Origin of the sequence: Gallibacterium genomosp. 1, assembly GCF_000771875.1 — a bacterium.
Classification (GTDB): Bacteria; Pseudomonadota; Gammaproteobacteria; order Enterobacterales; family Pasteurellaceae; genus Gallibacterium.
On record NZ_JPXX01000008.1, the window covers coordinates 1 to 57,671 of the forward strand.

55 protein-coding genes and 1 tRNA gene (1 of these 56 running past the window's edge) are annotated in these 57,671 nt (G+C 39.0%); 27 read left to right on the forward strand and 29 right to left on the reverse strand.

Features of this window, described 5'->3' with window-relative positions:
* Positions 1 to 151: 151 nt before the first annotated feature.
* Positions 152 to 2,575 (reverse strand): glycerol-3-phosphate 1-O-acyltransferase PlsB, encoded by a 2,424-nt coding sequence (gene plsB / locus JP36_RS02700; protein WP_039171708.1) that lies wholly within the window; start codon positions 2,573 to 2,575, stop codon positions 152 to 154.
* 189 nt (positions 2,576 to 2,764) lie between these two features.
* Here plsB and lexA point away from each other — a divergent pair, with 189 nt between their 5' ends.
* The 10 genes from lexA to manA all read left to right on the forward strand — a co-directional run bounded on the left by lexA (position 2,765) and on the right by manA (position 11,862).
* On the forward strand, positions 2,765 to 3,400 hold the full coding sequence (gene lexA / locus JP36_RS02705; protein ID WP_197494809.1) for a transcriptional repressor LexA: 636 nt from the start codon (positions 2,765 to 2,767) through the stop codon (positions 3,398 to 3,400).
* A 349-nt stretch (positions 3,401 to 3,749) separates the two neighbouring features.
* Positions 3,750 to 5,540 (forward strand): fumarate reductase (quinol) flavoprotein subunit, encoded by a 1,791-nt coding sequence (gene frdA, locus JP36_RS02710; RefSeq protein WP_039134758.1) that lies wholly within the window; start codon positions 3,750 to 3,752, stop codon positions 5,538 to 5,540.
* Positions 5,540 to 6,313: a succinate dehydrogenase/fumarate reductase iron-sulfur subunit gene (locus JP36_RS02715; protein WP_021461006.1), complete on the forward strand. Its 774-nt coding sequence runs from the start codon at positions 5,540 to 5,542 to the stop codon at positions 6,311 to 6,313. Before frdA ends, JP36_RS02715 begins: the two co-directional genes overlap by 1 nt.
* Before the next feature lie 12 nt (positions 6,314 to 6,325).
* Positions 6,326 to 6,721 (forward strand): fumarate reductase subunit FrdC, encoded by a 396-nt coding sequence (frdC, locus tag JP36_RS02720; protein WP_039096571.1) that lies wholly within the window; start codon positions 6,326 to 6,328, stop codon positions 6,719 to 6,721.
* Between the two features lie 10 nt (positions 6,722 to 6,731).
* Positions 6,732 to 7,076, forward strand: a complete 345-nt coding sequence (gene frdD, locus JP36_RS02725) for a fumarate reductase subunit FrdD (RefSeq protein ID WP_039096573.1) — start codon at positions 6,732 to 6,734, stop codon at positions 7,074 to 7,076.
* A 311-nt stretch (positions 7,077 to 7,387) separates the two neighbouring features.
* The gene (manX, locus tag JP36_RS02730; RefSeq protein WP_039171710.1) at positions 7,388 to 8,389 is read left to right on the forward strand and encodes a PTS mannose transporter subunit IIAB; all 1,002 of its coding nucleotides are present in this window, start codon (positions 7,388 to 7,390) and stop codon (positions 8,387 to 8,389) included.
* A gap of 22 nt (positions 8,390 to 8,411) precedes the next feature.
* Positions 8,412 to 9,215, forward strand: coding sequence for a PTS mannose/fructose/sorbose transporter subunit IIC (locus JP36_RS02735; protein WP_039084074.1), 804 nt, complete (start codon positions 8,412 to 8,414; stop codon positions 9,213 to 9,215).
* 14 nt (positions 9,216 to 9,229) lie between these two features.
* Positions 9,230 to 10,066, forward strand: a complete 837-nt coding sequence (locus JP36_RS02740) for a PTS mannose transporter subunit IID (RefSeq protein ID WP_026210958.1) — start codon at positions 9,230 to 9,232, stop codon at positions 10,064 to 10,066.
* Positions 10,067 to 10,176: 110 nt separating this feature from the next.
* The gene (locus JP36_RS02745) at positions 10,177 to 10,662 is read left to right on the forward strand and encodes a YobD family protein (RefSeq protein ID WP_039171714.1); all 486 of its coding nucleotides are present in this window, start codon (positions 10,177 to 10,179) and stop codon (positions 10,660 to 10,662) included.
* A 3-nt stretch (positions 10,663 to 10,665) separates the two neighbouring features.
* Complete coding sequence (gene manA, locus JP36_RS02750; protein ID WP_039171716.1) at positions 10,666 to 11,862, forward strand: mannose-6-phosphate isomerase, class I; 1,197 nt, start codon at positions 10,666 to 10,668, stop codon at positions 11,860 to 11,862.
* A gap of 62 nt (positions 11,863 to 11,924) precedes the next feature.
* Here manA and JP36_RS02755 read toward each other — a convergent pair whose 3' ends face one another.
* Positions 11,925 to 13,124: a low temperature requirement protein A gene (locus JP36_RS02755; RefSeq protein ID WP_039171719.1), complete on the reverse strand. Its 1,200-nt coding sequence runs from the start codon at positions 13,122 to 13,124 to the stop codon at positions 11,925 to 11,927.
* Positions 13,125 to 13,127: 3 nt separating this feature from the next.
* A complete protein-coding gene (locus JP36_RS02760; RefSeq protein ID WP_039171722.1) occupies positions 13,128 to 13,487 on the reverse strand; it encodes a winged helix-turn-helix transcriptional regulator in 360 nt (119 codons plus the stop codon).
* Positions 13,488 to 13,726: 239 nt separating this feature from the next.
* Between JP36_RS02760 and JP36_RS02765 the strand changes: the two genes are divergently transcribed.
* The 3 genes from JP36_RS02765 to JP36_RS02775 are packed head-to-tail and all read left to right on the forward strand — an operon-like array spanning position 13,727 to position 15,467.
* Positions 13,727 to 13,957, forward strand: a complete 231-nt coding sequence (locus tag JP36_RS02765) for a DUF896 domain-containing protein (protein WP_039171724.1) — start codon at positions 13,727 to 13,729, stop codon at positions 13,955 to 13,957.
* A gap of 30 nt (positions 13,958 to 13,987) precedes the next feature.
* Positions 13,988 to 14,860: a pirin family protein gene (locus JP36_RS02770; RefSeq protein ID WP_209434466.1), complete on the forward strand. Its 873-nt coding sequence runs from the start codon at positions 13,988 to 13,990 to the stop codon at positions 14,858 to 14,860.
* A gap of 46 nt (positions 14,861 to 14,906) precedes the next feature.
* Entirely contained in the window at positions 14,907 to 15,467 is a 561-nt protein-coding gene (locus JP36_RS02775; protein WP_039171726.1) for a hemerythrin domain-containing protein, read from the forward strand.
* A gap of 45 nt (positions 15,468 to 15,512) precedes the next feature.
* On the opposite strand, the gene JP36_RS02780 is transcribed toward JP36_RS02775, so the two are convergent.
* The gene (locus JP36_RS02780; RefSeq protein WP_039171727.1) at positions 15,513 to 15,857 is read right to left on the reverse strand and encodes a DMT family protein; all 345 of its coding nucleotides are present in this window, start codon (positions 15,855 to 15,857) and stop codon (positions 15,513 to 15,515) included.
* Between the two features lie 120 nt (positions 15,858 to 15,977).
* On the reverse strand, positions 15,978 to 17,345 hold the full coding sequence (locus tag JP36_RS02785; RefSeq protein WP_039171730.1) for a GntP family permease: 1,368 nt from the start codon (positions 17,343 to 17,345) through the stop codon (positions 15,978 to 15,980).
* A gap of 339 nt (positions 17,346 to 17,684) precedes the next feature.
* Here JP36_RS02785 and JP36_RS02790 point away from each other — a divergent pair, with 339 nt between their 5' ends.
* Positions 17,685 to 18,212 carry a gluconokinase gene (locus tag JP36_RS02790; RefSeq protein WP_039171732.1) on the forward strand — a complete coding sequence of 176 codons (528 nt, stop codon included), beginning with the start codon at positions 17,685 to 17,687 and terminating at the stop codon, positions 18,210 to 18,212.
* 10 nt (positions 18,213 to 18,222) lie between these two features.
* Complete coding sequence (edd, locus tag JP36_RS02795; RefSeq protein WP_039171734.1) at positions 18,223 to 20,022, forward strand: phosphogluconate dehydratase; 1,800 nt, start codon at positions 18,223 to 18,225, stop codon at positions 20,020 to 20,022.
* Between the two features lie 55 nt (positions 20,023 to 20,077).
* Here the strand turns inward: edd and JP36_RS02800 are convergent, their stop codons facing one another.
* From JP36_RS02800 to JP36_RS02825, 6 genes are all read right to left on the reverse strand, one after another.
* Positions 20,078 to 20,995, reverse strand: a complete 918-nt coding sequence (locus JP36_RS02800) for an EamA family transporter (protein ID WP_039171737.1) — start codon at positions 20,993 to 20,995, stop codon at positions 20,078 to 20,080.
* A 61-nt stretch (positions 20,996 to 21,056) separates the two neighbouring features.
* Positions 21,057 to 22,061 carry a peptide ABC transporter ATP-binding protein gene (locus tag JP36_RS02805; protein WP_039171740.1) on the reverse strand — a complete coding sequence of 335 codons (1,005 nt, stop codon included), beginning with the start codon at positions 22,059 to 22,061 and terminating at the stop codon, positions 21,057 to 21,059.
* Positions 22,054 to 23,037 (reverse strand): dipeptide ABC transporter ATP-binding protein, encoded by a 984-nt coding sequence (dppD, locus tag JP36_RS02810; RefSeq protein ID WP_039171743.1) that lies wholly within the window; start codon positions 23,035 to 23,037, stop codon positions 22,054 to 22,056. The genes JP36_RS02805 and dppD overlap by 8 nt, the downstream gene beginning before the upstream one ends.
* An 8-nt stretch (positions 23,038 to 23,045) precedes the next feature.
* Entirely contained in the window at positions 23,046 to 23,936 is an 891-nt protein-coding gene (gene dppC / locus JP36_RS02815; protein WP_039171746.1) for a dipeptide ABC transporter permease DppC, read from the reverse strand.
* An 11-nt stretch (positions 23,937 to 23,947) separates the two neighbouring features.
* Positions 23,948 to 24,958 carry an ABC transporter permease subunit gene (locus JP36_RS02820; protein ID WP_039171749.1) on the reverse strand — a complete coding sequence of 337 codons (1,011 nt, stop codon included), beginning with the start codon at positions 24,956 to 24,958 and terminating at the stop codon, positions 23,948 to 23,950.
* A gap of 93 nt (positions 24,959 to 25,051) precedes the next feature.
* Positions 25,052 to 26,647, reverse strand: coding sequence for an ABC transporter substrate-binding protein (locus JP36_RS02825; protein ID WP_039171752.1), 1,596 nt, complete (start codon positions 26,645 to 26,647; stop codon positions 25,052 to 25,054).
* A 294-nt stretch (positions 26,648 to 26,941) separates the two neighbouring features.
* Between JP36_RS02825 and putA the strand changes: the two genes are divergently transcribed.
* The 3 genes from putA to JP36_RS02840 all read left to right on the forward strand — a co-directional run bounded on the left by putA (position 26,942) and on the right by JP36_RS02840 (position 32,159).
* Positions 26,942 to 30,382, forward strand: a complete 3,441-nt coding sequence (gene putA, locus JP36_RS02830) for a bifunctional proline dehydrogenase/L-glutamate gamma-semialdehyde dehydrogenase PutA (RefSeq protein ID WP_039171756.1) — start codon at positions 26,942 to 26,944, stop codon at positions 30,380 to 30,382.
* A gap of 22 nt (positions 30,383 to 30,404) precedes the next feature.
* Complete coding sequence (gene putP, locus JP36_RS02835; protein WP_039134639.1) at positions 30,405 to 31,910, forward strand: sodium/proline symporter PutP; 1,506 nt, start codon at positions 30,405 to 30,407, stop codon at positions 31,908 to 31,910.
* A gap of 159 nt (positions 31,911 to 32,069) precedes the next feature.
* Positions 32,070 to 32,159 (forward strand) — tRNA-Ser (locus tag JP36_RS02840).
* Between the two features lie 192 nt (positions 32,160 to 32,351).
* Here the strand turns inward: JP36_RS02840 and glpK are convergent.
* From glpK to JP36_RS02895, 11 genes are all read right to left on the reverse strand, one after another.
* Entirely contained in the window at positions 32,352 to 33,866 is a 1,515-nt protein-coding gene (glpK, locus tag JP36_RS02845) for a glycerol kinase GlpK (RefSeq protein ID WP_039134637.1), read from the reverse strand.
* A gap of 23 nt (positions 33,867 to 33,889) precedes the next feature.
* Positions 33,890 to 34,696: an MIP/aquaporin family protein gene (locus JP36_RS02850; protein ID WP_039171758.1), complete on the reverse strand. Its 807-nt coding sequence runs from the start codon at positions 34,694 to 34,696 to the stop codon at positions 33,890 to 33,892.
* Positions 34,697 to 35,000: 304 nt separating this feature from the next.
* A complete protein-coding gene (yciH, locus tag JP36_RS02855; protein ID WP_039134631.1) occupies positions 35,001 to 35,321 on the reverse strand; it encodes a stress response translation initiation inhibitor YciH in 321 nt (106 codons plus the stop codon).
* Between the two features lie 3 nt (positions 35,322 to 35,324).
* Positions 35,325 to 36,020, reverse strand: coding sequence for an orotidine-5'-phosphate decarboxylase (gene pyrF / locus JP36_RS02860; protein ID WP_039134629.1), 696 nt, complete (start codon positions 36,018 to 36,020; stop codon positions 35,325 to 35,327).
* A gap of 23 nt (positions 36,021 to 36,043) precedes the next feature.
* A complete protein-coding gene (gene lapB / locus JP36_RS02865; RefSeq protein ID WP_039134626.1) occupies positions 36,044 to 37,216 on the reverse strand; it encodes a lipopolysaccharide assembly protein LapB in 1,173 nt (390 codons plus the stop codon).
* Entirely contained in the window at positions 37,216 to 37,512 is a 297-nt protein-coding gene (locus tag JP36_RS02870; protein WP_039134623.1) for a LapA family protein, read from the reverse strand. The genes lapB and JP36_RS02870 overlap by 1 nt, the downstream gene beginning before the upstream one ends.
* A 109-nt stretch (positions 37,513 to 37,621) precedes the next feature.
* Positions 37,622 to 38,269 carry a YczE/YyaS/YitT family protein gene (locus JP36_RS02875; protein ID WP_039134621.1) on the reverse strand — a complete coding sequence of 216 codons (648 nt, stop codon included), beginning with the start codon at positions 38,267 to 38,269 and terminating at the stop codon, positions 37,622 to 37,624.
* A gap of 84 nt (positions 38,270 to 38,353) precedes the next feature.
* A complete protein-coding gene (locus JP36_RS02880) occupies positions 38,354 to 38,665 on the reverse strand; it encodes an integration host factor subunit beta (RefSeq protein ID WP_158305803.1) in 312 nt (103 codons plus the stop codon).
* 55 nt (positions 38,666 to 38,720) lie between these two features.
* On the reverse strand, positions 38,721 to 40,370 hold the full coding sequence (rpsA, locus tag JP36_RS02885) for a 30S ribosomal protein S1 (RefSeq protein WP_039171762.1): 1,650 nt from the start codon (positions 40,368 to 40,370) through the stop codon (positions 38,721 to 38,723).
* A 101-nt stretch (positions 40,371 to 40,471) separates the two neighbouring features.
* A complete protein-coding gene (gene cmk, locus JP36_RS02890; protein ID WP_039171765.1) occupies positions 40,472 to 41,152 on the reverse strand; it encodes a (d)CMP kinase in 681 nt (226 codons plus the stop codon).
* Positions 41,153 to 41,250: 98 nt separating this feature from the next.
* Complete coding sequence (locus tag JP36_RS02895; RefSeq protein WP_039171767.1) at positions 41,251 to 42,579, reverse strand: cation:proton antiporter; 1,329 nt, start codon at positions 42,577 to 42,579, stop codon at positions 41,251 to 41,253.
* Positions 42,580 to 42,684: 105 nt separating this feature from the next.
* Here JP36_RS02895 and JP36_RS02900 point away from each other — a divergent pair, with 105 nt between their 5' ends.
* Positions 42,685 to 43,560 (forward strand): endonuclease/exonuclease/phosphatase family protein, encoded by an 876-nt coding sequence (locus JP36_RS02900; RefSeq protein WP_039171770.1) that lies wholly within the window; start codon positions 42,685 to 42,687, stop codon positions 43,558 to 43,560.
* On the opposite strand, the gene JP36_RS02905 is transcribed toward JP36_RS02900, so the two are convergent.
* From JP36_RS02905 to JP36_RS02915, 3 genes are read right to left on the reverse strand one after another with little or no spacing between them, the layout of a single operon-like run.
* Positions 43,557 to 44,240: a M15 family metallopeptidase gene (locus JP36_RS02905; protein ID WP_039171773.1), complete on the reverse strand. Its 684-nt coding sequence runs from the start codon at positions 44,238 to 44,240 to the stop codon at positions 43,557 to 43,559. The genes JP36_RS02900 and JP36_RS02905 overlap by 4 nt on opposite strands.
* 3 nt (positions 44,241 to 44,243) lie before the next feature.
* Complete coding sequence (dapE, locus tag JP36_RS02910; RefSeq protein ID WP_039171775.1) at positions 44,244 to 45,377, reverse strand: succinyl-diaminopimelate desuccinylase; 1,134 nt, start codon at positions 45,375 to 45,377, stop codon at positions 44,244 to 44,246.
* On the reverse strand, positions 45,374 to 45,727 hold the full coding sequence (locus JP36_RS02915) for an ArsC family reductase (protein ID WP_039134606.1): 354 nt from the start codon (positions 45,725 to 45,727) through the stop codon (positions 45,374 to 45,376). Before JP36_RS02915 ends, dapE begins: the two co-directional genes overlap by 4 nt.
* 106 nt (positions 45,728 to 45,833) lie before the next feature.
* Between JP36_RS02915 and JP36_RS02920 the strand changes: the two genes are divergently transcribed.
* Positions 45,834 to 46,232, forward strand: a complete 399-nt coding sequence (locus JP36_RS02920; RefSeq protein WP_039171778.1) for an NUDIX hydrolase — start codon at positions 45,834 to 45,836, stop codon at positions 46,230 to 46,232.
* A gap of 82 nt (positions 46,233 to 46,314) precedes the next feature.
* On the opposite strand, the gene ribA is transcribed toward JP36_RS02920, so the two are convergent.
* A complete protein-coding gene (gene ribA / locus JP36_RS02925) occupies positions 46,315 to 46,938 on the reverse strand; it encodes a GTP cyclohydrolase II (RefSeq protein ID WP_039171781.1) in 624 nt (207 codons plus the stop codon).
* A 209-nt stretch (positions 46,939 to 47,147) separates the two neighbouring features.
* Between ribA and nagK the strand changes: the two genes are divergently transcribed.
* Genes nagK through yfaE form a run of 5 tightly spaced genes read left to right on the forward strand, consistent with a single transcriptional unit; the run spans position 47,148 to position 51,160 of the window.
* Positions 47,148 to 48,059, forward strand: coding sequence for an N-acetylglucosamine kinase (gene nagK / locus JP36_RS02930; protein ID WP_039171783.1), 912 nt, complete (start codon positions 47,148 to 47,150; stop codon positions 48,057 to 48,059).
* A 30-nt stretch (positions 48,060 to 48,089) separates the two neighbouring features.
* Positions 48,090 to 48,734 carry a hypothetical protein gene (locus JP36_RS02935; protein ID WP_039171785.1) on the forward strand — a complete coding sequence of 215 codons (645 nt, stop codon included), beginning with the start codon at positions 48,090 to 48,092 and terminating at the stop codon, positions 48,732 to 48,734.
* 13 nt (positions 48,735 to 48,747) lie between these two features.
* Complete coding sequence (locus JP36_RS02940; RefSeq protein ID WP_039134594.1) at positions 48,748 to 50,160, forward strand: nicotinate phosphoribosyltransferase; 1,413 nt, start codon at positions 48,748 to 48,750, stop codon at positions 50,158 to 50,160.
* A 14-nt stretch (positions 50,161 to 50,174) separates the two neighbouring features.
* Entirely contained in the window at positions 50,175 to 50,906 is a 732-nt protein-coding gene (locus JP36_RS02945) for a hypothetical protein (RefSeq protein WP_039142821.1), read from the forward strand.
* Positions 50,903 to 51,160 carry a class I ribonucleotide reductase maintenance protein YfaE gene (gene yfaE, locus JP36_RS02950; protein WP_039134589.1) on the forward strand — a complete coding sequence of 86 codons (258 nt, stop codon included), beginning with the start codon at positions 50,903 to 50,905 and terminating at the stop codon, positions 51,158 to 51,160. Before JP36_RS02945 ends, yfaE begins: the two co-directional genes overlap by 4 nt.
* A gap of 125 nt (positions 51,161 to 51,285) precedes the next feature.
* On the opposite strand, the gene JP36_RS02955 is transcribed toward yfaE, so the two are convergent.
* Complete coding sequence (locus JP36_RS02955) at positions 51,286 to 53,193, reverse strand: YadA-like family protein (RefSeq protein WP_039171787.1); 1,908 nt, start codon at positions 53,191 to 53,193, stop codon at positions 51,286 to 51,288.
* 481 nt (positions 53,194 to 53,674) lie between these two features.
* On the opposite strand from JP36_RS02955, the gene JP36_RS02960 reads away from it, so the two are divergent.
* Together JP36_RS02960 and glmS are read left to right on the forward strand one after the other, a co-directional pair.
* Entirely contained in the window at positions 53,675 to 54,445 is a 771-nt protein-coding gene (locus JP36_RS02960) for a DeoR/GlpR family DNA-binding transcription regulator (RefSeq protein ID WP_039171789.1), read from the forward strand.
* Between the two features lie 22 nt (positions 54,446 to 54,467).
* Complete coding sequence (gene glmS, locus JP36_RS02965; RefSeq protein WP_039171792.1) at positions 54,468 to 56,300, forward strand: glutamine--fructose-6-phosphate transaminase (isomerizing); 1,833 nt, start codon at positions 54,468 to 54,470, stop codon at positions 56,298 to 56,300.
* 85 nt (positions 56,301 to 56,385) lie between these two features.
* Here glmS and dapB read toward each other — a convergent pair whose 3' ends face one another.
* A complete protein-coding gene (gene dapB, locus JP36_RS02970) occupies positions 56,386 to 57,198 on the reverse strand; it encodes a 4-hydroxy-tetrahydrodipicolinate reductase (RefSeq protein ID WP_039171795.1) in 813 nt (270 codons plus the stop codon).
* An 11-nt stretch (positions 57,199 to 57,209) separates the two neighbouring features.
* Positions 57,210 to 57,671: the final stretch of a 23S rRNA (cytidine(2498)-2'-O)-methyltransferase RlmM gene (gene rlmM, locus JP36_RS02975; RefSeq protein WP_039171798.1), read on the reverse strand. 630 nt of this gene lie beyond the right edge of the window; only the last 462 of its 1,092 coding nucleotides appear in the window; its start codon lies off the right edge, out of view — the gene reads right to left on this strand; its stop codon occupies positions 57,210 to 57,212.

The window sequence follows — 57,671 nt, forward strand, 5'->3', positions numbered from 1 at the left end:
CTACTATGCCTTATTTTGTTGAATTGAAAAGTGATAGAGTCTAAATGTTAATAGTTTGGTGAAAAATTAAGTTAGAGAAATAAATGCAGAATAAGAATATAAAAAATCAGCCTACTTTTATATAGCAGGCTGATCTAATTTATAAAAACGACTATTTCTCGATAGCACCTTGAATAGTAATATCAATTTCTAGTGAAATTATTTTGTGTAAAATAGAAAGTAACTGATCCAATTTCTCATTATTAACATTACCCTCTGTATCAAAATATCCGTTCTGTTTTAATCCATTAATAAAAGCAGAAAATACTGCTTTATCAAAGAATTCCGGCGCATTGATACCGTGTAGTACAGATAAACGTTGAGCAATGGATTGACTCTCTTTTTCTAATTCTGTTCTAGTTTTATTTGGCTCAGCTTTAAGCAGGCTTAATGTAATAAAGTAACGTTGTAAAATTTCACGTACACCAGCGGCTAGAAGCTGCAATGAACGCCCGCGTTTTTTATTAATAGTCAAAATATTTTCGTGGCGTTTTAAGATTTCTTGTCGGCATAATTCATCAATAATCGATAATAAATATTTCTGCAATCTCTCTTCAGGAATATTTAAGAATAGTTCATTTGCCAAGAATGGATAGAATTTTTTTACTGCCTCTAAGACAAGATTTAATTCTATCGCTTCGTGATGTAATACTAAGCTGGCAATAAATGAAGGCAACACAAATAAATGTTGAATATTATTACGGTAATATGTCATCAAAACAGCAGAGTTGCGCTCTAGTCGAACTATTTCACCAAAATTATCTTTTTCAATTAAAATACCAACACGATCTAAATTTAAAACGTGTTGTAATATTGTTTCACCTGTTTCATTAGGCAAAATAATATCGTCATCGTAACAGGTATTACGTAATAATTGTAAACAGGAATCGATTTGTTCAATTAATAATTCTTTGGATAAAGCTCGTTGGCGTGAAGAAAGTAAGATAGAAACTGTCAAATTCATCGCATTTACTGCAGCTGCGCGATTAATATTAACCATTACTTGATTAGAAACGCGAGAAACTGCATCATTAAACCATTCTGGACGATTTTTATCATCTGCATTATGGCTACGCCAATCAGGATAGTACTGGTTTAAATAATTGTTGAGCGTAATCGGCTCGGCAAAATTCACATAACCTTTACCGAGATTGCGTAATTTCTTGATAACGCGCAACACTAATCCGGCATTTTCTTTTTCTTTCTCAGCACCACGAAGCTCTTTTGCGTAAGTGTCAACTTCGAGTACGTGTTCATAACCGATATAAACTGGTACGATTGAGATTGGTCGTGTTTGTTGGCCGCTTTGCAATGCTTGTAATGTCATTGACATCATCCCAGTTTTGGGGGCTAATAAACGTCCGGTACGAGAACGCCCACCTTCAATAAAAAACTCAACGGAATAACCACGATGGAATAATTCTGCCAAATATTCTCTAAAAATAGTGGAATAAAGACGATTGCCTTTGAATGTTCGACGAATAAAAAATGCACCCCAGCTACGGAATATTGAGCCTACAGGCCAGAAATTTAAATTAATGCCGGCAGCAATATGTGGTGGTACTAAACCTTGATGATAGAGTACATAGGAGAGTAATAAATAGTCGATATGGCTACGATGGCAAGGGACATAAACAATTTCGTGTCCTTCTAAAGCCAGTTTTCGTACACGATCTGCGTGTTCAACATTAATTCCTTGATAAAGGCGATTCCATAACCAACGCAAGAAACGATCAGCTACGCGTAAGCTGCTGTAATTAAAGTTGGAGGCGATTTCCTGTAGAATTTTTTCAGCTTCCTGACGAGCTTTCTCGGGTGAAATTTTCTTATTTTCTGCTTCGTCTGCAATTGCCTTTATAATCTTTTCATTGCTTAGTAATTTAGCAAACATAGCGGAACGATTTAGTAAACGTGGACCGGTAGCGGAAATGCGCTGTTTTGAGAAATGGATACGAGCAACCCGCGCTAATTTTTGTGCCATTTTTTGATCGGAACCGAAATTATTCACCATATAACGTAAAGAGACCGCTTGTGAAAAACGAACAAAATTATCACGACCAAACCATAAAATTGTTGCAAACTTTTCGATACCGTTAAGCAAACGCAGTTTCGGTAAACCGGATTTATCTTCATAGCCGGGTGAGCGTCCCCATAGCACAGAAACTGGAATTAATTGCACGTCAAGATCTGCTAAATTGCGGTGCTGTTCTAGATATTGAGAAAAAATTTGTTCTGTTTCTTTTTTTACTGTTTTTGATTTAAAGAAACGACGTCCCTCATCGAGAAAAACATAGCGAGGCAATTGTTTTCCATTAATTTCATTCATCTCTAATGGATCAGGCAAACCTAAAGAAAGACAGTTTTTCTGAAAAATAAGTAAGTCTGTTTGAGAAGTGTAGGGAAGAACATAAATTAGGGGTTCATTAATATTGAGATGTAATTCTTCGATTGGATTATTGGGGATTGAATTACTCTTGACCAAAATAGATAGTGGCAAGCTTAATAATTTTCGATAAAAATTAAGAAAAAAAGCCATTTGAATTCCTTTATTTTGATTTTTAATAAAAAACGGCGTAAGTGTAGCATAAATTTATTATTAAAAGTGAGCGTCAGATCAAGCAATGCATAAAAGAACGGTGCTTGATAAATTACTTTGCAATCAGAGAGAGGCTGTATATAATGACAGGTAATACTGTATAAAAGCACAGAGAATGAGATTATGGCGATAAAAAGTAATAAAGCACTGACAGCACGTCAACAACAGGTTTTTGATTTTGTAAAACAGCATTTAGAACAAACAGGAATGCCACCGACTCGTGCGGAAATAGCTAAGCAGCTTGGTTTCCGTTCTGCCAATGCGGCGGAAGAGCATTTAAAAGCTTTAGCCAGAAAAGGTGTTATTGAAATAGTATCTGGCACTTCACGTGGAATAAGATTAATTGGTGAGGTGGAATCGGCAAACGATGAACAGGAGGGGTTGCCATTGGTTGGGCGAGTGGCTGCCGGAGAGCCAATTTTGGCAGAAGAGCATATTGAAGCGATGTATCAGGTAGATGTGAATATGTTTAAGCCGAAAGCAGACTTTTTGTTGAAAGTGCAAGGAATGTCGATGAAAGATATTGGAATTTTAGACGGCGATTTATTAGCTGTACACAGCACAAAGGATGTGAGAAATGGGCAAGTGGTTGTTGCACGTATCGGTGAAAATGTAACGGTAAAACGCTTTGAACGTAAGGGGAATATGCTTTATCTACATCCGGAAAATAGCGAACTTTCTCCAATTGTAGTCGATCTCAGCCAAGAAAATGTAGAAATTGAGGGTATTGCAGTTGGTATTATTCGTAATAATGCTTGGATGTAGCTGTAAAAGAGTATTCGGGCGACAAAATTGTCGCCTTCTTCGTTAATTTCTCGTACTATAAAACAGTTTTTTATTTCAAAAATGTTAATATTTTGTGTTTTGTTCATTGAATAAATTTTCAGAAAACAAAATCTTTCCTATTTTTTATTCTGTTTAAATCTTGTTCTAACAACAGTTTCTTTGTATACCTCATAATTGTTGTCCAGCTACATAACTTTTTTGAGGTAGATCACGAAACTGACTTTTTTTATTAAAAATCTGTAAAAAAATAATTACCTACCGACCAAATAATGGCACAATAATGGCACTTTTTACTTCTATTCTAAATAACGTAACCTTGGAGGATATCGTGCAGACTGTTAATGTCGATATTGCAATTGTTGGTGCCGGTGGTGGTGGCTTGCGTTCAGCAATCGCAGCCGCAGAAGCAAACCCTAACCTTAAAATTGCTCTAATTTCAAAAGTTTATCCAATGCGTAGTCATACTGTTGCTGCTGAAGGTGGTGCTGCGGCAGTTATTAAAGATGAAGACTCATATGATAAACATTTTCATGACACTGTTGCTGGTGGTGACTGGCTTTGTGAGCAGGATGTAGTGGAATATTTCGTAGAGCATTCTCCAATTGAAATGACACAGTTGGAACGTTGGGGATGCCCTTGGAGTCGTCGTCCGGATGGTGATGTGAATGTACGTCGTTTCGGTGGTATGAAAATCGAAAGAACTTGGTTCGCAGCCGATAAAACCGGTTTCCACTTACTTCACACTTTATTCCAAACTTCTATTCAATTCCCTCAAATTCAGCGTTTTGATGAGCATTTTGTGCTTGATATTCTTGTTGATGATGGTCACGCACGCGGTGTCGTTGCAATGAATATGATGGAAGGCACAATGGTTCAAATCAATGCCAATGCAGTCATTATCGCAACTGGTGGTGGTTGCCGTGCATTCCGCTTTAATACTAATGGCGGTATTGTAACAGGTGATGGTCTTTCTATGGCTTATCGTCACGGTGTGCCGTTACGTGATATGGAATTTGTTCAATATCATCCTACTGGATTACCTAATACCGGTATTTTGATGACTGAAGGTTGCCGTGGTGAAGGTGGTATCTTGGTCAATAAAGATGGCTATCGTTATTTGCAGGATTATGGCCTAGGTCCTGAAACCCCAATCGGAAAACCTCAAAATAAATATATGGAACTTGGTCCTCGTGATAAAGTTTCACAAGCATTCTGGCAAGAGTTGCAAAAAGGTAACACTTTGAAGACCGCAAAAGGCGTTGATGTGGTTCACCTTGATTTAAGACATCTTGGTGAAAAATACTTACACGAACGTCTACCGTTTATTTGTGAGTTAGCACAAGCATATGAAGGTGTTGATCCGGTTAAAGCGCCTATTCCTGTACGTCCAGTTGTTCACTATACAATGGGTGGTATTGAAGTTGATCCTCAATGTGAAACTCGTATTAAAGGTTTATTTGCTGTGGGTGAATGTGCTTCTTCTGGTTTGCACGGTGCTAACCGTTTAGGTTCTAACTCACTTGCTGAATTGCTTGTATTAGGACGTGTTGCTGGCGAACAAGCTGCTCAACGTGCGGTTGAAGCGAAACCAGCAAATCAATCTGTAATTGATGCGCAAGCACAGGATGTGATTAAACGTCTTGATGCCTTGTTAGATCAGGAAGGTACAGAATCTTGGTCTGCAATTCGTGATGAAATGGGTAACTCTATGGAAGAGGGTTGCGGTATTTATCGTACACAAGATAGTATGCAAAAAACTGTAGATAAAATCCAAGAGTTGAAAGAACGTTATAAACGTATCCGTGTTGCTGACCGTTCAAGCGTATATAACACTGATGTGCTTTATACTATTGAATTAGGTTATATCCTTGATGTAGCACAATCTATCGCTTGTTCAGCACTTGATCGTAAAGAATCTCGTGGTGCTCACCAACGTTTAGACTATACAGAACGTGATGATGTGAATTACTTGAAACATACGCTTGCATTCTATAAAGAGGGTGGAGTGCCGACTATTGAATACAGCGATGTGAAGATTACTAAATCGCAACCAGCAAAACGTGTTTACGGTGCGGAAGCAGAAGCCGCAGAAAAAGCAGCAAAAGAAGGGGCAAAATAATGGCGAACGCATTACAAACAATGACGGTTGAAATTCTACGTTATAATCCGGAAGTAGATAACGAACCGCATTTAAAATCTTATCAGGTTCCATATGATAGCCAAACCTCATTACTTGATGCGTTGGGTTATATTAAAGATAAACTTGATCCGGATCTTTCTTATCGTTGGTCTTGCCGTATGGCGATCTGTGGCTCTTGTGGAATGATGGTAAATGGTCGTCCTAGCTTGGCGTGTAAGACTTTCTTGCGTGATTTTAGTGGTCATATGCGTATTGAACCATTGGCGAATTTCCCAATTGAACGCGATCTTGTTGTTGATTTGAGCCATTTCATCGAAAGCCTTGAATCAATTAAGCCATATATCATTGGCAACAAAGCTCCGGAGTTGAAGAATGTTCCACAACCTTCTTCAGAATTGGCGAAGTCAAGAACAAAACAAACTCCGGCAGAATTGGAAAAATATCGTACATTCTCAATGTGTATTAACTGTGGTTTATGCTATGCAGCGTGTCCGCAATTTGGCTTGAACCCTGAATTCGTTGGTCCGGGTGCGATTACATTGGCTCACCGTTATAACTTAGATAACCGTGACCACGGTAAAGAAGAACGTATGAAGATCCTTAATGGTAAAAATGGGGTTTGGAGTTGTACTTTCGTTGGTTATTGCTCAGAAGTGTGTCCAAAACACGTTGGTCCTGCTTCGGCGGTTAACCAAGGTAAAATTGAAAGTGCGAAAGACTACGTTTTTGCAATGTTAAAAATGCAAAAATAAGGAGAAAGTAGAATGACAACAGTAGCAACAAGTAAACGCAAAAAGTATGTGCGTGAAGTCAAAGCGACTTGGTGGAAAAAGTTAGACTTTTACAAATTCTATGTCTTGCGTGAAAGTACATCAGTACCAACCATTTGGTTCTGTTTAGAATTATTCTACGGTTTGACTTGTTTAGGTAACGGTACTTTTGATAGTAATTTTGTAAACTTCTTACAAAATCCGGTGGTAGTTATTCTGAATATTATAACTCTTGGTGCAGTGTTACTTAACACATTCACATTCTTTAATATGGCTCCGCAAATGATGAATATCATTGTGAATAATGAACGTATTAATGTGAAAATGGTTACCAGAGTTTTCTGGGCAATTACCTTAGTAGTAAGCATTATTGCTTTAATTTTAGTATAGGGAACAGAAAATGAACAAAGAAACTCCAAAACGTTCAAACGAACCTGTCGTTTGGTTACTGTTCGGTGCAGGTGGTGCAATTAGTGCGGTATTTTTTCCTGTATTAGTCCTCATTTTAGGTTTTCTACTCCCATTTGGATTAGTTTCACCGGACAATATTGTTGCATTTGCACATACTTGGATTGGTAAATTGGCAATTTTAGTATTGTTAATTTTTCCAACTTGGTGCGGTATTCACCGTATCCATTTAGGGTTGCACGATTTTAAAGTGCATATTCCTGCAGGCGGAGTGATTTTCTACGGATTAGCAGTACTTTATTCTGTATTGACTATTTTTGCAGTGATTTCACTATAATCGGCTTTTAGTAAAAAATCTCCTGTTCCGGAAGGGCAGGAGATTTTTTTATGGCTTTAAAAAAACTCTTTTTGATATTTATTTTACCATTTTAAATAAATTTAATTCACAAAGGAGAAACATCCTTTTTACATCTTCGGGTAAAAAAATGATATTGAACAAAAGTCTATAAAATAAGGCAATAAATTCTAATCTTTTTCTCAATTTTGTGATCTGTGTTATATCTCTTTTAGCAAAATTTCTTTAAAATTGCCGACGTTTTTACTCTATTTGAAATTTTATCTATTCATTAAATTAAATAAGGAGCTCCTATGAGTATTGCTATTATCATAGCAACGCATGGTGTCGCAGCCGAGCAATTACTTCGTACAACAGAGATGTTGATCGGAGAGCAAGAAAATGTCGCTTTTATTGAATTTGTTCCGGGTGAGAACCAAGAAACGATCATTGGTAAATATCAGGATAAATTGGCGAATGAACTTTCTGGTTGTGATCGAGTGTTATTCCTCGTTGATACTTGGGGTGGCAGCCCGTTTAATGCAGCTAACCGTGTTGCAGACGGCAAAGACAATATGGAAGTGGTAACAGGGGTTAACGTGCCGATGTTGGTGGAAACCTTTATGGCTCGTGATGATGATCCTTCTTTGGAAGAGTTGGCAGAAATTGCTTTGGAAACTGGTCGTGGCGGTGTCCGTGCATTGAAATTGGAACAAAAACCACAACGAGAAACCAAACCTGAGCCAGCTCCAGTAGTTGCTACTCCGGCGCAATCTCAGCCTGTTGAACCAGCTCAACCACAAGTTGCAACAGCCGGTAAACATATGGCAATCGGTCTTGCACGTATTGATGACCGCTTAATTCACGGTCAAGTAGCGACTCGTTGGACAAAAGAGAGCAAAGTTAATCGTATTATCGTGGTGAATGATGAAGTTGATAAAGACGATGTTCGTAAAACAATGTTGAAACAGGCGGCACCTCCGGGAGTTAGTGCGCACGTTGTCAATGTAGCGAAAATGGTGCGTGTTTACAATAATCCTGAATATAACGATGATCGTGTAATGTTGTTGTTTACTAATCCGACCGATGCTCTCTTTTTAGTTGAGTCAGGGTTGGATATTAAATCGGTCAACATTGGTGGTATGGCTTATCGTGAAGGTAAAAAACAGATTACCAGTGCCGTTTCGGTCGATGAGAAAGATATTGCCGCATTTAAAAAGTTGGCTGATTTAAATGTTGAACTTGATGTGCGTAAAGTATCGAATGATCGTAAAGAAGATATGATCGATTTATTGAAAAAAAGCAACCTTATTTAATACTTAACTGAAGGAAAATATTATGGAACTTTCTAGTATTCAAATTATTTTGATCTTCATCATCTCCTGTATTTCAGGAATGGGATCGATCTTGGATGAGTTTCAGACTCACCGTCCGTTAATCGCTTGTACCTTAATCGGTCTAGTTTTAGGTGACATTAAAACAGGGATTATCGTTGGTGGTTCGTTGGAATTATTGGCATTAGGTTGGATGAATATCGGTGCAGCACTTGCACCGGATGCCGCTTTAGCCTCCGTTGTATCTACCATTTTAGTTATTGTTGGTGGACAAGAAATTACCACTGGGATTGCGATTGCGATTCCGCTTGCAGCTGCCGGTCAGGTATTAACCTATGTGGTGCGTGCGATTACAGTAGGTTTCCAACATCTTGCGGATAAATCTGTGAAAGATGGTAACTTAAATCGTTTAGACTGGGTTCACTGTAGTGCATTACTTCTTCAAGCGATGCGTATTGCTATCCCTGCATTGATCGTAGCATTGACAGCAGGTACAGATACTGTTCAATCTTTATTGAATGCGATTCCTCCAGTGGTTACAACTGGATTGAAAATCGCCGGCGGTATTATTGCCGTTGTCGGTTATGCAATGGTTATCAATATGATGCGTGCAGGTCATTTAATGCCATTCTTCTATGCTGGTTTCGTTGTGGCGGCATTTACTGATTTCAATTTAGTGGCATTAGGTGTACTTGGTACAATTATGGCAATTCTTTATATCCAACTTCACCCTAAATACAATCAAAGTAAGCAAGTGGTGCAAGTAGTATCAAGCGGTAATAACGATCTTGACAACAGATTAGATTAATGGGGGAAGCAGAGATGACAACAGAAACTAAAAAAGTAACCCAAAGCGATTTAAATAAAGTCGTACTCCGCTCAAATCTTTTCCAAGGATCTTGGAACTTTGAGCGTATGCAAGCGTTAGGTTTTGCATTTTCAATGGTGCCGGTGATTAAACGTTTATATCCTGATCCGAATTCTCAAGAGCGTAAAGATGCGATTAAACGTCATTTGGAATTCTTCAATACACAACCTTTCGTAGCAGCACCGGTATTAGGTGTAACTATTGCGATGGAAGAAGAACGTGCTAATGGTAAGCCGATTGAAGATTCAGCAATCAACGGGATTAAGGTTGGTTTAATGGGGCCATTGGCTGGTGTGGGTGATCCGATTTATTGGGGAACTGCACGTCCGGTATTTGCGGCATTAGGTGCTGGTTTAGCATTAAGCGGTAGTATTTTAGGGCCATTACTCTTTTTCGTATTATTTAACCTAGTTCGTTTGGCAACTCGTTACTATGGTGTAACGTATGGCTATAAAAAAGGTTTGGATGTGGTTAAAGATATGAGTGGCGGTTTATTGCAAAAATTAACCGAAGGAGCTTCTATTCTTGGTCTGTTTATTATGGGAGCGTTGGTACAGAAATGGACAACTATCAATGTGCCGCTTGTCGTTTCCACCATTACTAAACAGGATGGCACGGTTGAAGTTACCACCGTGCAATCCATTCTCGACAGCTTAATGCCGGGATTATTACCGTTGCTGTTTACCTTTGCCTGTATGTGGCTATTGCGTAACCGTGTCAATGCACTTTGGATCATTATTGGTATTTTCATTATCGGTATTATCGGGGCAGCAACCGGAATTTTAGGCTAATCGATAAAGGTGGGCAGTCGTCCACCTTATCACTATTCGGCGGAAGTGGGCTTTGCCCACTTTCTGTTTAGATAAATAATAAATTTCTGTTAGAACGGATAGAAATAGCTATGTTGATTAACGCCATATTATTCACTTTGATTATTCTCTACTTTCTGTTTGCCATTTATGATCAATTCTTAATGGAGAAACGTTACGGCAAAACGGCACTAAAAATACGGCTTCTGCGCAAACAGAAAATCGAAGGGGTGGTCATGTTGGGGCTGATTTGGTTAGCTGTTTATCAAGCAGTGCCACAAGGGCTTGAACAAATGACAATTTACCTGTTAGTGATGGTGTCAATTTTATTGATTTATCACTTTTTTGTGCGTTATCCAGTATTTTTACTAAAACAAGATGGCTTTTTTTTAAATAATATTTATATTCCCTATCAACATATTAATACGATAAATATCAGTGAAAACGGCTTTTTACAAATAGTCTTAAAAAATGATAAGGCCTTACCGGTTTACATTGAGAATGTTGATGATATTGCCGCTGTTTTACAGTTTTTAGCGCAAAGCGGCAGAATTACCCAGCCGATTGGAGGAAAATAAATTATGTTTTATCGCCTAAACGGAAAGGCACAACACTATATTTGGGGTGGAAAAACCTTTATTCCGCAATTATTACAACAACAGCCGGATCAACAAATTTATGCAGAATGGTGGCTCGGTACGCATCCAAGTGCCGTTTCCAGTATCGAAGTGAACGGACAGCAACAAGGGCTTGATCATTATATTGCTGCGCATCCGGCGGTGTTAGGTGAAAAATCGCAACAGCAATTCGGTGATAGATTGCCTTATCTATTGAAGATATTGGATGTGGTCAAACCTTTGTCTATTCAGCTGCACCCAACCAAAACAGAGGCAGAGCAGGGTTTTGCTCGAGAAAATGCACAAGGCATTGATCTCAAAGATCCGAAACGCAGTTATAAAGATGACAACCATAAACCGGAAATGATGATTGCGTTATCTGATTTTTGGTTATTACACGGCTTCAAAAGCAAAAGTGCGATTTTAAAGACCCTGTATGCACGACCGTCTTTGGTGGTTTTAGCGGAAAAATTGGAACAACAATCTTTAAAAGATTTTTATGCAGATGTAATGCAGTCCTCACAAACGCAATTAGCACAATGGTTATTGCCGATTATTCAGCATAATCAAGTGGCATATCGAAATAATGAATTAACTTTGGATAATCCAGATTATTGGTTGTTATATGCATTGAAAGCGATAGAAATTTCGGTAGATAAACTTGATGTGGGATTATTGAGTTTCTACTTATTCAATATTGTTCATCTGAAAAAAGGTGAAGGTATTTTTCAAGATGCCGGTATTCCACATGCCTATTTACGCGGGCAAAATATCGAACTAATGGCAAGTTCCGATAATGTGATTAGAGGTGGTTTAACGCCGAAATATGTTGATATTCCGGAACTGTTAAAAATTGTCGATTGCACAGAAATTGTGCCAAAGGTGATTGCAGCGGCAAGCAAAGAGAATGGTTACAGCACTTATCAAACGCCAAGCCGAGATTTTGCGTTAAGCAATATTAACTTTGCTGCCGATTATCAATGCAACTTGAAGTCGGAAAGTGCAGAAATTTTGTTGGTAATGCAAGGCGAAATCAGCTTACACAATGCGCAGCAACAACTTACCTTAACGCAAGGGCAATCTGCTTTTATTGACGCAAACACCGCTTATAGCATCTCAGGGCTAAGCAGTGGTTATGCCATTATCGCGAAATTGCCTTAAAGACTAGAAATAATGCGTGAAGCAAACTCACGCATTATTGATAACTTGGTTTGGCATTGGGATTATTGATCACCTTGTTGGTGGATAAAGATCATTATGACTGGAGCAATAACAGCAAGCCAGATTGCCCAAATAAGATCCAGTTCTAAATAAACAGCCCCTAATGCTAAGAAAGTAGCAATAATACCTAGCCAGTATCCAAACAGGTGGTAATGTCTTTGCCCACTTAAACGACGGCGGATAAAGGTAAGAGAAGTTAAATAAATAGCAATAGCTGATGTTAATGTAGCCATTGCAAATAGTGGTGACACGTGATGTTCACTTACGCTTGAGCTGTTTAGCTGTGTTACTGTATCGGCAATCAATTCTAATGCTGAACCAACAGCAGCTAAGGAGATAAAAACAAAATAATGGCCATAACCGAATAAAAATACGGTCTTAAATAGGCGTTGTCGTTCTAATAGCTGTGCAAATGGCATTTTAAAATAGAGCCACCAAAGTGAGAACATTATTGCAGAAATACCCAATCCCAGTGGCAGCGCTTCGGTAAGTAGTGAAATTTCGCTACGCAATAATGGTGTGATTGCGTTAGTAATGCCGAGTAATCCTTCGCCAAGCAGAATAATGGTTAGCAATCCATAGCGTTCGGCAATGTGGTGAGGATGCCAGCTTGTTGCTTCTTTTCGTTCAGCCCATAAAGGTACAGAGAGTTCAATTAGTATCATTATAGGAATAAGATAATAGGCATAATCAGTTAATGCAAAAACAATAATTCCCCATAAAATTTGCGTGATAATTAAACCGTAGCCGTAACGCAGGCAGGTAATTTTTCTCGTTTTGTCATTTTTGGCTGCTCTGAACCATTGATAGGCTTGAGCTAGACGCATAATAACGAAACCCCACAACATATTTTTTAATGAGCCGTTATGAAATACTTCATTAATACTGACAGCTAAAATTAACGCCCCGAACATTTGTACCATTGTTACGATGCGATAGGCGCTATCATCAGTATCATAGGCAGATGCGAACCAAGTAAAATTCATCCACGCCCACCAAACTGTGAAGAAACAAAAAGAGAAGGTTGCTATCCCTTCTAATAGATGATGTGCAGCAAGGGCGTGATGTAAACCACTTGCTGTTGCTGCAATAGCGATAACAAACACAAGATCAAAGTATAGTTCTAAAGGTGTGGCAACACGGTGATGTTGTTGATGATCACGAGCCACCATTGGTTTTATAGCAAGATAACGTTTTATCATAAATTAATTTTCCTGTTGATGAAGTTGTTGACAGGTTTTTTCATATTTGTTTCCCCATTTGTGCATTGCTTTAATCACCGGCAGTAGGGTTTGCCCAAATTCTGTCAGTGAATATTCCACTTTCGGCGGAATTTCCGGATAAACCTCACGATGCAAAATGCCGTCATTTTCCATTTCTCTCAGTTGCAATGTCAGCATTCGCTGCGTGATATTCGGAATCAATCGGCGCAATTCATTGAAACGTTGCGTCCCTTGGAAAAGGTGATACAGAATAATCACTTTCCATTTGCCACCGATAATATCTAATGTGGTATTTACCGGGCATTGTTGATGTTCGGTAATATTTTTGTCTGTCGCTTGCATTGTTTCCTCTGCTTGTCTGAAAAAAACGGCGTTATTATAGCGAAAAAATTTTATAAAAAAAGTCCATTTATTTTTCATATTAATTTTAAAAATAACAGTTTTGTTTTTGTAACTATATGAAAATTAATAAATTATTTTAATTTAAAGGTATAAAAAATGTGCGTACTTACGAAAAATAAATTAAGTTTGTATAATGCACCGCATAAATTCAAGGGATGAAATGATAAAGGAGGGTAATAATGCAAATTTCAGAATTGGATAGAATTAATCAGTTGGCACATAAAGCAAAGAATGAAGGTTTAACAGCGGATGAAATTTCAGAAAGAGAAATGTTACGCCAACGTTATTTAGAGAAAATCCGTGGACAGCTAACTAATATTTTGGCAACAGTAACGGTAGTAGATAGCGAAGGTAATGATATTACGCCACAGAAATTACGTTTAGCGCAACGCAACGGAATGATGATTTAAACAGAGAATGAAAGAATAAAGGATAGCAAAATGAGAAAAGTTAAAAATATTTATCAAGAAAATCAAGCACATTGGGTTGGTGATGGATTTTTGGTTCAACCATTATTTAGTCATATGGGAGATGATCGTGGAACAAATCCATTTTTAATGTTGGATTATGCCGCACCACAATATTATGAACCAAATAAACGTACTCCACGAGGAGTCGGACAGCACCCACATAAAGGCTTTGAAACAGTAACTATTGCTTATCAAGGAGAAGTGGAACATCGTGATTCCAGCGGTGGCGGCGGCGTGATTAAAGCCGGCGATGTGCAATGGATGACGGCCGGAGCCGGTATTATCCATCAAGAATTCCATTCTGAAGCATTTAGTCGTCAAGGCGGAATGTTTGAAATGGTACAGCTTTGGGTAAATCTGCCACGAAAGGATAAAAATGTACCGGCGCATTATCAACATCTTGCTAAAGAGAATATTCCGGTAGTGGCGTTTGCAGATAATGCAGGTTATGCACGGATTATTGCTGGAAATTTTGCAGGCATACAAGGAGCGGCTAAAACCTATACTAAGATGAATGTATGGGATATGGTGATTAATGCCGGACGTGAAGTTGAGATTGAAATACCGGAAAGCCAATCTCTCTCTATGGTGGTTTTGCGTGGTAAAGCGATCTTTAATCATAATGAGCAGGCGAGTGCCGGACAGTTAGTCAATTTTGAGAGAAGTGCCGGCAAAGTAACCATTACCGCCGCAGATGAAGAGGTGAAAATTCTGCTGTTAGCAGGGGAACCGATTGAAGAACCTGTTGTAGGTTATGGTCCGTTTGTAATGAACTCTTTTGAAGAGATTCGCCAAGCAGTGAACGATTTTAATGCCGGTAAATTCGGTCAAATTGAAAATTGATAAAATGGGTGGTTGCTAAGGCATCCGCCCTGAATAAGGAGAAAATATGATGCTTTATAAACCATCCCATCCACACAGTTTATTGCAGGATGATCAACTTTTTTTATTGCAACGCTTTCCGCAAGACAAATGGCGGATGTTGCCGAGTTTCAGCGGTGCTGCCGGTTGGTTAGGAATGCACGATAGCTTACGCTTCGGGCAAGGAATGTTGGATCATTTAGGGCGACAATATTTGGAACAAAAATTAGATTGGGAAACGTTCCGGCAACGGTTATTGCACGAAGCCTATCTGCATTATGGGCATCTGGATGGGCATCATCGTTTAGAAGATGATGAACATTTTCCTAAAATGCGTTTGCAACAACCGAAATTAGCTTCAGGATTTGATCTGTTAGAAAATGATCATCATCAGATTGCCGAACGGTTAAGTGAGGTTGATAGGGATTTGCTTCGTTTACGGCAGACGCAATTACAGCCTTCTCAACAGAAATGGGTTGAGCAGTTAATTGATAATATTAAACAGAGTGGTGAATTGCTGTATCGTCATCTTGCGGATGAAGAAGATTTGGTGATTCCGTTATTAGCTCTACAACAAGAAGCAAACTAAATAAAATAAATTATTTTATAAAAAACAGCCATTAAACGGCTGTTTTTAACTTCTGAATACAAAATAGACGCAACCTAACAGACAAAGCCCAGCCCAGATATAATCCAATTTAAATGGTTGTTTAAAGAACCAAACCAGAAACGGTACAAAAACGAGCAATGTAATCACTTCTTGTGTAATTTTCATTTGTCCGAAAGAGAAACCTTGTGCCGCGAGATAACGTGTTGCCGGAATCATAAAACTGTATTCCAGTAATGCGATAAACCAACCGAAAATTATAGCTTGCCAAATCGGTGCATTATGCAGGAATTTCAAATGGCTGTACCACGCCAATGTCATAAAACAGTTGGAAATCACTAACAGCAATAATGGGAAAATGTACGCAAACATCTTAGACCTGTGAAATTGAATATGGGAATAAGCGATGCATTTTACGCTTTTTTTGCTGACAGAAAAGTGGGCGTTAAGAAAAAAGGTTGGGCATATGCCCAACCGTAAAGGTGTGATCAGTTAGAGGAAAATGCTGGCGATAGCGACAATAGTAAAACCGATAACGCCCAACAAGGTTTCCAAAACAGTCCAAGTTTTAAAGGTGGTTTTGGTGTCCATTTCTAAGAAACGGCTGATTAACCAGAAACCGGAGTCATTAACGTGAGATAACACAGTTGCACCCGAAGCGATAGAGATCACGATAAAACAAAGATCAAATTGGCTTAATCCGGGGGTTGCGGCAATAGTTGGTGCCATAAGAGCAGCGGTAGTGGTTAATGCTACGGTTGCAGAACCTTGAGCAACGCGTAAACAGGCTGAAATTACAAATGCGGCTACAATAACAGGCAAACCGGTATTGGATAAAGTAGATGCTAACACATCGCCGATACCGCTGGCACGCAATACGCCACCGAACATACCACCAGCACCTGTTACCAATACTATTGAGCAGATTGGCCCTAATGCACTGTCGCAAAGTTTTTCAATTTGCTCCTTAGTACGTTGACCTTTTAATAACATAATAGCAACCAATAATGTGATTAATAAAGCAACAGGAGTTTTCCCTAACATTCTGAGAATTTCAACCCAAGTTTGTGAGCCATCAATTACTTTGATGGTACTTAAAGTATTTAACCCTGTATCTAAGAAAATTAAACAGAGCGGTAATAGCAAGATAAATAAAACTTTTCTAAAGCTTGGTACTTCAGAATTTACAGTTTCAGCAACCACATTTTTACTTAAAAAGGTGGTTGGTAATGCAACGTGAATACGTTTACCGATAAATTGGGAATAGAGATAAGCACCGATATACCAAGTTGGGATAGCAGTAAGCAAACCAATAATCACTAATAGCCCCATATTTACACCAAGTAACTCACCGGAAGCTACCGGACCTGGATGTGGTGGTAGAAAAGCGTGCATTACAGCAAAAGCGCCGGCTGCAGGAAAAGCATATTTTAAAGTAGAATCACCAAAGCGTTTTGCCACACTAAAAATAATTGGCAACATTACAACTAATCCGGCATCGAAAAAGATTGGAAAACCGAAAAGCAGTGATGTTACGCCTAGCGCTAATGGTGCGCGTTTTTCGCCGAAAATTTTGATTAAGGTATCTGCTAGTACTTTTGCACCACCGGTGATTTCTAATAAACGACCAATCATTGCACCTAAACCTACCAATAGAGCGACAGAGGCTAAGGTGTTACCGAAACCACTCAGCATTGTCGGAACGATTTTGGTATAAGGCGTACCGGTAACAAGTGCAGTTAAGAGACTGACCAATGTTAAGGACACAAAAGCGTGAACTTTAAAACGTATAATTAAAACTAATAAAGCAATAATTGCACCAAGTGCAATTAAAAGCAGCGTAGTTGCATCGTGAGCCATAGAATTCTCCCTAAAAAAAAGATTAAACATTTTAATTATTTTATATGTTACCGATAACAATAAAATTGTAAAAACAATTTTTCCTAAAATGAGATCTAGATCTCATTTTTTGGCATAATTTCGTTTTTTAGAATATAAAATAATCAATATAAATGGTTTTTAATAAAAAATGACTTAAATCAAAGAAAAATAATTTCAGTTATTGACGAAATAGGTAATATAGATTTAATCTTTAATTGTTACCGATAACATTTAATTCTAAATTTTATAGTGTATTTGGGGTAAGTGGTTATCGTAGATGGATTTTAGTAAGAATTGATTGTTTCTAGGGGAATGAAAATGACAGCACAAAAAGGAAAAAGTTTTATCTTAATGGGGGTTTCGAGTACAGGAAAAACAAGTATTGGTACGGCAATTAGTCAGCAATTAGGACTGAAATTAATTGATGGAGATGATCTACATCCACGTGCCAATATCATCAAAATGCGCGATGGACACCCTTTGAATGATGAAGATCGCGCTCCTTGGTTGGAGCGTATTCGAGATGCTGCATTCAGTCTGGAACAAAAATCTGAACGAGGCATTATTATCTGTTCAGCTTTGAAGAAGAAATATCGCGATCAAATCCGACAGGGCAATGAAGATGTGAAATTTATTTTTCTGGAGGGTGATTTTGATTTAGTGCTGTCCAGAATGAAACAACGGCAAGGGCATTATATGAAAGTCGATATGTTGAAGAGCCAATTTGCTACGTTAGAAACGCCACAAGCCGATGAAACGGATGTGATTCACATTGATATTAATGCACCTTTTGAACAGGTAGTAGATCGTTGTGTTACTGCTATTAAGCCATTTTTAGCTGAATAGGTGGTGCAGTATGAATTCTGTTATTGCTCAAGTAACTAAACGAATTGTGGAACGCAGTCGACACACACGAGAACGTTATTTAGCCCGTATTGAACATCAGTTGCAACGAGGAAAAAGTCGCTCCCATCTTAGTTGTGGTAATTTAGCACATACAGTAGCAACCTGCTGTCCAGCACAGAAACAGACAATTTTGGATTTTACAAAAATCAATGTGGGAATTGTTTCTGCTTATAATGATATGTTGAGTGCGCATTCGCCTTATCTTGAGTATCCAACACAAATCAAACAGATATTAGAACAAATGGGACATTCTGCTCAGGTAGCAGCAGGTGTGCCAGCAATGTGTGACGGTATTACGCAAGGACAGGAGGGAATGGATCTTTCATTGTTTTCTCGAGATCTAATTGCTCAAAGTACAGTGATAGGTTTAAGTCATAATACTTTCGATGCCACATTGTTATTAGGTATTTGCGATAAAATTGCACCGGGACAATTAATGGGGGCATTGTCTTATGGTCATTTGCCGACAGCATTTGTGCCGACTGGCCCAATGACAACTGGAATATCAAATAAGGAAAAAGTTGCTATTCGTCAGCAGTATGCAGCTGGAAAGTTAGGTAAAGAAGCGTTACAACAGATGGAAAATGCAGCTTATCATAGCAACGGAACTTGTACGTTTTACGGTACGGCAAATACTAATCAGCTTGTGTTTGAAGCGATGGGATTAATGTTGCCGGGGGCTGCATTTGTGCCAGTGAATAGTCCGATTCGTCCATTGTTAACAGAAATGGCTAGCCGTCATATGGTGAAGATTAGCCAAAACGGTACGGATTTTAGACCATTAGCGAAAGTTTTAGATGAGAAAAGTTTGGTCAATGGTTTAGTGGCATTATTGGCTTCGGGCGGAAGTACAAATCATACAATGCATATGATTGCTGTAGCGAAGGCGGCAGGTTTTATTCTGAATTGGGATGATTTTTCTGATTTGTCTAATGCTGTACCATTATTGGCGAAGATTTACCCAAATGGACCAGCAGATGTAAACCAATTCCATCAAGCAGGTGGTGTGCCGTTATTGCTGAAACTTCTGGCAGAACAGGGATTATTACATTTAGATGCTACACCGATTTATGGTTCAATGCAGGATTATTTTACTATGCCGACCTTACAACAAGGAAAACTGGTTTATCAGGCGGTGGATCAGACTTTAGATAAGAATGTGATTGCGGAGCAAGGCAAAGCATTCAGTGCACACGGCGGATTAAAAGTGGTTGCCGGTAATCTGGGACGAGGTGTGATTAAAATCAGTGCAGTGCAACCGGAAAAACGCCGATTAACCGCACCGGCAATGGTGTTTGAGTCACAACAGGATGTGGTGAACGCTTATCAACAAGGGAAATTGACGCAAGATGCAGTGATTGTGGTGCGTAACAGCGGGCCGGCGGCAAGAGGAATGCCGGAATTGCACCAGTTGATGCCGATTTTAGGCAATTTAATGGAGCAAGGGTTAAAAGTCGCATTGGTGACGGATGGGCGTTTATCCGGCGCTTCCGGGAAAGTACCTTCGATCATTCATTTAACGCCGGAATCCGTGAAAGGTGGGCCGTTAGCCTATGTGCAAAATGGCGATTTATTGGAAATTGATGCGGAACAGGGCATTTTAAACTGTTTAAGCGATTTAAGTGAACGCCAAACCGTGACGGTTGATCTCAGTGAAGAATACCAATATTCCGGACGGGAGTTGTTTAAACTGTTCAGACAAAACATCAGCTCGGCGGAAGAGGGGGCGACCATTTTCAATGATATGTAAGTCGCAAGGACGTAAACATTGAGGAGGTTGGTAGCGATACCAACCTCTCTTTTTTTTAATGTCTAAAATGGTGATGGCGACCGCCGAAGAAACGTAAAATTTCTTTCCCTGAAACGGTTAAGACAATCGCAGAAAGGATCGCGATGATGCCGAATAAAATCCGCACAGTCATCTGTTCGTGGAATACTAAAACGCCGACTAGTAGCGCCGTAATCGGTTCCAATGCGCCGATAATGGAAGCGGTGGTTGAACCGATCATTTGAATAGACTGATTCATCAACACCAAAGAAAGCACGGTCGGAACAATCGCTAAACCAATGATATTAATAAAAAATTGTGACGAATTATTCACTTGCAAATGTGTACCGAAATCCAAGCGGAGGAAAAACACCAATGCACTGAAAAGCAGGCCGTAAAAAGTTAATTTAATGATTGGCAGATTATGCAAAGGTGATTTTTCAACAGCAATAATGTAAATGGCATAAGTTAAGGCTGAAATAAAGACAAGTAAAACGCCAAACGGGTTAAGACTGGTGCCGTCATCGCCTTGGTATAACATAGAAACGCCAAAAATGACCAAAGTAATGGCGAGCATCGTGATTAAATTGATACGTTCTTTGAAGAACATAATCATCATCACTGCCACTAATAATGGATAGATAAATAAAATAGTTGATGCAATACCGGCTTCAATCAATTGATAACTCATAAAGAGAGCAAGTGATGAAATGGCAAACATTACACCAACGAAAATAACAGAAACCAATTCTACTTTAGTGAGTGAAAAAGATATTTTTTGTTGCCGCATAATAAATGCAAGGATCAAGCTGGCAACACTAAAACGATAGAATAATACGGAGTCGGGAGATAACCCTAATTCATATAAAGGCAGTGTAAATAAAGGGTTTAATCCATAAAAGCTGGCACCGATACAACCAAAGATAAACCCTTTAGAAACAAGTTTTGAGATCATTTTTAAACACACATAAATTAGAATGCGCGTATTATAGACCTTTTATTTTTTGCGTAAACGCCTAATTGTTATCAACCATAAAGCAAGCAATTTTTACTCCGTCAGAATAGGTTTTTAATTCCGGTTGTTGTTGACGACACTGTTCTGTGGCAAACTGGCAGCGAGCATTGAAAGCACAACCTTTTGGTGGATTTAATGGGCTAGGTAATTCGCCGGAAAGTTTGATTCGTTCTCGTCTTAATTCGGGTGATAATCTCGGTGTCGCTGAGAGTAAAGCTTTAGTATATGGGTGACGTGGGTTGCCGAAAATTTGTTCGGTTGTGCCTTGTTCGACACAACGACCTAAATACATCACTATTACTTCATCAGAAATGTGTTCTACCACAGAGAGATCGTGAGAAATGAAAACATAGGATAAACCTAAGTTTTCCTGTAATTCCATCATCAAATTTAGTACTTGCGCTCGAACAGAAACATCCAGCGCAGAAACAGGTTCATCCGCCACGACAATATCGGGATTCAACATTAAACCACGAGCAATGGCAATACGTTGACGTTGCCCCCCAGAAAACATATGAGGATAACGATCATAAAATTCCGGACGTAATCCCACTTTATCCATAATTGATAAGACCGCTGCTTTACGCTGATCTTTTGTTAGATTAGTATTAATTTTTAACGGTTCATCTAGAATCGTACCAATTTTTTTACGTGGATTAAGAGATGCATAAGGGTTTTGAAACACAATTTGAATTTTTTGGCGGCGTAATTTAACGGTTTCGTTATCTTTAACCAAAAAATTTTTCCCTTGATAATAGAGTTCACCTTCTGTCGGACTTTCAATCATTGTTAGTAATCTTCCCAATGTTGATTTACCACAACCGGATTCTCCAACAACCGCTAATGTTTTTCCTTGCTGTAATGTGAATGAAATGCCGTCAAGTGCTTTTACATATTGAACAGGCGTGAAAAGCCCTTTTTTTACTGGATAATATTTTTTTAGATTAATCGCTTCCAATAAAGGCGTACTCGCCGTTGTTTTTGTAATCATTTGTTTATCAGACATTTTGAGGATTTCCTTGTGCATCAAGAGGTGTATGACATTTCACCAAACGGTTGCCTAGTTTGTGTAGTAGTGGTTCATTTTTACGACATTCATCCGTAGCATATGGACAACGAGGGTTAAGCAGACAGCCTTGTGGACGATCGTATTTTCCGGGAACAACGCCGGGCAATGACTGCAAACGAGATTTACCGGTAGCAAATTCCGGCAAGGAGCGTAGTAGTGCCTGTGTATAAGGGTGCTTAGGTTCACGGAAAATATCTTCAGATAAACCCTCTTCAACTACTTGACCGGCATACATTACGATAATGCGATGCGCAGCTTCTGCAACTAATGCTAAATCGTGCGTGATTAGAATCAACGCCATATTCTCTTTTTGCTGTAATTCTAAAAGTAAATCAATAATTTGTGCCTGAATTGTTACGTCTAATGCAGTAGTTGGTTCATCAGCAATTAATAATTTCGGTTTGCAAGCGATTGCCATTGCGATCATCACTCGTTGACTCATTCCGCCGGATAATTGATGTGGATAAACATCAAGGCGAGATTTTGGGTCAGGAATGCCAACCAGTTTTAACAATTCAAGGGTACGTTCACGGCGTGCACGGTGACTTCCGCCTTGGTGTACCTTAAGTGCTTCCATAATTTGGAAACCAACGGTATAACAAGGGTTTAAACTGGTCATTGGATCTTGGAAGATCATTGCTACATCGGCACCGACCAATTTTTGCTTCTGTTTTTCATCCAGTTTTAATAGATCTTGCCCATCAAACTGCAATTGGTCGGCACTGACACGTCCCGGAAAATCAATTAAGCCCATAATGGCTAAGGAACTTACCGATTTTCCCGAACCGGACTCGCCGACAATACCTAAAACTTCACCCTGTTCAACTTGATAACTGATGCGATCAACCGCTTTGAACGGCTTATCTTTATCGCCAAAATGAACAGATAAATTGTTGACGGTTAATAACGACATTGCTACTCCTACTGTTTCAATTTTGGATCAAGTGCATCGCGCAAGCCGTCACCCATCAGGTTAAAGGCAAGCACAGTGAAGAGAATGGACAAGCCCGGGAAAGTAACTACCCACCAAGCACGTTGCACGAACTGTAACGCTTCTGCCAACATTGCGCCCCATTCCGGTGTCGGTGGTTGCGCACCGATACCAAGGAAACCGAGTGCTGCCATATCCAAAATCGCATTGGAAAAGCCCATTGAGGTCTGTACGATTAATGGCGCGAGGCAGTTTGGCAAAATGGTAATAAACATTAAACGTAAAATACCGGCACCGGCGACACGAGAAGAGGTAACGTAATCACGATTGATCTCATTTAAAACCGAAGCACGCGTTAAACGGACGTAACTCGGTAATGAGACAAAGGCGATTGCAAATGAAGCATTGAGCAATGATGGTCCTAAAATAGCGACAATCGCAATGGCGAGCAACAGGCTCGGCAGCGCCAACATAATATCGATAATTCGCATAATGATCATATCGACTAAACCACCGAAATAACTGGCAATTAAACCTAAAGTAACGCCCAAAATAAAAGAGAGTGAAACCACCAACAGCCCGATGAAAAGGGATAGGCGTGCACCATAGATCAGACGGGAAAGAATATCTCTGCCGACATCATCCGTACCTAAGATATGGCTCCAATTTCCACCATCAATCCAAGCTGGAGGTAGCAGGAAGGCATCGCGAACCTGCATAATCGGATCGTGCGGTGCAATTACATCAGCAAACACGCTGATCACAAAAATAATGACAATGTATCCTAAACCGACCACAGCGCCTTTGTTTCGGCTGAAATTGAACCAAAACTCTTGTAACGGTGAACGAGGCGCCGGTGCGGCAAGCTCAAGGGTAGACATAAATTAAATCCTTATTTGCGGTATCTAATACGAGGATTGACCACACCATATAACAGATCAACCAATAAATTGACGATGATAATGATAGTGGCAATAATCAATACGGCACTTTGTACTACTGGATAATCTCTGGCACGAATTGCTTCGATAACCCATTTGCCGATCCCCGGCCAAGAAAAAATTGTCTCAGTAAGGATAGCACCGGACAATAATTGTCCAACAATCAATCCAATTACGGTAACGACCGGTATTAATGCATTACGCAATGCGTGAACAACAATAATACGCATTGAAGAAAGTCCTTTGGCACGAGCCGTGCGGATATAATCTTCACCAAGTACTTCTAACATAGAAGAACGAGTCATTCTTGAAATTACCGCTAACGGGATAGTGCCAAGCACAATAGAAGGGAGAATTAAATGCATCACCGCTGATTTAAATGCACCAGGTTCTCCAGATAACCAGCTGTCAATCAACATAAAGCCGGTTACAGAATCGACCCAATATTCTGCATCAATACGACCGGAAACAGGAGTTAAATTCCATTGTACCGATACCAACAACATCAATAATAATCCCCACCAGAAAATCGGCATAGAATAGCCAGTCAGTGAAATTGCCATTACTGAGTGATCAAATATCGACCCTCGTTTAATCGCTGCCAAAATACCGATTGGAATGCCGATAATGACGGCAAATAAAATGGCGAAAACGGCAAGTTCGATGGTGGCAGGGAAGAGTGACAGAAATTCATCCAAAACCGGCACATTGTTTTTAAAGGAAGTGCCGAAATCACCGTGGGCAATGCCTTTTAAATAATCGAAATATTGTTCAGGTAAGGATTTATCAAGCCCTAATTGATGCATCATTTGTTGATGAACTTCCGGACTTAAACCACGTTCTCCCATACGAATTTCGATTGGATCACCGGGAATGAGATGAATAAGAGCGAAAGTGAGTAAAGTGATGCCAATAAATGTTGGAATCACCATCGCTACCCGTTTGAAAATAAATCGAAACATAAAATTCTCATTAAACAATTAAAAGATTCTTGCCATCAAGTGATGGCAAGAAAGGTTGTTATCATTATAAAAGTGATAATATAGCGATTGTAATTATTCTAAGTCAACGCCGTAGAACGGGTGAAGTGAGAATGGGTTAATAACGTAATTCTTCACTTCTTTACGAGTCGGCTCATAAACGGTTGAGTGTGCAATGGTGATCCAAGGAGCCTGTTCTTTGAAAATCACTTGTGCCTGCTTATAAAGTTCAGTACGTTTAGCTAAATCGGTTGATTGCACCGCTTCACGAATTAATTTATCAAATGGTTCATAGCAGAATTTAGCATAGTTTGAACCTTGCTCTTTCGCAGCGCAGCTTAATAATGTTCCTAAGAAGTTGTCAGGATCACCGTTATCACCGTTCCAACCCATCATACCGCTTGGATCTTCACCTTTACGCATACGTTGCAAATATTCACCCCATTCATAGCTGATGATTTTGGCATCAACTCCGACTTTTTTCCAGTCAGCCTGAATCATTTCTGCCATACGACGTGCATTCGGATTATATGGTCGAGAAACCGGCATTGCCCAAAGTTCGGTACTGAAACCTTTTTCAAAACCAGCTTCTTTTAGAAGTTGTTTTGCTTTTTCAGGGTCGTAATCATAATCTTTAATATCATCGTTGTAAGACCACATTGTTGGTGGAATCGGGTTTTTCGCAATTTGACCAGTTCCTTGATACACTGCCTCCATAATGGCTTTTTTGTTGACAGCATAACTTAATGCTTGACGAACTTTAATATTATCAAATGGTGGTTTTGTGACGTTAAAACTTAAGTAGCCAATGTTAAGCCCCGCTTTTTCGTTGACGATAATTTCGGGATTTTTCTTCATATCGGCAATATCAGCCGGATTAGGATAAGGAATTACATGGCATTCACCTTTTTTTAGTTTAGCATAACGAACGGAAGGATCCGGTGTAATAGAAAATACTAAACGATCTATTTTTGCTTTACCTTCCCAGTAATTAGTGAAAGCTTTATAACGAATTAAAGCATCTTTTTGATAAGAAACAAATTCAAACGGGCCAGTACCAATTGGTTGAGTATCGACTGCATCCGGTTTGCCTAAAGCCAACATTTTATCGGCATACTCTTTTGAAAGAATAGACGCAAAGTCCATCGCGACATTAGCAAGGAACGGTGCATTAGGCGCTTTTAGAGTAAAGCGAACGGTGTAATCATCAATTTTTTCAATTTTATCAATGATATTCGGCATATCCATACCGATAAAATATTCATAAGTTCCGCCGGAAATTTTGTAATATGGATTATTTTTATCCAATTGGCGATTAAATGAGAACAACACATCATCGGCATTAAAATCACGAGTAGGCTTAAACAGCTTATTTGATTGGAATTTTACACCTTTACGGAGATGGAATGTGTACACTTTACCATCGTCTGAAATATCCCAACTTTCTGCCAATGATGGAATAACATTGGTTTTACCTCGTTCAAAAGTTGTTAAACGGTTATAAATTGTTTGTCCGCTAGCATCAATGGATGCACCGTCTGTCACTAATTGTGGATTGAATGCTGAAGGAGAGGCCTCTAAACAATAAACTAGTGTTTTTGGTGCAGCGAGTGCAACAGTAGAGAGAGATAGTGCCAGCACGCTCAGTGATAGCTTAGTTAATTTTTTCATAATTTCTCCAAGTTGTATGTGTGTTTGCCATCGTTTTTATTAAAAAACTTCTTTATTTAGTGAACAAAAAACTTAATTTGTCAAGAGATATTTAATTAAGTTTAAAGAAATGAGTGAAAAGCGATCATTAACATTAAACAGGTACAGAAAAATCATAATAACAATAAATATTTCTGTAGAGTTAAAAATTTATTTGAAATATGTCACAAATTTAAACAAATAAACTTTATTATTTGTGATGATTACTTTAAATTTGTAACAGTTATTTAACAATAAATTACTTACGGAGTAAAAATGAGTTATCAATATGCTAATGACCTTAGCCAAAAATCTGAATTACGCCAATTAATTAGCCAACATTATGCGTCTCCTGAACAGGAAGCAGTACAGCGTTTGTTGACTACATTGTCTTTTAATGAACAACAAGAAAATACGATCAATAATGTAGCGCGTGAGTTGATTACCAAAGTTCGTTCTAAAAAACAGAAACATTACGGCGTTGATGCCTTGATGCACGAATTCTCTTTAGGGTGTGATGAAGGGATTGCGTTGATGTGTTTGGCGGAAGCTTTGTTACGTATTCCTGATGCGGAAACGAGATATGCATTGATTAATGATAAATTACAGCTTGGTAATTGGCGTTCTCATATTAAAAAATCAGGTTCATTGTTCACAAATGCAGCTAGTTATGGCTTGATTTTAGGGAGTAAAATTAGTGCTTCTTTGAGTGAAGAAAAACTCTCTTCAGCATTAATGAAAAGTTTTTCCCGTTTGTCTGCACCGATAATGAAGTTAGCGATAGAAAAGGCAATGGGTATTTTGGGAAATCAATTTGTTACCGGTGAAACAATGGAGGAAGCGTTAAAAAATATTATTCCTAGGGAAAAAATAGGCTATCGTTTTTCTTTCGATATGTTGGGCGAAGCAGCAATGACAATGGCAGATGCTGACAGATATATGCAAGATTATGTAGATGCAATTAATGCAGTTGGGCGTCAATCAGCTGACCGTTCTCTTTATGATTCCAATGGTGTATCCGTAAAACTTTCAGCAATTCATCCCCGTTATAGTCGTTCTCAGCAACAACGAGTAATGGATGAGCTTTATCCTCGATTAAAGAAATTGTTTGTATTAGCGAAGCAGTACAATATTGGATTAAATATTGATGCTGAAGAAGCTTCTCGTTTAGAGATATCTTTAGATTTGCTGGAAAAATTATTACAAGATCCTGACCTTACCGGATTTGATGGTATTGGTTTTGTAGTTCAGGCTTATTCTAAGCGTTGTCCGTTTGTGTTGGATTACATTATTGAAATGAATCATCGTTATCAGCGTAAAATGATGATACGGCTAGTAAAAGGCGCTTATTGGGATAGTGAAATCAAATGGGCGCAAGCAGAAGGTGTTTCCGGTTTTCCTTTATATACTAGGAAAGTACATAGTGATATTTCTTATATCAGCTGTGCAAAAAAATTGTTAGCGGCTCAGGATGTGATTTATCCACAATTTGCGACACATAATGTGCAGACACTATCAACTATTTATGAGTTGGGAAAAAATAAAGAATTTGAGTTTCAATGTTTACATGGAATGGGGGAAACGTTATATGACAACATTGTTGGTCCGCAACAATTTAACCGTCGTGTTCGCGTTTATGCGCCGGTGGGGACTCATCAAACATTACTAGCCTATTTAGTGCGTCGTTTATTGGAAAACGGAGCTAATTCTTCTTTTGTACATCAATTAATTGATGACAATATTTCTATTGATGAGTTAATTGAGGCGCCTTGGAAAAAGGTAAAGAAATTTAATGGTTTGCCGAATAAAGCGATTAAATTACCAGCAGAATTATTCCCAAAACGAAAAAATTCTCAAGGTTTCAATTTAAATGATGAAATAGATTTGATGTTATTGGAACAGGCGTTAAATAAAGCTGAATATGATGATGTTCATTCTCTTTGTGCAATAGATACGGATGTTTCACAGAGCTATAAAGTTACTAACCCAGCACTATTAGCGGATAGATTAGCAACAGCTGATTTTATGTCCACTTCATCCGCTACAGAGGTTTTCTGTGCAGCACAACAGAGTAAATGGAACGAAAAAACAGCACAAGAAAGAGCTGAAATTTTAGAAAAAGCAGCTGATCTTTATCAACAGAATTTCGGATTATTGATTAAATTAGCAATTGAGGAAGCCGGTAAAACGTTGCCGAATGCGATAGGAGAGTTAAGAGAGGCGATAGATTTCTTGCGTTACTATGCAGAGCAAATTCGATTATTATCAGAAAATAAGATGTTAGCTCCGCCATTGGGTACTATTTTATGTATTTCACCTTGGAATTTCCCATTAGCAATTTTTACAGGACAAATCGCGGCAGCGTTAGCTGCTGGAAATAGTGTAGTGGCTAAGCCGGCTGAACAAACCTCAATTATTGCCTATTATGCGGTGAGATTGTTGCATCAAGCGGGCGTTCCTCGTGATGCATTACAATTAACATTGGGCAATGGTGATTTAGGTGCGGCATTGGTTGCACAGCCGTTTAACGGGGTAATGTTCACCGGCTCAACAGAGGTAGCACATTTAATTAATAAACAGTTGATTACCCGTGAAAATCATCCGGTATTTATCGCAGAAACTGGTGGATTAAATACGATGGTAGTAGATTCTTCTGCATTATTAGAACAGGTGATTACAGATGTACTTAGTTCAGCATTTGATTCAGCAGGGCAACGTTGTTCCGCTTTGCGTATTTTGTTGGTGCAAGAAGATATTGCCGACCGTTTATATCAAATGCTTACAGAAGCAATGCAAGAACTGGTAATAGGCGATCCAAGATATCTTAATACTGATATTGGACCAGTGATAGATCAAGAAGCTCAACAAAAACTACTTGATTATCAAGCAAGTGTGCGTAAAATCGCACGTCGCCATTTTGAATTGTTTGCACCGACATCTGGCTATTTTGTGGCGCCGTCAATTTATGAGATTGGCTCATTGCAACAGATTACACACGAAGTTTTCGGGCCGATTTTGCATTTTGTACGTTATAAACCGCAGGATCTTGCCGCTTTGTTACAAGAGATTAATGCGAAAGGTTATGCGCTGACCGGCGGTTGCCATAGCCGTATCCAGCAATCAATAAAAATGGTCGAAGACAATCTACAATGCGGTAATTTCTATATCAATCGTAATATCGTTGGTGCGGTAGTTGGTGTGCAGCCATTTGGTGGACACGGTTTATCTGGAACTGGGCCGAAAGCTGGTGGTGAATTATATGTTCAGCGTTTGACTCGAACCGCACAATATTATTCTTCGTTGGCTGAAGTACCGAAAACATTGCCAAGCATTACCGGTGAATTGAATATAATTAATTATAAAACAACATCAGTGTTGTTGTTGGGTGACGATGTCGCACGTTTGATGTCGGCATATCAGTATTTACAACGCTCCGGTTTTAAAGTGGTAGTGGAAGAAGATAATCTATTGTTAACATATAGTTTACCAGATTTAACTGCACGTAAACCGAACGAATATTATCAAAAAGGTGTGTTTGTTTCGCCGATTAGTCTAGAAAAACGAGTGGCATTAGCAGAGCATAATCCATTTATTTTCTGTCTATATGACTGGACACAACATCAAGATATCACGTTGTTATATCACGAATTTTCACATAGTGAGAATATTGCAGCCGCAGGTGGAAATGCGACACTGATGGCTATTGAAGAACAATAACCACTATTAGTAGGGGGAAAGTATGCAGAATTATCAAATCTACACAGCTTTTGGTTTATATCTGTTTGTAATTTTAGGTATTGGCATTTACGCTTATTACTCGACAAAAAATTTTAATGATTATATTTTGGGTGGACGCAAAATGGGAAGTTTTGTAACAGCAATGTCCGCTGGTGCATCTGATATGTCTGGTTGGCTGTTGCTCGGATTACCCGGCGCTATTTTCATTACTGGTTTGTCGGAAGCGTGGATTGCTGTTGGTTTAACGGTAGGGGCTTATTTTAACTATCGTATTGTCGCAGGACGGTTGCGTGTTTTCACTGAACATTATGGTAATGCGTTAACGTTGCCTGAGTTTTTTGCAGCACGTTTTCCTTATCGTGCTAAATCATTAAAAATCATCTCTTCATCTGTTATTCTTTTTTTCTTTACTATTTATTGCGCTTCGGGGGTGGTAGCGGGTGCAAAATTGTTCCAAAGTCTGCTTGGTATTGATTATGGTACGGCATTAATTTTTGGGGCTATAGCTACTATTGCATATACTTTTATCGGAGGATATTTAGCCATCTCTTGGAGTGATACAATTCAAGCTTCATTAATGATCTTTGCATTGTTACTGGCTCCAGTTATCGTTTTGCTGAATATCAGTTGGAATGAAATTTCGGCAGCGTTAACATTAAAATCAGAGCAGACAGGCATTCCTTATTCAAATTGGTTGTATAATGTTTCTGGTATTGGTGTAATTTCAGCACTTTCTTGGGGATTAGGGTATTTTGGACAACCACATATTTTAGCGCGTTTTATGGCTGCAAATTCTGTACAAGCCTTAGAAAAAGCAAGAGTAATAGGTATTACGTGGATGCTACTTTGTTTAGGCGGTGCTTGTGCAGTGGGTTATTTCGGTTTGGCCTATTTTGAAGTGAAAGGTGTTATGTTAGATTCGGCAGAATCAGTATTCATTGAAATTTCCAAAGCTATTTTTAATCCGTGGATAGTGGGAATTGTATTATCAGCTATTTTGGCAGCTATTATGAGTACTTTATCAGCTCAATTTTTAATGTGTTCAGCAGCATTAACAGAAGACTTTTATCACGGCTTTTTACGAAAAAATGCTTCCAGTAAGGAGTTAGTTTGGGTTGGGCGTATTATGGTGTTAATTATTGCAGTAATTGCAATTGCAATTGCACAAGATCCGAATTCACGCGTAATGGGCTTGGTTTCCTATGCGTGGGCTGGGTTTGGTGCATCGTTTGGGCCATTGGTAATTATGTCTTTATTTAATCGCAATATCACTTCTAACGCAGCATTATGGGGAATGATTGCTGGAGCAGTAACCGTAGTGGCGTGGAAACCATTAATGCAGACTTTAAATTGGACAGATATTGCAAATCTTTATGAAATTATTCCGGGCTTTTTAGCCTGCTCAGTTGTTACCGTTACTTCATCATTATTTTCTCCGGTGGCGAAAGATGTTGCGGAACGGTTTGATGTTGCGGTTGATCATTTCAATTCGCAAAAGAGTTTGTAATTATTCGATTTTTTGCTAGTAAAGATAAGTAGAGCATTTGGGCTGAGTAAAATCAGCCCCTTTTTTAAGCAGTTGTTGTCATTTTTGCCGAAAATGCTTGACGATTTGCCGGAAAGTGAATATATTTCGCACCTAATTTCTGAATGAAATCCTCAAAACGGTGAGATGTCCGAGTGGTTGAAGGAGCACGCCTGGAAAGTGTGTATAGGGGAAACTCTATCGAGGGTTCGAATCCCTCTCTCACCGCCATTTATTTCCTTAAAAAATTTTCTTATATAATCCTTTTTCTCTTATTTCCATTAAGTTTTTATTAAACATTTTGGAATATCCAGAATAGTTGAAACGCTACTGTATTGAAAAATCTTTTTGCAAGAAAAAAGAAAACCTGCAATTTAAAGCTATTGCAGGTTTTGATTACAATTAAGAAACGGTTAAATTAAGTTATTCTTCATCGTCCTCTTTTGCCCATTCTAAGGCACGTTTAACGGCTTTTTTCCAACCTTTATAACGGCGTTGCTGTTTAGCTTCGTTTTGATCCGGCAAGAATGTTCTTTCGATAGAAGCTTTGTCACGCAACTCTTCGAGATCTTTCCAGAATCCGGTCGCCAAGCCGGCAAGATAAGCGGCACCGAGTGCGGTGACTTCTTTGACAGTCGGGCGTTCCACTTGAGTGTTAAGAATATCAGCTTGGAACTGCATTAAGAAATTATTCGCGGTGGCGCCGCCATCAACACGCAATGATTGCAATTTTTCACCTGAGTCGGACAACATCGCTTCCAAAACGTCCTTAGTTTGGTATGCGATAGATTCAAGCGTTGCTCTGACAATATGATTGCGGTTAGCCCCTCGAGAAAGACCAACAATAGCACCACGTGCATAAGGATCCCAATAAGGTGCGCCTAAACCGGTAAATGCCGGAACCACATAGACGCCGTTACAATCCGGCACTTTTTGAGCGAAATATTCGGTATCGGCACTGTCATGTACAATTTTTAATTCATCGCGCAACCATTGGATTGAAGCGCCGGCAATAAAGACGGAACCTTCTAAAGCGTAGGCAGGTTCACCTTTGGCATTACAACAGATAGTGGTTAATAGTCCATTTTGTGAAGTAATTGCTTTATCGCCGGTATTCATTAACATAAAGCAACCTGTACCGTAGGTGTTTTTCGCTTGTCCGGCATTAACACAAAGGTGTCCATAAAGAGCAGCCTGTTGGTCACCGGCAATACCGGCGATTGGAATACGCACGCCGCCTTTACCACCGATATTGGTTTGACCATAAATTTCGGAAGAATTTTTCACTTCCGGCAACATACTACGAGGAATATCCAAAATTTCTAACATCTTGTCATCCCACTGTTTGCTATGAATATTAAACATCATTGTACGAGAGGCATTAGTGTAATCGGTAACGTGCACACGGCCTTGAGTAAGTTTCCAAATCAACCAAGTATCAACCGTACCAAATAACAATTCACCTTTTTCCGCCTGTTCTCTTGCGCCTTCAACGTTATCTAAAATCCATTTCACTTTTGTTCCGGAGAAATAGGGGTCGACCACTAAACCGGTAGTATTACGGATATAATCGGTATAACCTTTTGCTTTTAATTGATCACAAAATTCAGCAGTACGGCGACATTGCCAAACAATTGCATTGTAAATTGGTTTACCGGTATTTTTGTTCCAAACGATAGTAGTTTCACGTTGATTGGTGATCCCAATAGCGGCAATTTGATCGGAAGTAATACCAGTTTTTGCCACAACTTCATTTAAAGTAGAACTTTGTGTTGCCCAGATTTCCATAGGATCGTGTTCAACCCAACCAGTTTTTGGATAAATTTGTGTGAATTCGCGTTGTGCAATGCCGACAATATTGGCATCGTGGTCAAGCAAAACAGCGCGAGAACTGGTTGTACCCTGGTCTAAAGCAATGATATATTTTTTATCTGTCATAATAAGTTACCTTTTTAAGAAATTTAGTTATCAATTTTACAGCTATTGCACGGAAGATTTCTGCCAATAAAGCGACGATAACCCCACGCACCGAATAATCCGCCAAGAATTGGCGCAATAATTGGAACTAGTGCATAAGGAATAACGTGTCCGCCGGTCATTGCAATTTCACCCCAGCCGGAAAGTGCAGCGAATAATTTAGGGCCGAAGTCACGTGCAGGATTCATTGCAAAGCCGGTTAACGGCCCCATTGCACCACCCAATACCGCAATGAGAATACCGATAAGTAAAGGCGCTAAAGCACCACGCGGTACGCCGTTACCATCATCAGTCAAAGCTAAAATAACACCGACTAAAGTGGCAGTAAGAATAAATTCAACTGTTCCAGCAGTGAGTAAATCAATATGAGGATTTGCATAGGTAGAGAAAATACCAGCAGTAAATAGGCTTTCGGCAGAACCTCTTACAATATGTTGAGTTGTTTCGTAATCAATGATGATTCCTCGATATAGCAGGTAAACAACTGCGGCTCCGAAAAAACCTCCTAACATTTGAGCGATAATGAAAGGTACTACTTTTTTGCCATCGAAGCAGGCGAATTTCCAAAGAGCGATAGTGACAGCAGGATTAAGATGAGCTCCGGAAACACCGGCGGTAAGATAAACTGCTAATGCAACCCCCATTCCCCAAACGATACTGATTTCCCATAAACCGAATGAAGCACCTGCAACACGGGCTGCAGCTACACAACCGCAACCAAAAAAGATCACTAATGCCGTTCCGAGAAATTCGGCAATACATTGTCCTTTTAATGAATGATCGAGTGCCATAAAGACTCCTTATTTGTAAAATGAAAGTAGAAAAGAAAGTATAAATAATGTTCTTAATCGAACTTATGTTTTGTATTTAAAAGAAAAAATGAGCGTTTATAAAGTATAAATTTTCTAAAATGAGAAGTGTATCAAAATTTTTATTGCAGATTTATTTAAAAATGAGTGATTTATCACAAAAGAATATGCTTATTGAAGTGATTAATGCAGAAAAATTTTTTAAAAAGAGAAATTTTTTGCGTAAAAGAAAAAACTCTCGTATGTGAATTGTTGAATACGAGAGTTTTTAACGAATGTTCAATGCTTAACCACCTGACAGCTTAACTTTAAAGCCTTTTTCTTCCAGCAGCTGTTTTAATAGATCACGATTTTCTCCTTGAATTTCAATTGTACCGTTTTTAACTGAGCCACCACAGCCACAACGCTTTTTCAGTAATGAAGCAAGATCAGAGAGAGCTTTTTCCTCTAAGAGTAAACCGCTGATAACACAAACACCTTTTCCTTTACGTCCTGATGTTTGGCGTTGAATACGAACAATACCATCACCTTGTGGACGTTGCTGTACTTGCTTTTGAGGTTTGATACGTCCGTTTTCAGTTGAGTAAACAAGTTGACTATCAGACATTGATTATCCTTGAATTGATGCATTGATCTGTTTTAATACAGCAACAGGATCTGCGGCTTGTGTAATTGGACGACCGATAACTAGATAGTCTGAGCCGGCATTAATCGCCTCTCTTGGTGTCATTACGCGACGTTGATCACCTAGTTGAGTACCTTCAGGACGAATTCCAGGGGTGATTAATTTAAATTCGTTTCCACAGCGCTGACGTAAGATTTCCACTTCTTGTGGTGAACAGACTACGCCATCCAATCCGGCACGTTGGCTTAAACGCGCTAAACGAATAACGTGTTCTTCTGGAGAAGTATTAACGCCGATTTGCAATAAATCTGCTTCTTCCATACTGGTTAGAACAGTGATAGCAATTAAAATCGGCGCATCTTTGCCATAAGGTTCCAGAATTTTTTTCGCTGCTTCCATCATTCTTAAACCACCACTGGCGTGCATATCGACCATCCAAACACCTAAATCGGCGGCGGAACGTACCGCACGGGCAACAGTATTCGGAATATCGTGGAATTTTAGATCTAAGAACACATCAAAATTACGTCTTTGCAATTCTTTGACAAATTCTGTACCTAGAGTAGTAAACATCTCTTTACCCACTTTAAGGCGACATAAACTGGGATCAAGCTGATCAACCAGTTGCATTGCTTCTTTTTTCGTTTCATAGTCTAAGGCGACAATAACTTTATTTTCCATGATGTTCCCTCTTTGTTTGCAAATTAATTTTCTATTGGTGTAACCGTTTCCCATCGCCGACAGGATGGACATTGCCAAATCAGTTTATGGCTCTGAAAACCGCAATGATTACAGCGATATTCAAAGCTTTTTTTCAAACGTTCGTCAACGATATTATAGAGTAGTTTTAGACTCTCTTTGCCGTTTCCTTCATCAAGCTCATTAATTTGATATTGAATGAATCGATGAAATATTCGCATTGTCGGACGTTTCTCAAGCTGACGATAGAGATGATTTTTTGCAACTTCAGCACCTGATTTCCGTTCAATATAATCTGTTAAGGCAATAACTACGGAGCTATTAGCTTTATGTTGTTGTAATTTGATAAGAAACAGTTCCAAATCGTGGCTATTCGGCAAATGTTGATAATATTCGATAAGTGGTGGTAAGGCTTCACTGATATAGGCAAGATTTTGCTCGGTAATTTGTTGTAATGTCTTGATGGCTTTTGGATAATTGCCTTGTTTTGCATATTGTTCGGAAAGAATAAGCGTTGCTCTAACGCAAGTTGGTGAAACGATTAAAGCTTTTGTAAGAGCATCTATAATCTGTTGTTGCTGATTGGATTCTAAGGCAAATTCGCAATAGTAATGTGCCAATGCGATATTTTCATTGTGCTGCGTCAATTTGCGATAACGCTCTCCCACCTCGATAGCTTTATCCCACTCTTTAGTACGTTGATAAATATTTGCCAGTTCGTGTAAGGCATTTTCTGCGTAGTCTGGCTCTTCACTTAATTTCTGGTAGAGTTTTTCGGCTCTATCCAAGAACCCTACAAACATAAAATCTTTGGCTAATTGCTGGCGGGTGAGCAATTTTTGTTCATAACTGTAATTCGGATTGTTGTCGATATTTTGGTGGATACGCAACGCACGATCCACCTCACCGCGAGAACGGAATAAATTACCTAAAGTCAATTCCGCCTCAAATTGGGAGTCGTTGTCGATAGCGTTTTCCGACTCCTGTTTTTCCAGCATTTTTAAGAAAAGATCAACCGCCTTTTCTTGTTGGTTGGATAAAAGAAAATTTACCCCGGTCATATAATCACGGGATAATTTATTGCTGATCTCCTCCTGATCTTTTTTAGCGCTACGATGTCCCATATACCAGCCATAGGCAGCGGCGATAGGTAACAGCAAAAAAAGCAGTTCCAGCATTATGCGTTTTTATCTCTTGCGGTCATTAATTCATTGATTTGTTGTAACTGCTTTTTAGTTTGGCGTGTTAACGCCATATTTTTTACTTTAAGCTTGATGTAAAAAATCCCGGTTACTAACCAACCGAGTAAGAAGCCGAAGCCGAATAAAAGTGCAACTAAGCTAGAGAGTTGGATATCGCTTTTTGCGACAATATAGTTTACGGAAATAACTTGATCGTTATTGGCACCGACAGTAATGCCGACGATGATTAATGCAATAACAATAACGAAAGTTAGAATGTATTTTAATTTCACATTGCCCCCTAGTAGAAAATAAAATGATGCCCATTATGCCAAAAATAGAGCAACTATAATAGCAAAATTCCGAATCGAAAAGGAAAAATGGCGGAGACTTAGCTGTTATTTATTGGGTATTAAATTTTTTGATAATAAATCCGAGCGTGGTTTGTAATACCCACCCGATAGATAAGGCAAAAACCAATGTGCCTAGACCGACAACACCTCCCAATAGCCAGCCGACAAAACAGACACTACTTTCGATTAAGGTTCTGATCGTCCCGATTTTGAAACCTGTCGTTTGATAAAGACCGACCATTAAACCGTCACGAGGGCCTGCGCCCATATGGCAGGTAAGATAGAATGCGGAGGTAATGCCACCGATAATAACGCCGATGAGCATAAATAGAAATTGTCCGATAAAGGTTTGAGGTGCAGGAATAAAAGTAACGGTTAGGCCAAGAGAAAGTGCGATTAAAGTGATATTAAGCAATGTACCTAAACCGGGCTTTTGCCGGAAAGGTATCCAAGTCAACATTACAATGATGCTGATGATAAAACTAATAATGCCTATATTGTTCCCTGTTTTAATAGAAAGACCTTGTGCTAATACAGTCCAAGGTGTAGAACCGAGTTGAGATAAAACTAAAAAACCATCTCCAATACCAAAAGTTAGTAGTGAAATAACTAATACAGCAAGGGCAGAAGGAGTTGGTTTCCAGAGAGAATGTGATGACCAAGGTGGTCTAGTCAAACTATGTTTAGGGCAGCTCATAAAATGATAATAGGAGAAAAGTAACGTTGCTAATAAAACGAGAATAGATCAGCAACGTTAAATTGGTATGATCATATTAGTTAATTAAATGTTATCAACACGTTCACGCAATTCTTTCCCTGCTTTGAAATGCGGAACTGATTTTGCTTCAAGACTGACTTGTGTACCGGTTTTTGGGTTTCGACCAGTACGAGGTTGACGATAGCGTAATGCAAAACTACCGAAACGGCGGATTTCAATACGATCACCCTTTTCTAAGGTAAGAGAGAGATGTTCAATAATTTCTTTAACAGAAAATTCAATATGTTTAATCGACATAGTAGGATGACGATTTATCAACTTTTCAATCAATTCTGATTTTGTCATATGAGTATCCTTCTGTTTTAGGTAGAAAATCCGATATGCCGAAACATATCGGATTTATTGCAATTAAGCAAAACGATAAGGAAGATTATTCACCTTTTGCTGCTTTGAATGCTTCAGCCATTGCGTTAGGAATAACAACTTCTTCTTGTTTGTTATTTACGCTTGCTAATGCTGCTGCTTCTTCAGCTTCATCTTTTGCACGGATTGATAAGTGAACAATACGAGCTTTACGATCTACTCCGGTGTATTTTGCTTCAACAACATCGCCAACATTTACTTCACCGTTAAGATCAGCGGTACGGATGTAGCCTTCAACACCATTATCCAGCTCAACTTTAGCGCCTTTAGCATCAACATCAACAACTTTAGCACTTACTACACTGCCTTTTTTATTGATAGAAACGAAGTTATTGAATGGATCTTCTTCAAGTTGTTTGATACCTAAAGAGATACGCTCTTTAGCTGCATCAACTTGTAATACGATAGCTTCAACTTCATCTCCTTTCTTGTAGTTACGAACAGCTTCTTCTCCAGGAACATTCCAAGAAATATCTGATAAGTGAACTAAACCGTCAATACCGCCTTCTAAACCGATGAAGATACCGAAGTCAGTGATTGATTTGATTTTACCTGATACTTTGTCACCTTTGTTGTGAGTATCTGCAAATTGTTGCCATGGATTTGGTTTGCATTGTTTTAAACCTAAAGAAATACGACGACGTTCTTCATCGATTTCTAATACCATAACTTCAACTTCATCACCTACGCTAACTACTTTAGATGGATGGATATTTTTATTGGTCCAATCCATTTCTGAAACGTGAACAAGACCTTCGATACCGTCTAAAATTTCAACGAAGCAACCGTAATCGGTTAAGTTGGTTACTTTACCTGTTAATTTGCTGTTTACTGGATAATTTTCAGCGATAGCAGCCCAAGGATCTTGACCTAATTGTTTTAAGCCTAGTGAAACACGAGTACGATCACGGTCAAATTTCAATACTTTAACAGTCACTTCATCACCGACATTTACGATTTCACCTGGATGTTTAACACGTTTCCAAGCCATATCAGTAATGTGTAATAAACCATCAACACCACCTAAATCAACGAATGCACCGTAGTCAGTTAAATTCTTAACGATACCTTTAACTTCGGCACCTTCTTGTAAGGCTTCAAGTAATTGATCACGTTCTTGGCTGTTTTCAGATTCGATAACTGCACGACGAGAAACAACAACATTGTTACGTTTTTGGTCTAGTTTGATAACTTTAAATTCTAATTCTTTACCTTCTAAGTGAAGAGTATCGCGTACAGGGCGAGTATCCACTAATGAACCAGGTAAGAATGCACGAACACCATTCAACTCAACAGTGAAACCACCTTTCACTTTACCGTTAATTAAACCAACAACAGTTTCTTGATCTTCGTATGCTTTTTCTAAGGAAATCCAAGATTCGTGACGAACTGCTTTTTCACGAGAAAGTTTGGTTTCGCCGAAACCATCTTCAACAGCGTCTAACGCAACTTGAACTTGATCACCAACTTGAACAGTGATTTCACCTTGTGCATTTTGGAATTCTTCAGCAGGGATTGCAGCTTCAGATTTCAAACCTGCATCAACGAAAACGAAACCTTTGTTGATAGCAACAACAGTACCAGTAACGATTGAACCTTGACGAGTTTCAAGTTCTTTTAGTGATTCTTCAAATAGTTGAGCAAAAGATTCTGACATATAAATTAATCTTCAATAAGTTAATAACGACCGCTTAAATTCCTTATTAAACGGGGCTGATAATAAACGTCTATTCTTCCTTGAATAAACACAATATGACTCTATCCCAAATAAGGGCAACGCTGATGAATATGTTGCAATGCCAACGTGAAAACGTCATTAATAGAAAGGGAAGATGAATCTAACAGAATTGCATCATCGGCAGGTTTTAATGGAGCAACCGCACGATTTCTATCTCGGTAATCGCGTTCCTGAATTTCGGATAAAATCTGGGCAAAATTACCATTAATTCCCTTTTCCTGCAACTGTTTTAAACGTCTTTTTGCACGTTCTTGTGCTGAAGCATCCAAAAAAAACTTAATTTGAGCTTCTGGGAAAACAACTGTACCCATATCACGACCATCTGCCACTAATCCGGGCGCTTGAGCAAAATCTCTCTGTTTTTGCAATAAAGCAGCACGTACTAATGGATATATCGCTGTTCTGGAAGCATAATCTGCAACCTGTTGTGTACGAATAATATCGCTTACGTCTTCTTGATTTAGAAAAGTTTTTACGCCATTTTTGTCGCTTGAAAAGGAGATATTGATCGTTTTGGCAAAAGCGCTTAAAGCCTTTTCATTAGAAAAATCAATATTATGTTTTGCTGCAGCTAAACCGAAAACACGATAAATAGCACCGGAGTCCAATAAATGAAAACCGAAATGTTGAGTCAATGCTTGGCATAAAGTACCTTTGCCAACGCCGCTCGTGCCGTCAACAGTAATAATTGTAGTTGTCATAATTGTCTTCTGTTTCTTGATAAAAATATGCCGCACATAACGTGCGGCGAAATTGTGGTTAATTATACTCGTAATTCTTACTACAGCAAAGTTGAAACTTACTCTTGTGCGGAAGAGTGGTGTTCAAAATGTGAACTTGGAGTGAGATATTCCTCACGGTTCGGATCAACCAATTTTGATTTTTTAATCATTTTTTCAATGGTTACGCCTTGCACCAAAATTGAGAATACAACAATGGCATAAGTCATAATCAAGATAATATCTTTTACATCTGTGCCATTAACAAATACCGCTTTTGCCGGAATGGAAAGTGCCATAGCCAATGCCAAACCGCCACGTAGTCCACCCCACGTCATAATTTTTAAAGTGTAAGGGTTATAGGTGCGGAAAAAACGCAATATTGAGTATGGTATCCATAAGCTGATATAGCGTGCTGCTAAACAGACTGGAATTGCTAACAACATCATCAAAAAGCCTTGGAAGGTAAAATCGATCAATAATAGTGCAAAACCGATTAGAAAGAATAGTAGAGAGTTCAGGAAGTGGTCGATCATTTCCCAAAAATGATCAAGATAGCGTTGGCTTTGCTCAGAGAAACCGCGATGACGAGTCCAATTTCCTACCATAATACCAGAAACCACCATCGCTAATGCACCGGAAACTTCTAATAGATTTGCCAACATAAAACCAGCAGTTGGAATAGTTAAAGTTAATAAGATTTCTAAGCTACCATCATCAGTGGCTGAAATTAAGAGGTGAGCGACCAAGCCAAGCACAAAACCAAAGATAATTCCACCGATTGCCTCGTGTAGGAACAGATGTAAAATTTCACTGGCGGACATCTGTTCACCGCTGAAGGCAACGGTAAAAATAGTAACAAAAATTACCAAGCCGACACCGTCATTAAATAGAGATTCACCTTCAACTTGCATTGATAAACGTTTCGGCGCACGTAAATTTTTAATGATTGCCAATACGGCGATTGGGTCAGTAGGTGAAATTAAAGCACCGAAAAGCAAACAGTAAATAAAGCCAATTGGTAAGCTGATAAGATTAGCGACTAAATAAATTAGTGTGCCAATAATGAATGTGGAAGCTAGTGTTGAAAATAACGCAAAGATTGTGATTTCCCATTTTTGATCACGCAACACGGGAATTTTAATACCTAATGCGCCGGCAAACAGTAAGAAGCCTAAAATCCCATTAAGTAGAAAACTTTTAAAGTCGATTTCTTGCATTACTTCTGTTGCAATACTGTCAATTTGAAACCAACCAAGATAACCTAAAGTCAAAAGTAGCAATGAACCAATCATCGCAGCGGCGGTAATTGCGATAGTAGATTGAATTTTATCGCTGATTTTACTGGTGATAAAACCGAGTAAAATAGAAATTGCAGATAAAAAACAAATATATGTGTAAATGCCCATATAATAAGCCTTGTTGAAAAGTCATTAACGCGCGCTATTAAATCAATTAGTGAGTAATATGTAAAGTGTGCAATCGAGGTATATTGAAAAAAGTGAGCAATATTTATGAAAAAAATAATTAAATTAATCAGTGTTTTTTTGCTGATGTTGATATTAGCAGTTATCTTGTTTTTATATCAATCTCTAACCCTTTATCAGCCACCTTTGACCCAGTTTATTTCAATGAATGAAAAGCAAAGTTTTGAACCTTTTGTCGAAATAGACAGCAAATTAAGTTGTTATCGCCCAATGTTGGATGCTGAAACAATTTCAACTACGCAACCATTAAAATTATTGGTTTGGAATGTGCATAAAGGAGAAGATAAAGGATGGCAGTCGTTATTGCTAAATTATGAAGAAAAAACGGATTTTATGTTATTACAAGAAGCAACTTCTTTGCAGAAATTACCACAATTATTACAACGTATGCCAAATCAATTGTTTGCCAGTGGCTTTTCTTATCGAGATATGCAATCTGGCGTAGCGACACTTTCGTTGTTTTCACCACAATATTATTGTAGTGCTGCAGTTGATGAACCTTGGTTAGGTGTTCCTAAAACTAGCGTATCTTCAGTATATCCGTTGGATAACGGTAAATTTTTATTGATAATCAATGTTCATATGATCAATTTTGAGTGGACACCGACAGCGTATCGCCAGCAATTAGAACAAATTATGCAACAGCTACAACAACGGGTTGATGCCGTGATTATAGCTGGCGACTTTAATGCTTGGAATCAGGAAAGAGTAGAGATATTACAACAGAAAATGGCGCAATTTGGTCTGCACGAAATCCCATTTTTTCCAGATAATCGCTTACGTTTCAATGATTTTCCATTGGATCATATTTTTGTCAAAGGATTGAAGGCTATTTCTGCGACAACGAAAAAAACAAAAGCGTCCGATCACAATCCAATGTGGGTCGAACTAGCTTTTGATTAAAGAATAAATTGATCGAAAATTTCTTTAAGATGTTTAGTAAGGATCTTTTTACCGGCGATAGTTTCATTTTTCCACGCTTCTAACAAAACCTCGGGGGTAAGTAACGGCTGTAACTTTTCTGCGATTGGGCGATAGCTGATATGCCAAGGCTCAATGCCAATTTTTTTATCTTCCGGTAGTTCAAGAAAAGGAAGATAAAAATCGAAATCAGCTAGATGTTGTTGTAGAAATTCAACTAGCGGAGCAAAGTAACCGTTCTGTTGATATTCTTGAGGTGCTAATTGTAGAGATTGTCCTTTAGGAAGTAGATCCGGATCAAAAATATCAATTTCCGTACCCCAGTGATGGCGACTGGCACCGGGTAATGCCGACCAGCGCAGAATAGCTAAACATTTTTGCCATTCACTAAGCAGAGAAAGATTAATGTTTTCTCCCTGATCATTGTGTACTTTCCTGATACCGTTGAATTTGTTGTCCCAAATCCATTTTTGGCGTGTGAAATCACGGAAAGTACTTGCTGGTTGTAAATTAAAACCTGCTTTTTTCGCAGCCTGTTGCAAACTTTGGAAGGCTTTCACAGCCTGTGGTTGTAAGAAATGAGCAGTGGAATGGGGAAGCGGTAATAATGCCAAGTGTTGGCGAGATTTTCCTGTTAAGCAATCAAATACAAGCGGCAACATAATTTACTCTCCTAATAATGTATTTAATATTTCTAAATGAGTAACCGCCAATTTTGCTAAATCTTCACAGCTTACACATTCATCAATACGGTGTATGGATTTATTTAAAGGCCCGAGTTCCACCACTTCCGCTCCCATTAAAGCGATAAAGCGACCATCGGATGTACCGCCACTGGTTTCCAATGTTGGCGTAATTGCCGCTACTTTTTGTAATGCGCGTACAACCGCATCGACCAATTTGCCTTTAGCGGTTAAAAATGGTTGTCCTGATAGCCACCATTCAATCCGATAATTCAGTTGATGGCGTGCCAGTAATTCTGTAACACGTTGTTTAATCTTTTCATCGCTGGTCTCGGTATTAAAACGTAAGTTAAATTGAATATAAAGTTCACCAGGAATAACATTATTTGAACCTGTGCCAGCTTGAATATTGGCAATTTGTAGGCTTGTCGGAGGAAAGAATTCATTGCCGTTATCCCACTGGATATTAACCAAATCGTGAATAAATCCGGCAGCTTTATGAATCGGATTGTCCGCAAGATGAGGATACGCAACGTGGCCTTGTACACCTTGAATATAGAGATTTGCAGTAATAGAGCCACGGCGACCGTTTTTTACAATATCTCCTAGTTTTTCGGTACTGGAGGGTTCGCCGACTAAACAATAATCTACCTGTTCACCACGAGCCATTAATGCTTCCACTACCCTGACAGTGCCATCTTTAGCGGCTGCTTCTTCATCGGAGGTAATCAAGAACGCAATTCGTCCTTTATGCTGTGGATGTTGTGATACAAACTGTTCTGCTGCTACTACCATTGATGCCAACGAACCTTTCATATCTGCTGCACCACGACCATAAAGTAAATCACCGACAATTTCGGCTGAAAAGGGCGAATGTTGCCATTGTGTTTCATCGCCAGGTGGTACAACATCAGTATGTCCAGCGAAAACAATAGTTGGAGTAGAATTACCGTGGGTAGCCCATAAATTTAAAGTGTCACCGAACGGCATCCATTCAATGTTAAAACCTAATTTACTCAAACGATCAGCTATCACTTGTTGACAACCCTCATCTTTTGGACTGATAGAGGGGCGATGAATTAAATCTTGTGCGAGGGCAATGACTTCTTGTTTCATTCCGCTACTCCAAAAGCCTGCGCATATTGTTTAGCATTAAAGCCGATAAGCTGCACATTATCGCCTAATACGATTGGTCGTTTGATAAGCGTTGGCTGTTCAAGCAATAAAGAAAGTGCATTATCCTGATTAAGTTGATCTTTAACTGTCTGCTCCAAATTACGCCAAGTGGTGCTGCGTTTATTGATTAACGCTTCCCAACCGAACAATGCTTCAATCTGTTGTAAAAAGGCGGCATCAATGCCTTGCTGACGATAATCGTGCAATTTTGCTTCAAGTTGATGTTGTGCCAACCAGACAAGGGTTTTCTTGACGGTATCACAATTTTTTATTCCATAAACAGTCAACATAATTTTCCTATTAAATAAAAAGGTTACGATTTTTAGAAAACTCACTATACTAGCAAACGGTAGGGATGCAAGAAAAGACGCAAATAAAATTAGAGGAGTAGCAAATATGCAACATATCGATAAATTGGCGTGGATTTTAATTAAAGATCGTCAACTATTAATGACACGCTCATACGGAAAAGAGCAATATTATTTGCCTGGAGGTAAACGTGAAGTTGGGGAAAATGATCAGCAGGCATTAATTCGTGAAATTAAGGAAGAGCTAAATGTCGATTTAATTCCGAATAGTTTACAGCCAGTGGAAACATTTCAAGCACAAGCACACGGTAAAGCTGAAGGGGTAATGGTGATTATGCGTTGTTATCAGGCGCAATATCAAGGTGAATTAATCGCAAGTGCAGAAATCGAAGAAATTCGCTGGATTACCAGTAAAGATCGAGCTATTTGTTCACAAGCTGGCTGTTTGGTACTGGATTATTTGTTGGAAAAAGGATTAATTGACTAAAAGAAATGAATTAATGTTAATTTAATTTTGAATTAAAGGTCGCACGATAGCGACCTTTAATTATTTGAGAAAGGTGAAAAAATTAATGTTCTTTATCACACTGACAGTCGTGAGAATGCACGATCATATGTCCCATTTTTTGCTCTTTAACGGTTAAATAGTCCGTATTGTAACGATTTTCACCGACATTTAACGGCACACGTTCCACCACATTAATACCGGCACGTTTCATTGTTTCGATTTTTTGCGGATTATTGGTTAATAAGCGAATCTCTTTTACGCCTAATAATTCAAAAATTTCCGCACAAACGCTGAAATCACGCTCATCTTCTTTAAATCCTAATGCAAGATTGGCTTCAATAGTATCCATTCCTTGATCTTGCAAAGCATAAGCTCGAATCTTGTTAATCAAACCGATACCTCGCCCTTCAGCACGATGATAAATTAATATGCCTTTACCTTCTTTACTAATTTGTTTCAGCGCCGCTTGTAATTGAAAACCGCAATCACATTTCAAACTATGCAATGCATCGCCGGTTAGACATTCTGAATGAATTCTGGCAAGAGTAGGTTCTCCGTTGGCAATGTCGCCCATTACTAATGCGACATGTTCTTTGTGTGTTTGTGGATGTTCAAAACCTATAATTTGAAAAATACCAAATTCAGTAGGTAGGTTTGCTTTTGCGACAAGCTCAATTTTTGCCATATGTTCCTCGCTATTCTAATGTTTTTTGCTTTCTTACATAGAGTATTTATTTGTATAACTCAAAAAATAAAAGGAAATCATTATATACATTATCAACCATTTTTGTTGCGGTTTTTAATTATTGTTGTAGTTGTTTTTATGAATGTAGCAGGTTTATTACAAAATAGGCTATAATTCCAGTAATTTTTTCAACTTACGTAGGTATAAATATGTTATATGGGATCGATATTGGTGGTACAAAAATAGAATTGGCAGCATTTAATCAACAGTTAGAGAGGTTGTATAGTGAGCGAATTGATACACCACAAACTAGCTATGAAGATTGGTTAAATTCGATTGTACGGTTAGTAGAAAAAGCCGATCAAAAATTTGGTAGTAAAGGTACTGTTGGTATAGGTGTGCCGGGCTTCGTTCGCCGTGATACCGGTATAGCCGAAATTACCAATATCCGCGTTGCTGATAATCAACCGATTGTACGTGATTTGGAGCAATGTTTACAACGTGAAGTCCGTATAGAAAATGATGCAAATTGTTTTGCTCTTTCCGAAGCGTGGGATGAGGAGAGTAAACAGTATTCAACCGTATTGGGGTTGATCATCGGTACTGGCTTTGGTGGTGGTCTGGTTTTTAATGGTAAAGTGCATTCCGGTAAAGTGGGAATGGCAGGCGAAGTTGGTCATATCCAATTAAATTATCACGCTTTAAAACTGCTTGGTTGGGATAATGCCCCGATTTACCGTTGCGGTTGCGGTAATGTCGCCTGTTTGGATACCTATTTATCTGGGCGCGGATTTGAACTGTTACATAATGATTTATTACACGAAAAATTGTCAGCAAAAGAGATTATCCGGCGTTTTTATCAAAATGATGTAAAAACAGTAGAATTTGTCGAGAAATTCATTGAATTAATGGCGATCAGCATTGGTAATTTGATTACAGTGCTTGATCCGGATGCCATTTTCTTAGGTGGCGGCTTATCCAACTTTGATTATATCTATGAAGCTTTGCCAAAACGTCTGCCGGAACATTTAATGCGTAGTGCAGTTGTGCCAGCAATCCGAAAAGCAAAATACGGTGATTCCGGTGGTGTGCGTGGTGCAGCGGCATTATTTTTAAGTTGAGGTTAATTATTAAACTGTGGAGAAATCATAATGATGAAAGCAAAAAATATATCACTATTATTAAGCGTGGCATTTGCATTTGTATTGTCGGCGTGTAGTCAGTTGACTCCCGGCAAGGCGAAATCTGTTCCGGTAGTGGAAAAGAGGGTAGAAAATGCAGAATTAAAAGCAATCAGTGATAGTATAAAAACATTGCCAAGTTTTATTTATCAAACCGATAATCAAACTTATACAGCTTATTTTAGTGGTAAAAACATTGTTTATATTGATGTGAGCGGTAATAAGGTAGAGAAAATTTACTTGAAAAATGGTCAAGTTATTGCTGTTGCCAATAATACAAAATTGTATGATTTTAATGTTGCCACTTCAGATGCGGACGTATTACAAGTGAAAAGAAATGCAGAATCTTGGGTGAAAAAATTGAGCTATAACTCAGCAGATAGAAATATTGGCGCAGTTCGCACCGGAGAAGAGGCAAAGCTCAATTATCTCTGTATTGCTAAAGTACAACAAGTTGCCGGCACTAAGCGTGTATTGCGTACTTCCGGTAACAGTGCTGGCAGCACCAGTCGTTTAACTGCGAAAATGCGCCTGAACGGCAATCAGTTCTATCAAATGGATTGTATTTTATCAGGAGATAGAGTGGCAAAATTAAGCTTGATCGCAAATAAATAGAGGCTGAATCGTAATGGATAAAAATATTATTTTGATGAGTGATTCATACAAATACTCTCATTCACGCCAATATCCACCACAAATGACTTATATGCATCACTACATTGAAAGTCGTGGCGGACGTTACGGTTATACCCAATTTTTTGGTTTACAGTATTATCTGAAAAAATATCTTTGCCAGCCGATTACACAAGCAATGATTGATGAAGCGGAACAAATTATGCGTTTGCACGGTTTGCCGTTTGATCGTGAAAATTGGCAATATATTTTGCAACAACATCAAGGCTATTTGCCATTAAAAATTAGAGCAGTACCGGAAGGTAGTTTGGTGAATAACCACAATGTTTTAGTGACGGTTGAAAATACTGATCCCTGTTGTGCTTGGTTAGTGAGTTTTTTTGAAACTTTGCTGTTAAAAATTTGGTATCCGTGTACGGTTGCTACTTTATCTAACTCTTATCACCGCATTTGTCGTAAATTCTTACAGGAAACTGCTGATAGCTTGGATGCATTGCCGTTTATGTTGCACGATTTTGGTTATCGTGGAGTATCGAGTGAAGAGAGTGCGCAGCTTGGTGGTGCAGCACATCTATTGAATTTTAAAGGTACGGATAATGTTGGGGCATTAATGATGTTGCGTCAGTATTATCATGCAGAAATGGCAGGATTCAGTGTACCAGCGGCGGAACACAGCACCATCACTTCGTGGTCAAAAGAGCGAGAAGCGCAAGCATATGAACATTTATTGGATACTTATCAAAATTCTGTAATTTCTATTGTGGTTGACAGTTACGATTATTACAAAACGATTGAAGACGTTTTCTGTGGCAAATTAGCAGAAAAAGTGAAACAGCGTAAATTTCCACTCGTGCTTAGACCTGACAGTGGTGATGCGATTAGTAATGTGCTTTTTGCTTGTGAACGTTTGGGAAACACTTTTGGCGTTACTGTTAATAGCAAAGGTTATAAGGTATTGAATAATGTCAAAGTTTTACAGGGTGACGGCATTAATGAAAATACTACGTGGGATTTGTTGAAAGCATTAAAAGATAACCAATATTCAGTGGAAAATGTGATTTTGGGTTGTGGCGGCTCTTTGTTGCAGGGTAATTTAACCACCAGTATCAATCGTGATACACACCGTTTTGCGATGAAATGTAGTTGCGTAATTACCGAAGGTAAATTAGTGGATGTATATAAAGCACCGATAACTGATAAGGGCAAGGTAAGTAAAAAAGGTCGTTTAGATTTGATTTGGAATGGTGAAAAATATCAAACGATCAACATTGATCATCTACCGTTAAATCAATATGCTGAAAATTCAATGATGCAAACCGTTTTTGAAAACGGAAAATTATTAGTAGATTGGTGTTTGGACGATATTCAGTATAATGCACAGAAAAATCAACCTAAAATCGAACAGTAGTAATTTGGTGAAGTATGTATTTTTCTGATTATGTGGAAAAGTTGGTAGCGGAAAACCCAGAAGAACGGGTTTTCCCTTTTCAATTTGAGGGCAAAAAATATTGGGTAAAACAGGTAGAACGCACCAGCGGTGCAATGCGATTGTTGAAGCCTAATCCACAAGCAGCGTTGCAACGAGAGATTAAAACATTACAGTATCTTAACCACAAACAGGCAGCAGTTGCCAAACTAGTGTTAGTCAGTGAGCGTTATTTTGTGATCGAAGATGTGGGGCAGTCAGTCAAACGTTATATATACGATCGAAATATCTCACCTGAATTTAAACAACGTTTATTGCACGATGCCGCGTTGGCGTTGGCAAATTTACATCAAAAAAAACTCTATCACGGCAGACCGGCGATTCGTGATATGGGCTGGTTGGAAGACGGTGTACGTTTTATTGATTTTGAATCAAAAGTGTTCAGCCATAATTTAAATAAACAACAGGCGCGTGATTTGCTGTTTTATATTCATAGCCTTTATGTCAGTGAAGAGATTTCCGATCAGGAAATTGAGCAAAGCATTGCGGTTTATCGCCAAAACGGCGGTGAGCAGCAGTGGCAATATACTTGTTGTTTGGTGCAGAAATACCGTTGGCTTTATTATTTGTTATTGCCGTTTACACCAATCGCAAGAACAGACTTAATCGCCTTAATGAAACTGTTTAAATTTTTCTTGTATTATCAAAAGGATAAAAATAGACAATGAAAGTTTATCAGGTGCATTTAAAACAAAGACAACAGACATTGTTGCACGATAATCAAATCTCTTTATTGGAAAATTTGGAACAGCATCAGATTGCGCACGAATATCAATGCCGTTCCGGTTATTGCGGCGCTTGTCGGGCAAAGATATTACAAGGTTCGGTGCGTTATCGCCAATTGCCATTGGCTTTTTTGCAACCGGATGAAATTCTGCTCTGTTGTTGTCAGTTGGAACAGGATATTGTGTTGGATTTATAGCGGATTGTCGCTTTCAGCAAAAATTCCTCTTTATTTCGTGTAAAAATTTATCGCATAAAAAGTGCATAAAAATGGGGCGTTTGATCTACACCCCATTGTTTTAAATTATTGCAATATCGGCTGAATTAGAATTCGTAACCCACACCGGCACCGACACCATATTTACCGTTGGAGTCACTGGTTCCGGAAAGTTTCAAAATCACGTTGCCTTTTTCGTTTGTATGAGATACCCCGATTGCCACCGCAGATTCACCGCCGTAGCTGCCACCCGCAATCGCAATCATTGATTTACCGCTGTGCATTGCGTGCGGTAAATTACCGACTGCAATCGCTGCTGCTGTACCGGCATCGGAATGTTTTTCCATTTTTTTCTTCACACGGTTAAGTTGGCTAACATTAACCGCATCGGTTGGTTGTACACCATCAGCCACATTGCTAATACGATTGCCGCCGTTATCTAAGCCACGAGAAGTTAAAGAGACTGGAGCTTGGTTGTTGCTGTTTACGGTTACTCCACTGGCATTGACAGTGGTATGTTGGCTGCCGTTGTTGACGTTAACACTTTCAGCGCTGACTTTAGTAGATTGTTTGCCGTTATTAATAGTCACACTTTCGGAGTCCATTTTGGTGGATTTGCCGTTCTTACCTTTGCTTAAAGTTACACTTTCGGTGGTAATATCTTTGGCTAATCTTAACTTCAAACCGTCCTTCTCTGTTTCCACACCGATATTGGCATTGTGAGATAAACCGGTTGCACCGCCATTAATGTTTAAAGTATCACCGCTTTTCACTTGAGCAGCTTCACCGATATCACCTTTCACTTTAAAATCAGTGCCGCCACCGTTATTGGTTGCAGAGATAACATAGGTGTTATCTGCTCCCTCTTTTTTCTTGATAGAAACATTATCACCGGCTTCATATTGAATGGTAGAGGTTCCATTACCTGTATTCGTATTGGCAGCTGCCACGGTTATCGTACCATAGTCGGGTTTTGTCGGATCATCCTGTTTTGTAATCGTTACACCATCACCGGCCTTAATGCCGTTAAAGAGTACACCTCGCAACTGACGCAGATTCACCGCATCCGTTTCATCGGTCCCATCGGCAAGATGTTTAATCTGACGAACGTAATTGCCTTCTCGTACCACCTCTAGCCTCAAATTTATAAGTTTGTCTACATAGCGAGGACCGCCGATAGAAATAGCACCGGTTAGATATTCTCCATTTGCGTTACCATCGCTACCTAAGTTACCGCTCTGTCTAAGGGTAATACCGGAGAACAGTGCCGGTTTACTCAAGGTCCCTGTAGTTTCATCCATATCGTCTTTTGTAACAGCGGAATAGGCACCTAAGGCAACGCTGTTATCAGATAAAGCCTTTGACCATCTCCCGATAGCAACTGGCGCAGATACATTATCTCTTGTTAATGCATACTGCCATCCTAATGCAGTTAAAATACTATCATGGGATGCAGCACTATCTCTTGCTAAGTCATCCAAACTGTTAATTCCGTAGGTATAAAATAACCCGACATATTTATCGAAAATATTTTGTCGTACTTTATTCAGACCTTCTTCCGTACCATCATACGCGCCGAAAAGATCCGGGTACTGCGTCTGCAACTGTTGATAGTAAGGCTGTTGATCATAATCTATCTCATTAAAAAAGAAATCCCATGCCCTGTCCGTTCCTGCCACCGCCTGGCTACCAATAGCAATTGCGTCATCTCCTGTAGACACTGTTTTTAGCCCAATCCCGATACTTGTTCCATTTACAAAATTATCCCAACCGATAGCAACGGCATTAGAAAAGACAGGATTTCTAAAATTTCCCGCTGTATTACGTGCCCCAATCGCAACACCATTGCGTCCCATAACTTTATTTGCTTCACCAACAGCAGTGCCAAAATATCCTACGGCTCTATTATTATTCCCGATAACAACAGAATTTTTGGTCTTCGCATAACGATAATTATCGTTACCACCCACTACTAAATTATCGTCTCCATTAGCGCCTCCGGGAATAAGAGCCATAGCGTTTACATTACTGTCATACCTGAATTTGCTGAATGTATCAATGAACCACGTTTGTTCTTCATCTGTCAGAGCCTCTCCGGCAGCTATTTTTTTTATGACCGCTGCCTGATCTACAGCCGCATTTGCTGTTAACGGTAAAAGACTAATACCCCCCCCCCCAAGAGAATTCCAGTTAAAGCAATAAATTGCGAACGTTTACGATAATAAGCGGCAACTTGATTTAATTTCATTTTGAACTCCTTATTTCCAATGAATTTAATAAATAGACACTTCATTTGACATCATAAAACTACACCGCTTTCTTGTTAAATTTTTAATTAAAGATCTGTTAACCAAATCACAAATTTTCCTTAAATTTACATTTGGCTTATTGCAAAAAGTGAAGGAAATTTTTTGCTAAAAAGAAATAGCATTTGTCATCATTTTTTTATTTTGCTATATTTCGCTTCGAAATTTATAGGGAGCAGTTCAAAATATAATGGCTAAAAGAAATACTAAACAACGTCGTCACGCTATTCTAAAACGTCTAGAAGAACAAGGTGAAGTAACGGTTGAACAGCTTGTTAATCAATTTGAAACATCAGAAGTTACGATTCGTAAGGATTTATCTGCATTGGAACAAAACGGGTTATTACTGCGTCGTTACGGCGGTGCAGTATTAATGCCTGCCGAAGTGTTGGCAGAAGAGGAAATTGAAGCGCTTTCTCCACAGAAAGTCGCTATTGCTAAAATTGCTGCTGCACAAATTCGTGATCATAATCGTATTATTATTGATACGGGTAGTACTACTTCCGCATTAATCAGCCAGCTTAATAAAAAACAGGGATTGGTGGTGATGACCAATTCGTTAAGTGTAGCCGCTGAATTGAGGCAGTTGGAAAATGAACCCACTTTATTAATGACCGGTGGTACTTGGGATGCATCTTCTGATTCGTTTCAAGGCAAAGTGGCGGAGCAGGTGCTTCGTTCCTATGATTTCGACCAATTATTTATCGGGGCAGATGGCATTGATTTGCAGCGTGGTACGACAACCTTTAATGAATTGGTCGGTTTGAGCCGTGTAATGGCAGAGGTTTCACGTGAAGTGATTGTGATGGTGGAATCGCAAAAAATCGGACGCAAAATGCCAAATCTTGAACTGACTTGGCAACAGATTAACTGTTTAATCACCGATGATCATATTGATCCGGCGGTTAAACAACAGATTGAAAATATCGGTGTAGATGTGCTTATTGCCTCTACAAATTAATTGATTTAAAAAGGAAAAAATTATGTGTGGAATTGTTGGTGCTGTAGCACAACGTGATGTTGCTGAAATATTAATTCAGGGTTTACATCGTTTAGAATATCGTGGTTATGACTCAGCAGGTGTTGCTGTAGTAGACAGTAATCATAACTTACAGCGTGTTCGTCGTGTCGGTAAAGTGAAAGCATTAGATGAAGCGGTAGAAAAACAGCCGTTAATCGGAGGTACAGGAATTGCACACACACGTTGGGCAACGCACGGTGAACCGTCAGAAACCAATGCACATCCGCATATGTCGGGTGATATTGCGGTAGTTCATAACGGCATTATTGAAAATTATCAGGAGCTTAAAGCAGAGTTACAACAACGCGGTTATCAATTTGTTTCTCAAACTGATACTGAAGTGATTTCTCATTTGGTGCATTGGGAGTTTGAACATTGTCACGACTTATTAAAGGCAGTGCAACAAGCGGTGACACAATTAACAGGAGCTTATGGGATGGTTGTGATGCATCGTCAACAACCGGAACATTTAATTGCAGCGCGTTCTGGCAGCCCATTGGTTATCGGTTATGGTGTTGGAGAAAACTTTCTCGCTTCTGACCAGTTAGCGTTATTGAACGTGACTCGCCGTTTCAGTTTCTTGGAAGAGGGGGATGTGGCGGAAATTACGCGCCGTAGTGTGACCATTTATAATCGTTTAGGTGAAAAAGTGGAGCGTCCGATTTCAGAATCAAATTTAGAACAGGATGCCGCTGATAAAGGGCAATTCCGCCACTTTATGCAGAAAGAGATTTTTGAACAACCGACCGCGATTATTAATACGTTGGAAGGTCGTATTGCGCACGACAGCGTGATTATCGAAAGTATCGGTAACAAAGCAAAATCTATTTTGGAAAATGTAAAACACGTTCAAATTGTGGCGTGTGGAACTTCTTACAATTCAGGGATGGTGGCGCGTTACTGGTTTGAGGCATTAGCAGGCGTAAGTTGTGATGTAGAAATCGCTTCAGAATTTCGTTATCGCAAATTTGTTACTCGTCCGAACAGCCTGTTATTAACGCTTTCTCAATCCGGTGAAACCGCTGATACTTTGGCTGCATTACGTTTAGCGAAAGAAAAAGGTTATATGGCAGCAATGACCATTTGTAATGTTGCCGGCTCTTCTTTGGTGCGTGAATCAGATTTAGCCTTTATGACGCGTGCTGGTGTAGAAATTGGAGTTGCTTCAACCAAAGCTTTTACTACACAATTGGTATCAATGTTGATGCTAGTAGTAGCTATCGGTAAATTGAATGGCAGTATTTCTCCTGAAAAAGAGAAAGAGATTGTTCAAGCTTTGCATACTGTGCCTACTGATATTGAAAAAGCGTTAGTATTTGATAAACAGATTGAAAAATTGGCAGAGGATTTTGCTGAAAAACATAATGCGTTGTTTTTAGGGCGTGGTGAATTTTATCCAATTGCAATGGAAGCAGCGTTGAAATTAAAAGAAATTTCTTATATTCACGCTGAAGCTTATGCTGCAGGGGAGTTAAAACACGGCCCGTTGGCATTGATTGATGCCGATATGCCGGTGATTGTGGTTGCACCGAACAACGATTTATTGGAAAAAGTGAAATCCAATATCGAAGAAGTGCGCGCCAGAGGCGGTCAATTATATGTGTTTGCTGATGCGGAAGCCGGTTTCCAAGACAGCGATAATATGAAAATTATTACAATGCCGAAAGTGAATGAAATCACCGCGCCGATTTATTACACCGTGCCGATGCAGTTGCTCTCCTATTATGTGGCGATTATTAAAGGTACGGATGTTGACCAACCTAGAAATTTAGCGAAAGCGGTAACGGTTGAGTAAGTTAAAAGCAAATTGGAGCAAAATAAGAATGGTGAATAGCGTTTGCTTTTCACCATTTTTTATTTCAAGATTTGGGTTTCGTAGATTAAAGGTTATTCAAATCAAGTACATCGGTCATATCGAATAGACCTTTATCGTGATTAGCCAACCATTTTGCAGCACGTACCGCACCGTTAGCAAAAGTCATCCGACTGGAAGCTTTATGTGCAATTTCGACACGTTCACCTTCATCGGCAAACCAAACAGTATGTTCCCCCACAACATCGCCAGCACGAATAGTGGCAAAACCGATTTGATCCTGTTTACGTTCGTCGGTAATTCCTTCACGAGCATAAACAGCATGATCTTTTAAGTTTTTTCCCATTGCTTTGGCAATGTGTTCACCCATAGATAACGCTGTACCGGAAGGTGCATCCACTTTATGGCGGTGGTGGGCTTCAATAATTTCAATATCACAATAATCGCCCATCACTTTAGCTGCTTTTTCCAACAGTTTGAACACAAGGTTTACGCCGACACTGTAATTTGAAGCAAAGACAATGCCGATTTTTTCGGCAGCGTGTTTAATTGCCTGTTTTCCCTGTTCATCAAAACCAGTAGTACCAATGACCATTTTTTTATTATTGGCACTACAGAATTCTAAATGCGCCAATGTTCCTTCCGGACGAGTAAAATCAATTAAAAGATCAAAAGTATCTGCTTGTTGTGCCAAATTATCGGAAATGGTAATACCGTTATGACCAATGCCAGCAAGCTCTCCAGCATCACTGCCAACCAAGCTTGAATCTTTTCTTTCAAATGCAGCAGTAAGTTGCACTCCATCTGCTTTGGCTATTGCTTGAATTAATTGGCGACCCATTCGACCGCCGGCGCCAACAACGGCAATTCTTAAATTCATAAATTCCTCAATTAATTATTTGTTAAATAGATATGTACTGAGATCTCTTCACGATCGTGATATAGGTGTTTTGCTTGAAGTTTGTAATCCAGTCCTTCATCTAGCAATTTTTGTTCAATTAGGAAGATACATTTCTGCACCTCTTCATAGCGTTTTTTCATCGGCAATTTGAGATTAAAAATGGTTTCACTGCACCAGCCTTTAATTAACCATTTAGCGATAAGATCCGCAATACGAATCGGTTGTTCAACCATATCGCAAACTAACCAATTAATATGATGATCAGCAGGAGGTTCAAATTTGAATCCATCTTCTGAGCAATGCTCAACACGACCACTTTCCATTAAATGTTCATCAATCTTACCGTGATCAACTGCATAGACAAAGAGTCCACGGCGCACAAGCTGATAGGTCCATCCACCCGGACAAGCACCCAAATCGACTGCATAGTGATGATCTGTTAGACGTTCCGA

Coding starts and splice junctions, on each gene's coding strand:
- plsB (WP_039171708.1), bottom strand. CDS start 2,575: ATGGCTTTTTTTCTTAATTTTTATCGAAAATTATTAAGCTTGCCACTA.
- JP36_RS02715 (WP_021461006.1), top strand. CDS start 5,540: ATGGCGAACGCATTACAAACAATGACGGTTGAAATTCTACGTTATAAT.
- frdC (WP_039096571.1), top strand. CDS start 6,326: ATGACAACAGTAGCAACAAGTAAACGCAAAAAGTATGTGCGTGAAGTC.
- frdD (WP_039096573.1), top strand. CDS start 6,732: ATGAACAAAGAAACTCCAAAACGTTCAAACGAACCTGTCGTTTGGTTA.
- manX (WP_039171710.1), top strand. CDS start 7,388: ATGAGTATTGCTATTATCATAGCAACGCATGGTGTCGCAGCCGAGCAA.
- JP36_RS02735 (WP_039084074.1), top strand. CDS start 8,412: ATGGAACTTTCTAGTATTCAAATTATTTTGATCTTCATCATCTCCTGT.
- JP36_RS02740 (WP_026210958.1), top strand. CDS start 9,230: ATGACAACAGAAACTAAAAAAGTAACCCAAAGCGATTTAAATAAAGTC.
- JP36_RS02745 (WP_039171714.1), top strand. CDS start 10,177: ATGTTGATTAACGCCATATTATTCACTTTGATTATTCTCTACTTTCTG.
- manA (WP_039171716.1), top strand. CDS start 10,666: ATGTTTTATCGCCTAAACGGAAAGGCACAACACTATATTTGGGGTGGA.
- JP36_RS02755 (WP_039171719.1), bottom strand. CDS start 13,124: ATGATAAAACGTTATCTTGCTATAAAACCAATGGTGGCTCGTGATCAT.
- JP36_RS02760 (WP_039171722.1), bottom strand. CDS start 13,487: ATGCAAGCGACAGACAAAAATATTACCGAACATCAACAATGCCCGGTA.
- JP36_RS02765 (WP_039171724.1), top strand. CDS start 13,727: ATGCAAATTTCAGAATTGGATAGAATTAATCAGTTGGCACATAAAGCA.
- JP36_RS02770 (WP_209434466.1), top strand. CDS start 13,988: ATGAGAAAAGTTAAAAATATTTATCAAGAAAATCAAGCACATTGGGTT.
- JP36_RS02775 (WP_039171726.1), top strand. CDS start 14,907: ATGATGCTTTATAAACCATCCCATCCACACAGTTTATTGCAGGATGAT.
- JP36_RS02780 (WP_039171727.1), bottom strand. CDS start 15,857: ATGTTTGCGTACATTTTCCCATTATTGCTGTTAGTGATTTCCAACTGT.
- JP36_RS02785 (WP_039171730.1), bottom strand. CDS start 17,345: ATGGCTCACGATGCAACTACGCTGCTTTTAATTGCACTTGGTGCAATT.
- JP36_RS02790 (WP_039171732.1), top strand. CDS start 17,685: ATGACAGCACAAAAAGGAAAAAGTTTTATCTTAATGGGGGTTTCGAGT.
- edd (WP_039171734.1), top strand. CDS start 18,223: ATGAATTCTGTTATTGCTCAAGTAACTAAACGAATTGTGGAACGCAGT.
- JP36_RS02800 (WP_039171737.1), bottom strand. CDS start 20,995: ATGATCTCAAAACTTGTTTCTAAAGGGTTTATCTTTGGTTGTATCGGT.
- JP36_RS02805 (WP_039171740.1), bottom strand. CDS start 22,061: ATGTCTGATAAACAAATGATTACAAAAACAACGGCGAGTACGCCTTTA.
- dppD (WP_039171743.1), bottom strand. CDS start 23,037: ATGTCGTTATTAACCGTCAACAATTTATCTGTTCATTTTGGCGATAAA.
- dppC (WP_039171746.1), bottom strand. CDS start 23,936: ATGTCTACCCTTGAGCTTGCCGCACCGGCGCCTCGTTCACCGTTACAA.
- JP36_RS02820 (WP_039171749.1), bottom strand. CDS start 24,958: ATGTTTCGATTTATTTTCAAACGGGTAGCGATGGTGATTCCAACATTT.
- JP36_RS02825 (WP_039171752.1), bottom strand. CDS start 26,647: ATGAAAAAATTAACTAAGCTATCACTGAGCGTGCTGGCACTATCTCTC.
- putA (WP_039171756.1), top strand. CDS start 26,942: ATGAGTTATCAATATGCTAATGACCTTAGCCAAAAATCTGAATTACGC.
- putP (WP_039134639.1), top strand. CDS start 30,405: ATGCAGAATTATCAAATCTACACAGCTTTTGGTTTATATCTGTTTGTA.
- glpK (WP_039134637.1), bottom strand. CDS start 33,866: ATGACAGATAAAAAATATATCATTGCTTTAGACCAGGGTACAACCAGT.
- JP36_RS02850 (WP_039171758.1), bottom strand. CDS start 34,696: ATGGCACTCGATCATTCATTAAAAGGACAATGTATTGCCGAATTTCTC.
- yciH (WP_039134631.1), bottom strand. CDS start 35,321: ATGTCTGATAGTCAACTTGTTTACTCAACTGAAAACGGACGTATCAAA.
- pyrF (WP_039134629.1), bottom strand. CDS start 36,020: ATGGAAAATAAAGTTATTGTCGCCTTAGACTATGAAACGAAAAAAGAA.
- lapB (WP_039134626.1), bottom strand. CDS start 37,216: ATGCTGGAACTGCTTTTTTTGCTGTTACCTATCGCCGCTGCCTATGGC.
- JP36_RS02875 (WP_039134621.1), bottom strand. CDS start 38,269: ATGAGCTGCCCTAAACATAGTTTGACTAGACCACCTTGGTCATCACAT.
- rpsA (WP_039171762.1), bottom strand. CDS start 40,370: ATGTCAGAATCTTTTGCTCAACTATTTGAAGAATCACTAAAAGAACTT.
- cmk (WP_039171765.1), bottom strand. CDS start 41,152: ATGACAACTACAATTATTACTGTTGACGGCACGAGCGGCGTTGGCAAA.
- JP36_RS02895 (WP_039171767.1), bottom strand. CDS start 42,579: ATGGGCATTTACACATATATTTGTTTTTTATCTGCAATTTCTATTTTA.
- JP36_RS02900 (WP_039171770.1), top strand. CDS start 42,685: ATGAAAAAAATAATTAAATTAATCAGTGTTTTTTTGCTGATGTTGATA.
- JP36_RS02905 (WP_039171773.1), bottom strand. CDS start 44,240: ATGTTGCCGCTTGTATTTGATTGCTTAACAGGAAAATCTCGCCAACAC.
- dapE (WP_039171775.1), bottom strand. CDS start 45,377: ATGAAACAAGAAGTCATTGCCCTCGCACAAGATTTAATTCATCGCCCC.
- JP36_RS02915 (WP_039134606.1), bottom strand. CDS start 45,727: ATGTTGACTGTTTATGGAATAAAAAATTGTGATACCGTCAAGAAAACC.
- JP36_RS02920 (WP_039171778.1), top strand. CDS start 45,834: ATGCAACATATCGATAAATTGGCGTGGATTTTAATTAAAGATCGTCAA.
- ribA (WP_039171781.1), bottom strand. CDS start 46,938: ATGGCAAAAATTGAGCTTGTCGCAAAAGCAAACCTACCTACTGAATTT.
- nagK (WP_039171783.1), top strand. CDS start 47,148: ATGTTATATGGGATCGATATTGGTGGTACAAAAATAGAATTGGCAGCA.
- JP36_RS02935 (WP_039171785.1), top strand. CDS start 48,090: ATGATGAAAGCAAAAAATATATCACTATTATTAAGCGTGGCATTTGCA.
- JP36_RS02940 (WP_039134594.1), top strand. CDS start 48,748: ATGGATAAAAATATTATTTTGATGAGTGATTCATACAAATACTCTCAT.
- JP36_RS02945 (WP_039142821.1), top strand. CDS start 50,175: ATGTATTTTTCTGATTATGTGGAAAAGTTGGTAGCGGAAAACCCAGAA.
- yfaE (WP_039134589.1), top strand. CDS start 50,903: ATGAAAGTTTATCAGGTGCATTTAAAACAAAGACAACAGACATTGTTG.
- JP36_RS02955 (WP_039171787.1), bottom strand. CDS start 53,193: ATGGCTCTTATTCCCGGAGGCGCTAATGGAGACGATAATTTAGTAGTG.
- JP36_RS02960 (WP_039171789.1), top strand. CDS start 53,675: ATGGCTAAAAGAAATACTAAACAACGTCGTCACGCTATTCTAAAACGT.
- glmS (WP_039171792.1), top strand. CDS start 54,468: ATGTGTGGAATTGTTGGTGCTGTAGCACAACGTGATGTTGCTGAAATA.
- dapB (WP_039171795.1), bottom strand. CDS start 57,198: ATGAATTTAAGAATTGCCGTTGTTGGCGCCGGCGGTCGAATGGGTCGC.